The organism is Intestinirhabdus alba, from assembly GCF_009711095.1.
Taxonomy (GTDB): domain Bacteria; phylum Pseudomonadota; class Gammaproteobacteria; order Enterobacterales; family Enterobacteriaceae; genus Intestinirhabdus; species Intestinirhabdus alba.
The window spans coordinates 57,672-115,342 of the sequence record NZ_WMJZ01000013.1; the positions used below are offsets into that span (position 1 = coordinate 57,672).

A 57,671-nucleotide genomic window follows, 5' to 3' on the forward strand; every position below is an offset into this window, starting at 1 on the left:
CAGCAGCAACTGGCCGAAGTGGCAATTGCCGGCTTTCAGCCGCAGTTCACCGCGTGGGTCGCGCTGCTGACCGATCCCGCCGTTAACGGCCTGGCGCGTGATGTCGTGCTTTCCGACGCCATGATGGGCTACCTTCATTTTATCGCCAATATCCCGGCCAAAGGCAGCCGCTGGCTCTACAGCAGCAGGTCCTGGAAGCTCGAAACGCCGCCGTTGTCGGTGATCAACCAGTGGCAGGTGGCGCTGGATGATGGTCAGCTGCCGGGCTTTATTGCCGGGCTGGCACCGAGGCATCCGCAGTATGCGGCGATGCACGAGGCGCTGCTCAGGCTGGTCAGCGACTCGCGGCCGTGGCCGCAGCTGGTCGGTAAGACCACGCTGCGCCCCGGTCAGTCGAGCAGCGACGTGCCCGCCCTACGCGAGATCCTGCAGCGTACCGGAATGCTGGAAGGAGAGCCGAATATTGCGCTGCCCGGCGATGAGGCGGCGGTCAGCCCCTCAGCCATTGATGTTGACGCCCCGGCGGCGAAGCCGGTTAATGCACGGGCCGCGGCGGGCGGCAAGCCCGCGCGAGCCATCTATGACCGCACGCTGGTTGAGGCGGTAAAGCGGTTTCAGGCCTGGCAGGGGCTGGGCGCTGACGGTGCCATCGGTCCCTCCACCCGCCAGTGGCTTAATGTCTCTCCCGCCCAGCGCGCGGGCGTGCTGGCGCTGAATATTCAGCGCCTGCGCCTGCTGCCCGATGAGCTGAAGACCGGCATTATGGTGAATATTCCGGCCTATTCGTTGGTCTATTATCAGAACGGCAATCAGGTTCTGGACTCAAAGGTGATCGTGGGGCGTCCCGATCGTAAAACGCCGATGATGAGCAGCGCGTTGAACAACGTGGTGGTCAATCCGCCGTGGAACGTTCCGCCGACGCTGGCGCGCAAGGATATTCTGCCAAAGGTGCGCAACGATCCGGGTTACCTGGCGAGCCACGGCTACACCGTTCTGCGCGGCTGGAACAGTAAGGAGCGGATCGATCCGGGTCAGGTGGACTGGTCGACGATCACGGCGTCTAATCTGCCGTTCCGCTTTCAACAGGCACCGGGGGCGCGTAACTCGCTGGGCCGCTACAAATTCAATATGCCCAGCTCCGATGCTATTTATCTGCACGATACGCCGAACCATAGCCTGTTCCGTAAGGATGCGCGGGCGCTGAGTTCCGGCTGCGTGCGGGTCAATAAAGCCTCTGAGCTGGCGAATATGCTGCTGCAGGACGCCGGGTGGAACGACGCGCGTATCTCCGATGCGCTCAGGCGCGGGGATACGCGCTACGTTAATATTCCGCAAACGATCCCGGTGAATCTCTACTATCTGACCGCCTTCATTGGCGCGGATGGGCGCACTCAGTATCGCACCGATATTTACAGCTACGATCTGACGGCGCGATCCAGCGCACAAATTGTGCCGAAAGCAGAAAAATTAATCAGATAAGTGAAGCAGTTCTGCTGTTTCTGTGGTCATATCTGATGGTGGAAAAGGGGCCGCATCGCTGCAGGCCCCGTCAATGCTGGTAAAGCACCGTCTTGACGGCGGCTTTGCGGCCGGTTAAGGTGCCCTCAGTGCGCCGTAGCATACATAACCTAAACTGACCTGTAGATCTCATAAATATGGACAAATTTGACGCTAATCGCCGCAAACTGCTGGCGTTAGGTGGAGCCGCCCTGGGGGTTGCCATCCTGCCTTCGCCCGCGTTTGCGACGCTCTCTACCCCGCGCCCGCGTATCCTGGCGCTGAATAACCTCAATACCGGCGAATCAATTAAAGCGGAGTTTTTCGATGGCCGGGGCTATATTCAGGAAGAGCTGGCCAGGCTCGATCACTTCTTTCGCGACTACCGGTCAAATAAGGTAAGGTCTATCGATCCGGGCCTGTTCGATCAGCTGTATCGGCTGCAGGGGCTGCTGGGGAGTCGTAGCCCGGTGCAGCTTATTTCCGGCTACCGCTCTCTTGATACCAATAATGAACTGCGCGCCCACCGTCGCGGAGTGGCTAAAAAAAGCTACCATACCCGCGGACAGGCGATGGATTTCCATATTGAAGGCGTTTCATTAAGCAATGTTCGCAAAGCCGCGTTGTCTATGCGCGCAGGTGGTGTAGGATACTATCCACGTAGCAACTTTGTGCATATTGACACCGGGCCTGTGCGGCACTGGTGATACAGAGTCTGGTTCATCAGGCTGTTTTATTTGCCCTGTGCTACGGTGCAGGTCGGCGGTGAGGTGCCGTTTGCGCCCATACCGGCTGCGGCAATAGCGCCCTGTGGACCCGGTTCTTAACGAAACGGGAGCAACATGAACTATCGTATTATTCCGGTTACCGCCTTTTCTCAGAACTGTTCGCTAATCTGGTGTGAGCAAACCCGCCTGGCGGCGCTGGTCGATCCCGGCGGCGATGCGGATAAGATCCGCCAGGAGGTCGACGCCAGCGGCGTAACGCTGACGCAGCTCCTGCTGACCCACGGCCACCTCGATCACGTCGGTGCGGCCGCTGAGCTGGCGCAGCACTATGGCGTGCCGGTTCTTGGCCCGGAAAAAGAAGATGAGTTCTGGCTGCAGGGACTCCCCGCCCAGAGCCGTATGTTTGGCCTTGAAGAGTGTCAGCCGCTGACGCCGGACCGCTGGCTCAGCGAGGGTGACAGCGTGAGTATCGGCAATGTGACGTTACAGGTGTTGCACTGTCCGGGACATACGCCGGGCCACGTCGTTTTCTTCGACCCGCAGTCACAGCTGCTGATTTCAGGCGACGTCATCTTCAAAGGCGGCGTCGGGCGCAGTGATTTTCCGCGTGGCGATCACGGCCAGCTGATCGACTCAATTAAGCGTAAGCTGCTGCCGCTGGGCGATGAGGTCACCTTTATTCCCGGCCACGGGCCGCTGTCCACCTTAGGCGATGAGCGCCTGCATAACCCGTTTCTGCAAAACGATCGGGCCGGCTGATAGTGCTTCAGGGTCCCGCTGCGGGGCGTAAAAAGTAAAAAGCCCGCGTCGCGTCGCGGGCTTTTTCATTTAACGGATACGGCTACAGTACGGCGACAATGGCCTCGCACAGCGGTGCCATATTGTCCGGCGTCATTCCAGCCACGTTGATACGGCCGGAAGCTACGGCGTAAACCGCAAACTCTTCCCGCAGACGTAGCACCTGCTCTTTGGTCAGGCCGCTGAAGGAGAACATGCCGTTTTGCCGGGTAATAAAGCTGAAGTCGCGGTTCGCACCTTTCTCCTGCAGGGTATTAACAAACAGCAGACGCATGCGCTGAATACGCTGGCGCATGTCGGTCAGCTCCTGTTCCCAGATGGCGCGCAGGGCGTCATTGCCCAGAATCGTCGCCACCACGGAAGCGCCGTGGGCGGGCGGGTTGGAGTAGTTGGCGCGAATGGTTGACTTCATCTGGCTGAAGGCGCGATCGGCGGTTTCGGCGTCTGCCGCTACCAGCGTACAGGCACCGACGCGCTCGTTGTACAGGCCAAAGTTTTTTGAGTAAGAGCTGGCGACGATCAGCTCTTTGTGCTGTGCGGCAAAGGCGCGCAGGCCTTCCGCATCTTCCTCCAGGCCGCGGGCAAAACCCTGGTAGGCGAAGTCAAACAGCGGCAGCCAGCCTTTTTCTACCGAAAGCTGCGCCAGCGCCTGCCACTGTTCCAGGGTCGGATCGATACCGGTCGGGTTGTGACAGCAGCCGTGAAACAGTACCACGTCACCCGCCTGCGCGCCGCTGAGGCTGTCGATCAGCGCCTCGAAATCAAGCGTATGATTCTCAGCGTCGTACCAGGCGTAATCGCATACGTCCAGCCCGGCGGAGTTGAATACGCTCTTATGGTTTGGCCAGCTTGGATTGCTTACCCAGACGCGCCTGGCGTCGGTGTGTCTGGCGAGAAAATCAGCGGCCACGCGCAGCGCGCCGGTGCCGCCGGGAGTCTGCGCGGTGCGCGCGCGGCGATCGTTAATCAGCGCGCTGCCTTTGCCAAACAGCAGTTCCTGCGTGCAGCGGCCAAATTCCGCAATACCGTCAATGCCGAGATAGTTTTTTGTATTTTCATTTTCGAGTATATACTGCTCGGCTTTTTTTACGCTGGTCAGCACCGGGGTTTTTCCGGTTTCATCTTTATATACCCCGATGCCCAGGTTGATTTTACCGGGACGGTCATCGGTGCGAAACAGATCGGCCAGGCCCAGAATGGGGTCGGCAGGAGCGGCGGTAATGTTCTCAAACATGACGAGGTTCCATTGTGGTTACAGAAGAGAAATCCGCTATCAGGTTAACGGGAGATTTACAAAATGCCAACCGTTAGCGACAAAAAGGCGCGCTCTTTTTTAAAGACGCAAGATTGCTCTGGAAGAGATAAAAAAACAGGACTGACGTCCTGTTTTTTAAGGATTTAGCAAAGAGGTCTGCTAATCAGAACTGATAGACAATGCCCAAGGCTACCGTGTCGTCAGAGCCTACGCCCAGCCGGTTATCGCTGTCGATCTGGTTGATGATGTAGTCAACGTAGGTGGACATGTTTTTGTTGAAATAGTAAGTCGCGCCCACTTCAAAGTAGTTCACCAGATCTTCACTGCCGACGCCCTCTACGTCTTTCGCCCTGGACTTAGTGTAAGCGATGGACGGGCGCAGGCCGAAGTCGAACTGGTACTGGGCCACTAACAGAATATCCTGTGTCTTGTTGGCGAAGCCGCCGCTAATCGGCGTCGCGTTGCGGGTTTCACCATAGTTCGCCGCCAGATAGAGGCCGTTGGCATCGTATTTCAGGCCGGTTGCCCACTGTTCCGCTTTTTCACCGCGACCGCGTAGCGCCGGGTTCTGCTGGGCGTTGGTGCGATCCGCCGAGCCCCAGGCACCGACGATGCCAAAGCCGTCGAACTCATAGCTCAGAGAAGTTCCCCAGCCGTCGCCGTTAGAACGGCGGACTTCGCTGAAGTTATTGTCATCCGCGTCGGCTTCGTAGCTGCTGGCGCGTTCGTTTTTGCCCAGGTACTGCAGACCGAAATTCAGTCCTTCAACCAGGCCGAAGAAATTGGTGTTACGATAAGTGGCAACCCCGCCAACGCGGCTGGCGAAGAAATCGTCGGTATAGGCCGTATCGCCGCCGAATTCCGGCAGCATATCGGTGTAGCCCAGCGCGTCGTAAACGATGCCGTAGTTACGGCCGTAGTCCAGAGAGCTGGCGTCGCCAAATTTCAGCCCGGCAAAGGCCAGACGGGTTTTGTTGCCGTTCTGAGAATCAGAGCCGCCTTCTGAGTTGTTGCCGCTGAACTGATACTCCCACTGGCCGTAGCCGGTGAGCTGGTCATTAATCTGGGTTTCCCCTTTAAAACCGAGACGCGCATAGGTCTCATCGCCGTCCCCACCGTAGCTGTTATCCCCGTTGTCTTTAGAAAAATAGTGCAGGCCTACCGCCTTACCGTACAGGTCAAGTTTGTTGCCGTCTTTATTATAGATTTCTGCAGCGTTTGCCGCACCGGCTGCCAGCAGGGCAGGAATCACCGCGGCCAGGATGTTGCGCTTCATCATTATTTATTACCCTCATTGATTTTTATATGACACCTGCCACTGCCAGCAATAAATCCCGTCAAGGAAACTTAAAGGAACTATTGAAGATAGTTTGGTGTCTTTATGTGTCTGTCTGGCATCTTTCCATTCACACTACGGTTTCGCTACTTGCAAAGTGCTACAAATATGAATGATCTGTTTCAAAAGTAAAGCTAGTGTTAAATTAAATTTAAAATCTATCGTATTGTGAACAACTTCAAATTCTACCCCGACAAAGCGATAACCCCCTCTCTTTTATGGGTATCTATATGATTTTTATTTATTTAAATATTTTATAGGGCGGCGTTGTCGACCACCAGCAGAGGCGGCACGTTTTCGCTGGCTAAATTTAGACGTCCGGGGATCCGCAGGACGGGTTGAGAATGTGCTATCAGCACGGGCTGGCTAAACCGCAACAGCTGTAAGGGATTTTTTTGTACAGAGAAGTTTCAGAAAGCGTTTTAAATGTTTTAGTAAAAACGAGGATAGCGGGGAAGCGGCGAGAGAAAAGGCCAGCGTAAGCTGGCCCTGAAACAGCATCAGAAGCTGGCGTTGCGCGGCGTACGCGGGAACGGGATAACGTCACGCACGTTCTGTACGCCGGTAACGTAGGCGATAAGGCGCTCAAAGCCCAGACCAAAACCGGAGTGCGGCACCGTGCCGTAGCGGCGCAGATCGCGATACCACCAGTAGTCTTCTTTGTTCAGACCCATTTCCAGCATCCGCGCGTCCAGAACGTCGAGACGCTCTTCACGCTGGGAGCCGCCGATGATTTCACCGATGCCCGGTGCCAGAACGTCCATCGCCGCCACGGTTTTACCGTCTTCGTTAAGGCGCATATAAAACGCTTTAATATCTTTCGGATAGTTTTTCACCACCACCGGCGCTTTAAAGTGCTCTTCCGCCAGGTAGCGTTCGTGCTCGGAGGAGAGATCCACGCCCCAGTAAACCGGATTTTCAAACTGCTTGCCGCAGTTTTCCAGAATGGTCACGGCGTCGGTGTAGTCAACCTGGGCGAAGTCGGCGTCGATAAAGCGCTCCAGGCGGGAGACCGCTTCTTTATCCACGCGCTCGGCGAAGAACTTCATGTCGTCCGCACGCTCGGTCAGCACCGCCTTAAAGACGTACTTAAGCATGGCTTCCGCCAGGCCGGCAACGTCGTTCAGGTTAGCAAACGCGACTTCCGGCTCCAGCATCCAGAATTCCGCCAGGTGACGGCTGGTATTAGAGTTTTCAGCGCGGAAGGTCGGGCCAAAGGTATAAATTTTTGACAGGGCGCAGGCGTAGGTTTCGCCGTTCAGCTGGCCCGATACGGTCAGAAAGGACTCTTTACCAAAGAAGTCCTTATCAAAATCGACTTTGCCCTGGTCATTGCGCGGCAGGTTTTCCAGATCCAGCGTAGAGACGCGGAACATTTCGCCGGCACCTTCGGTATCAGAGGCGGTAATGAGCGGCGTAGAAACCCAGAAAAAACCCTGTTCGTCAAAGAAGCGATGCAGCGCCTGCGCCAGCGTGTGGCGTACCCGCGCTACGGCACCGATCAGGTTAGTGCGCGGACGCAGGTGCGCCACCTCGCGCAGGTACTCAATGCTGTGGCGCTTTGCCGCCATGGGATAGGTTTCCGGATCGTCCACCCAGCCGGTCACCTCCACGCGGGTGGCCTGAATTTCGAAGCTCTGACCCTGTCCGGGGGAGGCAACCACCTTGCCGGTGACGATCACCGAACAGCCGGTCGTCAGGCGCAGAACGTCTTCATTGTAATTAGGCAGAGAGTGATTAATAACAGCCTGTACAGGATCAAAGCAGGAACCGTCATAAACGGTAAGAAAGGAGATGCCAGCTTTTGAATCTCGGCGGGTACGCACCCATCCGCGCACGGTCACTTCTTGGTCTCCGGCGACGCGGCCCTGGAGTACGTCGGCTACAGGCACAACGCTCATAATATTCTCTCTGTTAATCGTTGAAAAAAATCCCCGTCACGCGGCGAGTTACACGGGCGGGCCGGTTGTTTGAGCTTCAGATCCAGCACCAGCGCCATTTAATACCGCCAAAGCGGTTTCATTTTGCAACCCGAACCCAACTCACTGGGGGATAAACATATCTTCACCCAAAATAGGGGATACCTATGTTACCTGGCATCTGCAATCAGACAAGCAGAATTCGTTGCCGGAGGGAAAGATTTCAGAAATAAATGCGCAAAGGGAGCCGGAGCGGCTCCCCCGGGGAGTTAGCTCGCCTTCCTGATATGCGGCAGATCGAACGCTTTGCGCAGGGCGCGGACAAAAGCTTTGTCATGACAAATGGTTTTGCCCGGGCTGTCGGAGAGTTTGGCCACCGGCTTGCCGTTGCATTCCACCAGCTTAATAACGATATTCAGCGGCTTCACCTGCGGAATATCGCAGGTCAGACGGGTGCCGATGCCGAAGCTGAGCTGCACCCGCGACGAGAAGTGGCGATACAGATCGACCGCTTTCTTTAGATCGAGATTATCCGAGAACACCAGCGTTTTGCTCAGAGGATCGATACCCAGCTTCTCATAGTGGGCAATGGCTTTTTCTCCCCACTCGACCGGATCGCCGGAATCATGACGCAGCCCCTGATAGCGGGTGGCAAACTCTGCGCCGAAGTCGCGCAGGAAGGCGTCCATGGTGATGCAGTCGGTCAGCGCAATGCCGAGCCTGTCAGGGTATTCCTCAAGCCAGGCGGCGAGCGCCGCCCGCTGGCTGGTGGCCAGATCCGGGCTGATCTGTTGATGGGCCTGAAACCATTCGTGCGCCTGAGTGCCCATAGGCGTCAGCGACAGCCGCCGCGCGAGGTCATAATTGCTGGTGCCGACGAACCACGGCTCTCGCTGCAGACGCCCGACGATAGCCTGCTGCACCTCGCGGGAAAAGCGCCGCCGGGTGCCGAAGTCCATCAGCCGGAAACGGGACAGATCGAGGTCGGCGGTATAGGCTGCGAAATCCGCCAGTTTGGTCGTCAGCGTAGCCAGCGCCTGCTCAACGCCGGCATCCGGTGAGCGATAGCGGTGCACCAGCTCGCTGATGGTCGCCAGCAGCGGAACTTCCCACATGATCACTTCGCGCCACGGGCCGGTTAAGCGAATGTTGAGTTTGCCATTATCGCTGGCGATCGATACCTGCTCCGGGTTATAGCGAAAATCCCGCAGCCAGCTGAGATAATCAGCCTTGAAGAAGGGCAGGCCGGAGAGCCAGTTAAACTCATCCTCCCGCAGCTGCAGGTGCCGCATCGCGTCTACTTCTTGACGAATAGCATCGGCGTAAATACCCAGCAGGTCATCACCGCGGCAGCGAAATTCCGCCGTTACCTGCACATCGCCGTAGCGGTGAAAAACGGCTTGCTGCATATGCAGCTTGTAAGCATCTGTATCCAGCAGCGAGTGCAGAACAGGAGAAGCGAATTGTGTCATAGGTGCGCTGTAGCATCCTCTCACAGGGGCGTTTAGTACATTAAACATCTAAGAGAACAGCTGGAGTATATCGCGTTTAGTGATTTATTGAACCCCGATCGCAACATAAGGTGCTTCGGGAGCGGGCGCATTTCGTGCGGCTTGTTATAAAAATGTAGCTTAAAGAATGAGATACCCGCGCGGCGGCGGGCAATATTTTTGCGGATGCCAGGGCATTTTGAGCACCGTCGGGTCGCTTTTTACGCAATGGCTGCAGGGCGTGCTCAAATTTTCCCCGCGCGAACCCGTCATCTCAGCGCCTGAAAAGATAAACATTCTGCATAGCGCGATTCCGGCAACAGGAATAGACTGAAGCCGGAACACTAAAACAGATGCGAAAGGTTTTTTATGACACAACAGCCACAGGTTAAATACCGCCACGACTATCGGGCACCGGATTACCAGATTACTGATATTGACTTGACCTTTGATCTTGCAGCGGAAAAAACCGTGGTAACGGCGGTAAGCCAGGTTGTCCGCCACGGCGCGCCTGATGCCCCCCTTCGCCTCGACGGAGAAGATTTAACCCTGCTTTCTCTTCACGTTAACGATACGCCGTGGACGGCGTATAAAGAGGAAGAGGGCGCGCTGGTGATTAATAACCTGCCGGAACGCTTTACGCTGCGCATTGTGAACGAGATCGCCCCTGCGGCCAATACTGCGCTGGAAGGTCTGTACCAGTCAGGCAATGCGTTATGCACCCAGTGCGAAGCCGAAGGCTTCCGCCATATTACCTGGTATCTCGATCGCCCGGACGTGCTGGCCCGCTTCACCAGCAAAATTATTGCTGATAAAAAAACCTACCCGTTTCTGCTCTCCAACGGTAATCGTATCGCCCAGGGCGAACTGGACGACGGCCGCCACTGGGTGCAGTGGCAGGACCCTTTCCCGAAGCCGTGCTACCTGTTTGCGCTGGTGGCCGGTGATTTCGATGTGCTGAGCAATACCTTTATCACCCGCTCCGGACGTGAAGTGGCGCTGGAGCTGTACGTCGATCGTGGCAACCTGGATCGTGCGCCCTGGGCGATGACCTCGCTGAAAAACGCCATGAGGTGGGACGAAGAACGCTTTGGCCTGGAGTATGACCTCGACATCTATATGATCGTCGCGGTGGACTTCTTTAATATGGGCGCGATGGAGAATAAAGGGCTGAATATCTTTAACTCCAAATACGTGCTGGCGCGGACCGATACCGCCACCGATAAAGATTACCTTGATATCGAGCGCGTTATCGGCCACGAATATTTTCACAACTGGACCGGCAACCGCGTTACTTGCCGCGACTGGTTTCAGCTGAGCCTTAAAGAGGGGCTGACCGTCTTCCGCGATCAGGAGTTCAGCTCCGATCTCGGCTCGCGCGCGGTTAACCGCATCAGCAACGTTCGCGCTATGCGCGGCCTGCAGTTTGCTGAGGATGCCAGCCCGATGGCGCACCCGATCCGCCCGGACAAGGTCATCGAGATGAATAACTTCTACACCCTGACCGTCTATGAGAAGGGAGCCGAGGTGATCCGGATGATCCATACCCTGCTGGGCGAAGAGGGGTTCCAGAAGGGGATGCAGCTCTACTTTGAGCGCCATGATGGCAGCGCGGCCACCTGCGATGATTTTGTGCAGGCGATGGAGGATGCCACCAATGTCGATCTCTCCCATTTCCGCCTCTGGTACAGCCAGTCCGGCACCCCCGTCGTGACGGTAAAAGATAGTTATGAAGCGGAAACCCGGCAATACACGCTGACGATCGCCCAGCGCACGCCGGCAACGGCGGACAGCGCGGAGAAGAAGCCGCTGCATATTCCGTTCGCCGTTGAGCTGTATGGCGACAGCGGGCAGATCCTTCCGCTGCGCCAGGACGGCCATCCGGTAAACCCCGTGCTTAACGTTACCCAGGCCGAGCAGACCTTTGTTTTTGATGATATCGCCTCTCAGCCGGTGCCCGCGCTGCTCTGCGAATTTTCTGCACCGGTGAAGCTGGAGTACAAATGGAGCGACGGGCAGTTGACGTTCCTGATGCGCCATGCGCGTAACGACGTCTCCCGCTGGGATGCCGCCCAAAGCCTGCTGGCAACCTACATTAAGCTGAACGTTAACCGCTATCAGCAGGGCCAGCCGCTGTCGCTGCCGGTGCACGTTGCCGACGCCTTTCGGGCGGTTCTGCTTGATGAACATATCGATCCGGCGCTGGCTGCGGAAATTCTGACGCTGCCCTCGGTTAATGAAATGGCTGAACTGTTCGAGATTATCGATCCGATCGCCATTACCAACGTGCGCGAAGCCTTAACCCGTACTCTGGCGACCGGGCTGGCGGATGAGCTGCTGGCTATCTACCACGCCAATCGCCTTGGGGAATATCGCGTTGAGCATAAGGATATCGGCAGACGCACCTTGCGTAACGCCTGCCTGCGCTTCCTCGCCTTTGGCGAAATGCGCCAGGCGGATGCGCTGGTCAGCAGGCAGTACCGTGAAGCCAATAACATGACCGACGCGCTGGCCGCGCTTTCCGCAGCGGTGGCCGCACAGCTGCCGTGCCGCGATGCGCTGATGCGGGAGTTCGACGATAAATGGCACCAGGACGGCCTGGTGATGGACAAATGGTTTATCCTGCAGTCCACCAGCCCGGCGGACAATGTGCTGGAAACGGTACGCGGCCTGCTGCAGCACCGGGCGTTCAGCATGAGCAACCCGAACCGTATTCGCTCATTGATTGGCGCGTTTGCCGGCAGCAATATGGCGGCGTTCCACGCGGAAGATGGCAGCGGCTACCGGTTCCTGGTCGAAATGCTTACCGAGCTGAACCGGCGTAACCCGCAGGTGGCGTCGCGTCTGATCGAGCCGCTGATCCGCCTGAAGCGGTATGATGACCCGCGCCAGGCGAAGATGCGCGCGGCGCTGGAGCAGTTGAAAGCGCTGGAGGATCTCTCCGGCGATCTGTATGAGAAGATCGCCAGGGCGCTGGGCTGATAAGCGGCCGGATGGCGCAGCTACCGCCATCCGGCTTTGCCAGCCGCGCCGCCGGTTTCGTGCGCTATCCCCGATTTAATATCGCTACTTTTGTTCCTCCGTTCCCGACCCGGGCCGCTGTACCAGCACGAATGATTTGGGGTGTATACCCGTCATACTTCAAGCTGCATGTGCGTTGGCTTTATTCGGCCCAGGGGCCTCACCCCTTCGGAGTCAGCCCAGGGGCTATTCAAAACGCGCTGCGTTTTGTCCGGCAACCCGAATTATTTAGGCTATAAAGGCGCGACGCGAAGAAAACGTTTGCTATTTATTGCCACAGGTCAATTTTCTTTTGGCCTGAAATCGCACATAATATGCCCCCGGTTTGCACACCGGGAATCCAGGAGAGTTCATGTACTATCCCTTCGTTCGAAAAGCCCTTTTTCAGCTCAATCCTGAGCGCGCTCATGAGTTAACGTTTCAGCAGTTACGCCGCATTGCCGGCACGCCGCTGGAAGCCGTGATCCGCCAGAAAGTCTCCGCAAAGCCCGTTAGCTGTATGGGGCTGACCTTTAAAAACCCCCTCGGCCTGGCGGCCGGCCTGGATAAAGATGGCGAATGCATCGACGCGCTGGGTGCAATGGGCTTCGGTGCGATTGAGATTGGCACCGTAACGCCGCGTCCGCAGCCTGGCAACGACAAGCCGCGCCTGTTTCGTCTGGTGGAGGCTGAAGGTTTGATCAACCGGATGGGCTTTAACAATCTGGGCGTGGATAACCTGGTGGAGAATGTCAAAAAGGCGCGTTACGACGGCGTGTTGGGCATTAATATCGGTAAAAATAAGGCGACGCCGGTAGAGCAGGGGAAAGATGACTACCTGATTTGCATGGAAAAAATCTATGCGCATGCGGGTTATATTGCCATTAATATCTCTTCGCCAAATACGCCGGGGCTGCGCACGCTGCAGTACGGCGACGCGCTGGATGACTTATTGAGCGGCATTAAAAATAAGCAGAGCGATCTGCAAAAGATTCATCAGAAATATGTGCCGATCGCGGTAAAGATCGCGCCGGATCTTTCCGAGGAAGAGCTGATCCAGGTTGCCGACAGTTTGCTTCGACATAATATTGACGGCGTTATTGCCACCAACACCACGCTCGATCGCTCGTTAGTTCAGGGGATGAAAAACTGTGAGCAAACCGGCGGCTTAAGCGGACGACCGCTGCAGTTAAAAAGCACCGAAATTATTCGTCGACTGGCTCAGGAGCTTAACGGACGGCTGCCGATTATCGGCGTTGGCGGAATTGATTCCGTGATTGCCGCGCGCGAAAAAATCGCCGCCGGGGCGTCGCTGGTGCAAATTTATTCCGGGTTTATTTTTAAAGGTCCGCCGCTGATTAAAGAAATCATTAACCACATTTGATTCTTTTATCTTCTGTTGTCCCCGTTTTCGTGGCTTATCGGACTGCCAGGGCTTTATTTCCGGCCCTGGTTGTTTTATATTCCCCCCTCTGTTGCTTATTTAGACATTTTAGTCTTTTCTTATTAAGGCGATAAACGAAGCGGCAAAAGGGATGCTGTTGCAACAGGACGATGGGACCGGGAGAAAAAACGATGCGAATTAAACCTGACGATAACTGGCGCTGGTATTACGATGAAGAGCACGATCGTATGATGCTCGATTTAGCCAATGGCCTGATATTCCGCTCGCGTTTTGCGCGTAAAATGCTGACTCCCGATGCCTTTTCACCTGCCGGCTTTTGCGTTGACGACGCCGCGCTTTATTTCTCGTTTGAAGAACAGTGCCGCCACTTTGATCTCTCCGCCGAGCAAAAGGCGGAGCTGGTGCTGAACGCGCTGGTGGCCGTCCGCTATCTGAAGCCGCAGATGCCGCGAAGTTGGCATTTCGTGGCGCACGGCGAGGGCTGGATGCCGGCGGTGGGCGACGCCGCCCGCGTATGGCTGAGCGATACCGATGAGCAGGTGAATCTGCTGGTGGTGGAGCCTGGGGAGAGCGCGGCGCTGTGCCTGCTCGCCCAGCCCGTCGTGACGGTAGCCGGGCGCGCCATGCAGCTTGGCGACGCCATTAAAATCATGAACGACAGGCTGAAGCCGTACCAGAGCATGGCCAGCTTCAGCCTTGAGCAGGCCGTTTAACCTTTCAGCCGCAGCGCTGTTTTCGGCACGCAGCTGCAGCTCAGTATCGTCCCGTCATCGCCGATCGCCGATTTTTTCAGCGCAGTGACTTCGCCTGCCAGCAGCCTGATGCGACAACTGCTGCAGATCCCGGCACGACACGAATAACCTATTCGAATCCCCTGACTCTCCAGCTGTTCCAGCAGCACCTGCTGATTATTGCCGCGAAAGGTCCGGCCGTGTGGCGACGCTGGCGATCTTATCGTCGGCCTCCGCCGCACCGTATAGTTTCGCCGGGGCGCTGGCCAGCACCTCCATTTCATCGCCGACGCGGATGACGCCGCTGCCGCGGGCGATAAGGTTCATGCCGAAGTCAACGTCGCCGCTGTCGCTGGCGGTGCGAAACCCACGCAGCGTCGCCAGCGGTTCAGCGGTGGGATGCAGCCGACCTTTTTCCGGGTCGATGGTGGTGAAAATGCAGCGGCTGCACGGTTTTACCACCTCAAAGGCAACCTCACCGATGCGGAGGACCTTCCAGCGATCCTCTTCCCAGGCCGCAGCACCGGAAACCACCAGGTTCGGGCGGAACTGCTCGACTCTGACGCCCGCCGGGCAGCGCTGCTGCAGATCGCGCAGGGACGCTTCGTTGATTAGCAGCCAGGGATAGCCATCGGCAAAGCCGAGGGGAACTTCGGCGTGCCGTTTTACCCGGCGCGTCGGCTGCGGCCCGACCCAGCGCAGCTGTACGTCGCGGCTGAAGAAGCCGCTCAGCCATTGATTCACCGCCTCAGGCCCTATGCGGGCGGTAAAGTGGTTACCCCATACTTCGGTCGGGGCCTCCTTTGGCGCAAAATCGGCATAGCGCACCCGCGCGCAGCTGCCGTCCGGCGCGGTCAGGTGCAGGCCGTCCGGCAGCAGAGAGGGGGTAAAACGGACCATCTGCGGGAACCGGCGGGCGGTGATAAAGGTGCCGTCGGGTTCGGTGACCATAAAAATACGATCGCAGGCCGGGCCGCCGACGTCGGCCAGGGCGTGCGTCAGGCCAATGCCGCGCATAGATTTGACTGGGTGAATAAACAGGCGGGTTAAAATCGTCACGGTATTGCCCCCGAAAGAGATAAGAGCCTGGTCCATCAGGACTATTTTACTTGCGAACCTGCATCCGGCCAGCGCCCGCCCTGAAGGGTGAGGGTAGCGAGTCGCTGCTTATGACCCGGAGCACTGTCCGTCCCCGGAATAGCGGCGTCAGGTTTGTCTGCCAGGCCACAACTTTATGCCATAACGCGCTTATTCGCTATCTACACTTTACCTTTCAGCCGTCTCTTTGTGACTCAGGCTGACGTCGTCCAGCCATTTCATTCGCCCGGCGTCGCAAGGCAACAGGAATGTTTTTGTGTATAATGCGCAACAATTTTCGATGAGTAATAAGTGACAATATGAATTCTCTGTTTGCCAGTACGGCCCGCGGGCTGGAAGAGCTGTTAAAAACTGAACTGGAAAGCCTGGGTGCCGTCGAGTGTCAGGTGGTTCAGGGTGGGGTCCACTTTAAGGGCGACACGCGGCTTGTTTACCAGAGCCTGATGTGGAGCCGTCTGGCCTCGCGCATTATGCTGCCGATGGGGGAGTGCAAGGTCTACAGCGATCTGGATCTCTATCTCGGGGTGCAGGCGATCCGCTGGACGGAGATCTTCAACCCTGGCGCGACCTTCGCGGTGCACTTCAGCGGGCTGAATGACACCATTCGCAACAGCCAGTACGGGGCGATGAAGGTGAAGGATGCCATCGTCGACGCCTTTACCCGCCAGAACCTGCCGCGCCCGAACGTGGACCGCGAATCGCCGGATATTCGCGTCAACGTCTGGCTGAACAAAGAGACCGCCAGCATAGCCCTCGATCTGAGCGGCGACGGCCTGCATCTGCGCGGCTATCGGGATCGTACCGGGAGTGCGCCAATCAAAGAGACCCTGGCGGCGGCGATCGTGCTGCGTTCCGGCTGGCAGCCCGGTACGCCGCTGCTCGATCCGATGTGTGGTTCGGGCACGCTGCTGATTGAGGCGGCGATGTGGGCAACCGATCGCGCCCCCGGGCTGCACCGCGGCCGCTGGGGCTTCAGCGGCTGGGCGCAGCACGACGAGACCGTCTGGCAGGCGGTGAAGGCCGAAGCGCAAACCCGCGCCCGGAAGGGGCTGGCGGAATATGGTTCGCGCTTTTACGGTTCGGACAGCGACGCGCGCGTGATTGAACGGGCCCGCAGCAACGCCCGCCGGGCGGGCATAGGCGAGCTGATCGACTTTGCCGTTAAGGACGTGGCGCAGCTGAGCAACCCGCTGCCGAAGGGGCCGTACGGCACGGTAATCAGTAACCCACCCTACGGCGAGCGGCTGGACAGTGAACCGGCGCTGATTGCGCTGCACAGCCTGCTCGGCCGCACGATGAAGAATCAGTTCGGCGGCTGGAATCTTTCGCTGTTCAGCGCCTCGCCGGATCTGTTGAGCTGCCTGCAGCTACGCGCCGATAAGCAATACAAGGCCAAAAACGGCCCGCTGGACTGCGTGCAGAAAAACTACCACCTGGCGGAGAGCAGCCCCGACGGCAGGCCAGCGACGGTGGCGGAAGATTACGCCAACCGCCTGCGTAAGAATGTGAAGAAGCTGGATAAGTGGGCGCGTCAGGAGGGCATCGAGTGCTACCGGCTGTACGATGCCGATCTGCCGGAGTATAACGTGGCGGTGGACCGCTACGGCGACTGGCTGGTGATTCAGGAGTATGCGCCGCCGAAAACCGTGGATGCGCAAAAGGCGCGCCAGCGTCTGTTTGATATCATCGCGGCGACGCTGGCGGTGCTGGAGATTGCGCCGAACCGTCTGGTGCTGAAAACCCGCGAGCGGCAGAAGGGAAAAAGCCAGTATCAGAAGCTGGGTGAGAAGGGCGAATTCATTGAGGTTGGCGAATACAACGCCCGACTGTGGGTGAATCTGACGGACTATCTCGACACCGGACTGTTTCTCGATCACCGCATTGCGCGCAGGATGCTTGGCCAGATGAGTAAGGGTAAAGATTTCCTTAACCTCTTTTCCTATACCGGCAGCGCCAGCGTACATGCCGGCCTGGGCGGCGCGCGCAGTACCACCACCGTGGATATGTCGCGCACCTATCTGGAATGGGCCGAGCGCAACCTGCGGCTCAACGGCCTGAGCGGGCGGGCGCATCGGCTGATCCAGGCCGACTGCCTGGGCTGGCTGCGGGAGGCGAACGAGCAGTTTGATCTGATCTTTATCGATCCGCCGACCTTTTCTAACTCGAAGCGCATGGAGGCGTCATTCGACGTGCAGCGCGACCATCTGGCGTTGATGAAGGATCTGCAGCGCCTGCTGCGCAAAGGCGGCACCATTATGTTCTCTAACAATAAGCGCGGGTTCCGGATGGATCTCGAAGGGCTGGCGGCGCTGGGGCTGAAGGCACAAGAAATCACGCAAAAAACGCTTTCGCAGGACTTTGCCCGCAACCGTCAGATCCACAACTGCTGGCTGATTACCGCAGCCTGAAAGGATAAGTAAATGTCATTAATCAGTATGCATGGCGCATGGCTGTCGTTCAGCGACGCGCCGCTTCTCGATAACGCAGAGCTGCATATCGAAGATAACGAGCGCGTCTGCCTGGTCGGGCGCAACGGTGCCGGAAAATCGACGCTGATGAAGATCCTCAACCGCGAGCAGGGGCTGGACGACGGGCGTATTATCTATGAACAGGATCTGATCGTCGCGCGGCTGCAGCAGGATCCGCCGCGTAACGTGGTCGGCAGCGTCTATGACTTTGTGGCCGAGGGCATTGAGGAGCAGGCGGAATACCTCAAGCGCTATCACGATATCTCGCGCCTGGTGATGAGCGATCCAAGCGATAAAAACCTCAACGAAATGGCGAAGGTGCAGGAGCAGCTCGATCATCACAACCTGTGGCAGCTGGAAAACCGTATTAACGAGGTGCTGACGCAGCTGGGGCTGGATCCGAACGCCGCGCTCTCCTCGCTTTCCGGCGGCTGGCTGCGCAAGGCGGCGCTGGGCCGCGCGCTGGTCAGCAACCCGCGGGTGCTGCTGCTCGACGAGCCGACCAACCACCTGGATATTGAAACCATCGACTGGCTGGAAGGGTTCCTCAAATCCTTCAACGGGACGATCATCTTTATCTCCCACGATCGATCCTTTATTCGCAATATGGCCACCCGCATCGTCGATCTCGATCGCGGTAAGCTGGTGACGTATCCCGGCAATTACGATCGGTATCTGCTTGAGAAAGAGGAGGCCCTGCGCGTTGAGGAGCTGCAGAACGCCGAGTTTGACCGCAAGCTGGCGCAGGAAGAGGTCTGGATCCGCCAGGGCATCAAGGCGCGGCGTACCCGCAATGAGGGGCGCGTGCGCGCTCTGAAGGCGATGCGCCGTGAGCGTAGCGAGCGCCGCGAAGTGATGGGCAGCGCGAAAATGCAGGTGGAGGAGGCGAGCCGCTCCGGCAAAATCGTTTTTGAGATGGAGAACGTTGATTACCAGGTGGATGGCAGGCAGCTGGTGAAGGATTTTTCCGCTCAGGTGCAGCGCGGCGACAAGATTGCGCTTATCGGGCCGAACGGCTGCGGGAAAACCACTCTGCTGAAGCTGATGCTGGGCCAGCTTAAGGCGGACAGCGGTCGTATCCACGTCGGCACAAAGCTGGAGGTGGCCTATTTCGATCAGCATCGCGCGGAGCTGGATCCGGACAGAACGGTGATGGACAACCTGGCGGAAGGTAAGCAGGAGGTGCTGGTTAACGGCAAGCCGCGCCATGTGCTCGGCTACCTGCAGGACTTTCTGTTTCACCCGAAACGCGCTATGACGCCGGTTCGCGCCCTGTCGGGCGGTGAGCGCAACCGCCTGCTGTTGGCGCGGCTCTTTCTGAAGCCCAGCAATCTGCTGATTCTCGATGAACCCACCAACGATCTGGACGTCGAAACCCTGGAGCTGCTGGAGGAGCTGATCGATGGCTATCAGGGCACCGTGCTGCTGGTCAGCCACGATCGCCAGTTTGTCGATAACACCGTGACAGAGTGCTGGATTTTTGAAGGCGGTGGCAGGGTAGGCCGCTACGTCGGCGGCTATCACGATGCGCGCGGCCAGCAGGCTCAGCACCTGGCGCTGAAGCAGCCGCCGGTGAAAAAAAGTGAAGAAAACCCCGTTCCGAAAGCAGAAACGGTAAAACGCAGCGGCAGCAAACTAAGCTATAAACTGCAGCGAGAGCTGGAGCAGTTGCCGCAGCGGCTGGAAATGCTGGAGACGAAGTTAGAGGCGCTGCAGGCTCAGGTTGCCGATGCGACCTTTTTCAGCCAGCCCCATGAGCAGACGCAAAAAGTGCTCGCTGAGCTGAGCGCGGCGGAGCAGGAGCTTGAAGAGGCCTTTGAGCGCTGGGAATACCTGGAAGCGTTGAAAAACGGCGCATAAATAGAGGAGCGCGTATGTGCGATCGTCATCATGCCGCAAAGCACATTCTGTGCCCGCAGTGTGACATGCTGGTGGCCTTGCCTCATCTGGCTCCGGGTCAGAAAGCGGCCTGTCCAAGGTGCGGCACCACGCTGACGACCGAGTGGGACGCGCCGAGGCAGCGTCCCACCGCCTATGCGCTAGCCGCGCTGTTTATGCTGCTGCTGTCGAATCTGTTTCCCTTTGTCAGTATGAACGTAGCCGGGGTCACCAGCGAGGTTACGCTGCTGGAAATACCCCGGGTCATGTTTTCTGAAAACTACGCCAGCCTCGGCACCTTTTTCATGCTATTCGTTCAGCTGGTTCCCGCATTTTGCCTGGTGGCGGTTCTGCTGTTGATAAATCGCATACAGCTGCCACCGCGGGTAAAGAGGCGTCTGGCGAAAGTGCTGTTTCTGCTTAAAAGCTGGGGAATGGCGGAAATTTTTCTCGCGGGCGTGCTGGTGAGTTTCGTTAAGTTGATGGCCTACGGCGACATCGGGATAGGCAGCAGTTTTATTCCGTGGTGCCTCTTTTGTATGCTGCAACTGCGGGTCTTTCAGTGCGTCGATCGCCGCTGGCTGTGGGACGATATCGCGCCGATGCCCACCGTGGCGCTGGCGCTGAAACCCGGCATTAGCGGGCTTCAGCAGGGGGTACGCTCCTGCGCCTGCTGCACGGCGATACTGCCGGCGGACAGGCTCGTTTGCCCGCGCTGTCACAGCAAAGGCCACGTTCGCCGTAAAAACAGCCTGCAGTGGACCCTGGCGCTGCTGATCACCTCAATCATGCTCTATCTGCCGGCCAATATTCTGCCGATTATGATCACCGATTTACTGGGGGCGAAGACCCCGTCGACCATCATCGCCGGGGTTATTGTGCTGTGGAGCGAAGGTTCATATCCGGTGGCGGCGGTGATCTTTATCGCCAGTATTATGGTGCCGACGCTGAAAATGATCGCCATCGGCTGGCTGTGCTGGGATGCGCAAGGCCACGGCCAGCGCGATGGTGAGAAGATGCATCTGCTTTATGAGGTGGTGGAGTTTGTCGGCCGCTGGTCGATGATCGACGTGTTCGTTATTGCCGTACTCTCTGCGCTGGTGCGTATCGGGGGGTTAATGAATATTTATCCTGCAATGGGTGCTTTGATGTTTGCTTTAGTCGTGATTATGACCATGTTTTCTGCAATGACCTTCGATCCGCGCCTGTCGTGGGATCGCCTGACTGAATCCGGCCATAAGGAGCCATGACAGTATGGAATCGAAGAGTGGGGAAGCCAACGTTCAGAAGGTAAAGAACTGGTCTCCCGTATGGATATTTCCTATCGTTACCGCGCTTATCGGGGCGTGGATCCTGTTTTATCACTACAGCCATCAGGGGCCGGAGGTCACGCTGATCACCACTAACGCCGAAGGCATCGAGGGCGGGAAAACCACGATAAAAAGCCGTAGCGTGGAGGTGGGGGTGGTTGAAAGCGCAACGCTGACCGATGATTTAACCCATGTGCAAATTAAGGCGCGCCTCCACGCCGGAATGGACAAACTGCTGCATAAAGATTCGGTTTTCTGGGTAGTGAAGCCGCAGGTAGGTCGGGAAGGGATCAGCGGACTGGGTACGCTGCTCTCCGGGGCCTATATTGAGCTGCAGCCGGGTAGCAAAGGCAGTATGCCGGAAAGCTATCAGTTGCTGGACGCACCGCCGCTGGCACCGCCGGATGCCAAAGGTATTCGCGTGATCCTCGACAGTAAAAAAGCCGGGCAGCTTAGCCCAGGCGATCCGGTGCTGTTCCGCGGCTACCGCGTAGGCTCGGTGGAAACCAGCACCTTCGATACGCAAAAGCGCACCATGAGCTATCAGCTGTTTATCAATGCGCCGAACGATCGGCTGGTGACCAGCAACGTACGTTTCTGGAAGGACAGCGGTATCGCGGTGGACCTCACCTCCGCCGGTATGCGCGTGGAGATGGGGTCGCTCTCCACGCTGTTCGGCGGCGGCGTCAGCTTTGATGTGCCGGAGGGGCTCGATCTGGGGCAGCCGGTGGCGGAAAAATCCGCGTTCAGCCTGTATGACGATCAGAAAAGCATTCAGGATTCGCTCTATACCGACCATATCGATTATCTGATGTTCTTTAAGGATTCGATTCGCGGCCTGCAGCCGGGCGCGCCGCTGGAGTTCCGCGGCATTCGTCTCGGGACCGTCAGCAAGGTGCCGTTCTTCTCCCCGGATATGCGCCAGGCGTTTAATAGCGATTACCGCATTCCGGTGCTGGTGCGCATCGAGCCGGAGCGCCTGAAGGCGCAGCTCGGTGAGGATACCGACGTGAGCGAGCATCTGGCCGACCTGCTCAAGCGCGGGCTGCGCGCCTCGCTGAAGACCGGCAACCTGGTCACCGGCGCGCTGTACGTCGATCTTGACTTCTATCCGAAGGAGCCGCCGATTTCCGGCCTGCACGAGTTCGGGGGATATCAGATTATCCCGACGGTCAGCAGCGGGCTGGCGCAGATCCAGCAGCGGCTGGTGGAAGCGCTGGATAAAATCAACGGCCTGCCGCTGAATCCGATGATCCAGCAGGCGACCAGCGCCCTTTCGGAAAGCCAGCGCACGATGAAGCATCTGCAGACCACGCTGGATAATCTGAACCGGATCACCGCCAGCCAGTCGATGCAGCAGCTGCCGGATGACATGCAGCGCACCCTGCGCGAGCTGAACCGCAGTATGCAGGGCTTCCAGCCTGGTTCTGCCGCCTATAACAAGATGGTGGCGGATATGCAGCGTCTCGATCAGGTGTTGCGCGAGCTGCAGCCGGTGCTGAAAACGCTGAATGAGAAGAGTAACGCGCTGGTGTTTGAAGCCAAAGACAAGAAAGATCCTGAGCCGAAGAGGGCAAAACAATGAAAAAGTGGCTAGTAACGGCGGCGGCGTTCTGGCTGGCTGCCTGCAGCTCTGGCGAAGAGAGTAAGCGCTATTATCAGTTGCCGGTAATTCAGAATGCCGCGCCGGTCAGCGTCAGCCAGGCCAGCCGCCAGCTGTGGGTGGAGCAGGTGACGGTGCCGGATTATCTGGCAGGTAACGGCGTGGTTTATCAGACCAGCGACGTGCAGTATACCATCGCAAATAACAACCTGTGGGCCAGCCCGCTGGATCAGCAGCTGCGCAATGCGCTGGTGGCTAATCTTAGCGCGCAGCTGCCGGGCTGGGTGGTGGCCTCACAGCCGCTGGGTGCCGCGCAGGATACGCTCAACGTGACGGTAACCGGCTTCCATGGGCGCTATGACGGCAGAGTTATCGTCAGCGGCGAGTGGCTGCTGAACCATCAGGGACAGCTAATCAAACGGCCTTTCCACATTGAAGCCCTTCAGAATCAGGATGGTTATGATGAGATGGTGAAGGTGCTGGCTGATGCCTGGAAGCAGGAGGCGGCTTCAATTGCTCAGGCGCTGAACCGTATGCCTTAACCATAAAACTTTGTAAATCCCACCGCTACCGGCGCTGCGCCGGCGGCGGTTTTTTTTATCCGCGGTCTGGTAAAAGAAGTTGTTCCTGCTCGTTTTTTGGCCTGTCGGGTTTTTCGGCAATTTCATAAACATGACATTGGTATGAATTTTGTGCATTGACGAGCGTGATATTTCGCGGTATTCGTTAACTGTGATTGCACATTTTGTAATCACTGTTTTCTTTTCCACCAGATACAAACATGAGGGAAACGAGGCATGAAGAGACAAAAACGAGATCGCCTGGAACGGGCACATCAGCGTGGTTATCAGGCCGGCATTGCCGGGCGTTCAAAAGAAATGTGTCCCTATCAGACGCTGAATCAACGGTCATACTGGCTTGGAGGCTGGCGAGAGGCCATGGCCGACAGGGCCGTTACCGCCTGATTCTGTCTCTTTAAAAAGAAACCTCCGCATCGCGGAGGTTTCGCCTTTTGTGGCCGGGTAAACGGCAGGTTTGCGCAGCGGCGCAATGGGACTCAGAAAGCCGAGGTGTCCTGGAACAGACCGACTTTCAGATCGTTGGCGGTATAGATCTGACGACCATCCACCAGCACTTCACCATCCGCAATACCCATAATCAGGCGGCGATTAATAACGCGCTTGAAGTGAATCCGGTAAGTAACTTTTTTCGCCGTCGGCAGGATCTGGCCGCCGAACTTAACTTCACCCACGCCCAGCGCGCGGCCTTTACCTTCACCGCCCAGCCAGCCGAGATAGAATCCTACCAGCTGCCACATTGCGTCCAGGCCCAGGCAGCCCGGCATGACCGGATCGCCGATGAAGTGGCATCCGAAGAACCACAGGTCCGGATTGATATCCAGCTCTGCTTCGACGTAACCCTTGTCAAAGTTACCGCCCTTTTCGGACATCTTGATGACGCGGTCCATCATCAGCATGTTTGGTGCCGGAAGCTGAGGGCCGTTCGCCCCGAACAGTTCGCCGCGACCAGAGGCAAGAAGGTCTTCTTTTGTATAGGATTCGCGTTTATCTACCATGTTCTCTGTAAGCCTTATTTTATTGAAGCACGCACAATAGCGTACACGTGTACGCTGAACAACTCCGATCAGTTCGCACTAAAACCGTTCAGCCAACGCAGCGGCCAGGGAAAACGATGCCGGCCTTCCTGCTGCGTCGCCGCAGCGATACGTTCCTGAATCGCCTGCATTAGCGTCGGCTGGCCTTCGCCGTCCCACGCCTGGTTTAACAGCAGCGGCAGGGCGTCGGTGATATCCTCCACCGCCCAGATCGTAAATTTCTCTTCCTCAACCGCCTGTAGCAGGTCTGAATGCAGACTAAGATGCCGGACGTTGGCCGCCGGTATGATAACCCCCTGCCTGCCGGTCAGCTCGCGCTGCTGGCAGATGGCGAAAAAACCTTCGATCTTTTCATTGAGTCCGCCTACCGGCTGGATGCGGCCGAACTGGTCAACGGAGCCGGTGACCGCGATGCTCTGGTTCAACGGGACGTCGGCAAGGGCGCTAATCAGGGCGCAAAGCTCGGCCATGGAGGCGCTGTCGCCGTCCACTTCGCTGTAGGACTGCTCGAAGGTCAGCGAGGCGGAGAAGGGGAGCTGCTGATCGAGCTGCAGTTCCGACATCAGAAACGCCTGCATAATCATCATGCCCTTGGCGTGAATATTTCCCCCCAGCTCTGCTTTACGCTCAATATCAGTAAATTCGCCGTCGCCAATGTGCACCACGCAGCTGATGCGCGAAGGTTCACCAAAGGCGCGAGGATGACCCGGAAATTCAATGACCGACAGGGCGTTGATCTGTCCGACCTGCTCGCCCTCCGTCTCTATCAGGATCTGCTCCTGCAGGATCTCATCCTGCATACGTTCGGCAAGAAAGCCTTCACGCCATGCGCGCTGTTCCAGCATCAGGCTCAGCTGCTCGCCGGTGCAGATGCCATCTTCGCAAAGGGGAACCGTCTCCCGGAGCTGAAGGGCGATCCACAGCGGATTTAGCGGCAGCGTCTCCTGTTCGCCGGTGTAGCGTATAGCCTCGCGCATCAGCACCGGCCAGGCATCGGGAGCGAGACGGGGCAGCTGGTGGCTACGGGCTATGTGGCTTACCCACCGGCACCAGCGGACCGCAGATTGGCTATCGACAATCTGCAGATCGTCTTCAAATTCGCTATAAATCGCCAGCGCCGCCAGCTCTGGCTCCATTTCCTGAAAGTCGGCCAGCGATTCCCGATCGCCCACCAGCATGACTTTGAGATCCAGCGGCATCGACGGGACGGAAACCGGCAGCGGTCGCGATTCGTCATAGGCGACCCAGTCAAAGCGCCGATGGCTGACAATGGCTTTCAGGCGCATCCACAGCAGGGGCTGAGCCAGCAGAGGGCGCAGAGAGATAATCAGAACGCCACCGTTAGCCTGATGTACCAGCCCGGGCTGGAGCGTGATAGTGCCATTGAACTGCCGCAGACAGCCGAACAGCTGTTCTGCTTCCACCCAGTCGGCGGTAACCACCTGGGACCGGGTAGCAAAATTATCTTCACTCCCTGTGGCCTGGTGATAGCGGATAGTGGAGCCTGAAACATCGTAGCGGCCGCCGGTTAACCGACCGGCATCATGCTGCAGCGCCCGAACGGCATCGCTAAGCAGACTCAGATACTCAGGCTCTTCCGGCGCTTTGGTCAGCATAAAAGGCGATATCACCGCAGGCTGAAGCAGCTGCTCAAGCGCAAACCGCAGACGCGGCTGCGTCTCGCTGAGCAGGTCGTCATTTTCGTCAGTCACGTAGGGTTGTGCAAAGATCTCCTGAAAACGGTCGGTATCAGGAACCAGATCGCGCCATGCAAGTTTCGTAATGGTCAAAGTTGAGGTTTTTTAGTCTGTTGTCAAAGCCGCGATTATAGCGTAACCCGTCGCGCTGCACACGCGGAAAGCAACGTTAAGCGGCAGAGCGGCGTATCGCTCTCACAGGCTGAAGATTCTTTTCTGCTATGGCCTGAAAAGCTGATATTCTGATGTCAGTGACACGGTAACATTGAGATCGCAATGAAATATCAACAACTTGAGAATCTTGAGAGCGGTTGGAAGTGGAAATATCTGGTGAAAAAGCACCGTGAAGGGGAGTTAATTACCCGTTACGTGGAAGCCAGCGCCGCCCAGCAAGCCGTCGATCTGCTGCTGGCTCTCGAAAATGAACCGGTTCGGGTTAATGCATGGATCGAAAAACATATGAATCCGGCGCTGCAAAATCGCATGAAGCAGACTATTCGCGCCCGCCGCAAGCGACATTTCAACGCCGAACACCAGCATACTCGTAAGAAATCTATCGATCTGGAATTTATCGTCTGGCAGCGCCTGGCGGGACTTGCGCAGCGGCGCGGGAAAACGCTTTCCGAGACGATTGTACAACTAATTGAAGATGCTGAGCATAAAGAGAAGTACGCCAGCAAAATGTCTTCGCTCAAAGAGGATCTACAGGCGCTGCTGGGCAAGGAGTAACGCTTTTTTGGCCAGCGGCCAGAAGATTAGACGAAAAAAAACCCCGCCAGGCGGGGTTTTTCAAAGGAGAACTTAAGCCTGAGGCTGAGTGATCACGTCTTTAACGCCTTTAACTTCGATCTCTACGCGACGATCCGGTGCCAGGCAGTCGATCAGCGCTGCGCGGCCCTTCACGCTGTCGCAGGTGCTACCGGTAACCGGGTTGGATTCGCCCATACCACGTGCGGAGATCTTGTTCGCCGGGATACCTTTAGAGATCAGGTAGTCAACCACGGACTGGGCACGTTTCTCGGACAGGCCCTGGTTGTAAGCGTCAGAACCGATACGGTCGGTGAAGCCCAGAACTACGACGGAGCCGTCTTTCGGGTCCAGATTGCTCAGCTGGCTGTACAGCTGATCCAGCGCCTGACGGCCTTCTGCTTTCAGCGTGGACTTGTTGAAGTTGAACAGAACGTCAGACTTCAGAGTGAAGTGCTTGGTCTGTACTTCCGGAGCCGGAGTCGGAGTCGGTGCGACGACCGGCGCGTTTTCCTGCTGGCCGAAGCGGTAAGAAACGCCAACGCTCAGCAGGCCGTTATCCGGACGAGTGCCGATAGTGTTGGCGTCACCGATGTTGTTGGTCCACTGGTATTCCAGACGGGTTGCGATATCGCGGGTCATCGCCCACTCAACGCCGCCAGCGAACACCGGGGAAACGCCGGTATCATGGTCTTTATAAGAGCTGCCGCCAGGGACGTTAGTCTTGGTGTCAGCACGCCATACCATACCACCCAGACGGGTATAGATGTCCAGGTCGTCAGTGATTGGGTAACCCAGCTTAGCGGTCAGCTGAACGCCCTGAGCTTTGTAAGCGCCGTTGACGTTGTCGCCTTTGTACGGCATACGACCTAACCAGTCGTAACCCATTTCGAAGCCTACATACGGGTTAACCTGGAAACCGCCAAACGCGCCGGCACCCAGCTGATTTTCATGGGTTGGGCCGTTGTTGTCGATGAAACCCGTGTCATGGTACTGGGACCAGCCCAGTTTAGCACCGGTATACCAGGTGTTATCTTTCGGAGCGGCCTGCGCTACGGTAGCGAAACCAGCCAGTGCCACTGCAATCGCGATAGCTGTCTTTTTCATTTTTTGCGCCTCGTTATCATCCAAAATACGCCATGAATATCTCCAACGAGATAACACGGTTAAATCCTTCACCGGGGGATCTGCTCAATAGTAACTCTACCGATATCTGCGGCTTATGCCGAGCACCCCTGGCGAAGTAAAGTCTACAACGTACTTAGAAACTTACAAGTACGAACTCCGACAGGCGTATGAAAAAAAAAACCTTCTACGATTTTATTTAACATTTACCGATGATAAGCCGCGCAGGCTGCGCCTCTGGAAACCGCTTCCGACAAGCATTTTTCAGAAAAAATTAACATCCATCCGGCGGGGCTGCGAGGCGGCAAAATGCAGCCCAGGATAAATCCTAATTTTTTTAGTGATAGAGATTTGAATGAATTTTTAGCCCGGAACGGTGTCTGGTGGCATGAGTATGGGCGCTTACCGGGCGCATAATAAATCCCATTGCATTACCCTCTTCTGCGGCCCTTGCCAGTTCTGCATGCTGCTCTTCCGTTAACTCCTCAGCCAGCCAGCCGATGACCACGCTGTAGTTACCGGTGCGCAGCGCACGTATCATTGATTCGAGCGTATGGCAGGGCGATAGCTGATTTATTTGCATCACCTTGGTTAAAGGTAACCCTACAGACTGAACCCACTCCCGGCTTAGCTTTTGCCGTGGGGTCAGCCAGAGCTGCCAGCGCGACTGCTGGCCCAATTGCTGCAGAAGGGGGAGCAGCAGCTGAGTCATCATGGGCTGATCTTCGCGATAAACCACTTCGCTAATAAGCCCGGCACAGGCGGTATTCCCGCAGGAGACGCGCGTGACCTTGCCCGCGGTGGAGGAGAATGACGAAAAACGCTTTGTGTAGCCTGAAGGATACATAACCAATCCAGCTCCGTGAGTTACTGTATGGATATACAGTACCCCTGTGGCGTATAAAGATCAACCCTATTTTCGGAAACTATCTCGCAATTTTTATTACTCGATGCAGGAAAAATAAAATTCATCTTGCCCCTTAACACCAAGTTGCCTATTTTCGTCATTACCGGATCCGCAAAGGCAAATCATTTATTTAATCTATGATTTTAAAGGGGGTTTTATGCGAAAACGCTCCTATGACAGGATCTATAAATCGCAGGAATGTTTATCGACTCTGGGGGAAATACACTATCGTTCACTATTCGGCAGCTACAGTCTGACAATTGAAGACACCATCTTTGCCATGGTTGCCGATGGAGAATTATACCTCCGCGCCTGCGAGCAGAGCGTACAGTACTGTGTGAAGCACACGCCGACATGGCTCACGTTTATAAAACGTGGACGACCGGTAATTCTTAATTATTATCAGGTTGACGAAAGCCTGTGGCGCGATCGGCAGCAGCTGGTGTGCCTGTCAAAACTTTCGTTGGAAGCCGCCCGCAGAGAAAAGCATATTCGCAGCACGCAGCAGCGCCTGAAAGATCTGCCAAATATGTCATTTCATCTGGAGACATTGCTTAATGAGGCAGGAATTATGGATGTCACTACGCTGCGAATTCTGGGAGCAAAGATGTGCTGGCTGCGCCTTCGCCAGACAAAACCCCGGCTAACGGTAAAGGTGCTCTATGCGCTGGAAGGGGCTATCGCCGGTGTGCATGAAGCCGCTCTCCCGGCGGAGCGACGCCGGGAGCTTGCTCAGTGGGTTAACGTGCTGAAGCCGGAACCGGAGTGTCGGTAGCCGATTGGGTTATTTGCTGCTGCAGCTGCCTGATTTCAGGAAGCAGGGCGAGCAGTAGCCCAACCTGCTGCATGACCAGCGGCTCTTTACCAACGGCAAGCGGCTCAAAGCACAGGATTCGCTGCCTTAGATCCGTCAGCGCCTGCTGCACGCGCAGCTCATCTGCTGGCGGATGATGAAGCGCGTCATCCACATAGCAAACGGCATCGTCCAGCAGCGTCAGCGCTTCCGGGGTGGTTAGCTTTTCACGATGTGCGCCCAGCGCTGAAATATAGCTGGTAAAAGTATGGTTAAGGCATAGTAGCCGAAAAGCGGCCTCCCGCGTTTCGGCAGTGACGTCCGGTTCGCTGGACATATTCGAAACCACCGAGGCGAATTCCGCATCGCGATGATGGGCGTCGCGACGGGCGATACGATAGGTCAGGCGGTTATCCCGCCCTTGATGATATTGCTCAAGGATTGCATCGAGATAGCGACAGTTGGCCTCGGTCGCCCGCGACAGCACCCGCGGCAGGTTGCGAAAACGCCAGTCCGGCCAGATAAAACTCACCGCCGCCCAGGCAATAGCGCAGCCGATCAGCGTATCAATGATGCGTGGTAACGCCACCTCAAATCCTTCGCCAAGCAGATTAAAACAAAGCAGCACCAGCAGAGTAATAAACAGGGTGGCGTGGGCATACTGCACGTTACGGAAGGCGAAGAACAGAACCCCGGTAATAACCAGCAGTACGAGCTGCCCTTCGAGCGAAGGTACGAACCACAGCACGGGCAGCCCCACGGCGATGCCCAACAGCGTGCCGACTATCCTTAGCGTCAACCGATGGCGAGTCGCGTTATAGTTGGGCTGGCAGACAAACAGGCTGGTCAGCAGGATCCAGTAGCCGTGCTGCATTCCGGTCACCTGGATCAGCGCGTAGCCCACGCACAGTACCAGCGACATCCTTATCGCGTGCCGAAAAAGCGCGGACTCCGGCGTTAAGTTGCGGCTTAACCGCAGCCAGATATCGCTAAACCCGTGGAGGTTGTCGTCGGAAAGCTGGCTTTCCGTCTCGCTGCGCGGCATGGCCTGCGCCTGTTCGGATTCAATGGTCGCCAGCTGCGCGTCGATAGCCCGCAGGTTGGCGAGCAGAAAGCCCAGGGTTTTCAGCAGATCGTCGGGCGCGCCGTCGGTACGCATGCGTTCCAGGGCGGCGTCCAGCCGGGCGAAGGCGCGCTCAAAGTGCGGATCGTGCTGATAGGGGGTCAGCAGCAGGATACAGCGGGAAAGATGCAAACAGGCCTGGCCCTGCATCGACATTAGCCGCTGAAAGCGAAACATTAGATCGCTATGGCGAAAGCGTTCCCGCAGCGTCTGATACTGAATATGAGAGGAGCTGGCACGCTCATGGATATCCTGAGCAACAAAGTAATAGTGCAGCGTCCGGCGGGTTCCGCGCTGCCCGCGATCTCCCCGCAGGCGGGTCAGAAGCGAGCTCTTTGTCTGATTCAGCGTCGCCACCAGCTGGCCGTTAGCCAGCGCGAGATCGTACAGCGGTGCCTGACTTTCGTCTTCGATATCCGGATCGAACAGCCGCGATTTAAGCTCAAGATAGCGGGCCAGCTGTTCGTAGCTGCGCGCCAGGTTATCCTGTAGCGGGCGGATCGGAAACAGCAGATGGCCAATTAGCGTCAGCAGGTTGTACCAGATAGCGCCAGCCAGCAGCAGCAGCGGCTGTTGATACCACTGCTCGTAAAGCGAGGTGCCGAGCATGGTGTAGATGGCGATCAGCAGCGCGCCGAAGGCGATGGTGGCGTAGCGCTGCCCCAGACCGCCGAGCAGGATAAAACCGCTGGTAGACAACGTAAGCCCGATGGCGAACAGCCAGGGCCACGGAAACAGCAGCTCGACCGACGCGGAAGCGATAAAAAAACAGATCAGGGTGATTATCAGGTTGCGCAGCCGGCCCGTCAGACGATCGTCAAGGTCGGTCAGGGCGGCGGCTACCATTCCCAGGGTCAGCGGAATGGTCAGCTTAACGTCACCCAGCCACCAGGGCAGTGCGGTGGTGCCGCAGAGCGCGATAAAGATCCGCACGTAGTAAAGCCATGTGCTGTTCCAGGTATAGCAACGAAGCAGAGGGCTAAGCATACAGAACTTTCCGCCCCGGTTACTGAAAGCGGGTGCGGGCGCTGGCTTCGCGCGCCGCCCGCGCGGTTTCTACGGAAACAACGCGACGGCCGACCGGCCACAGGGCGATCGCGGCGATTTTAAAATTGGCGATGCCTACCGGAATGCCGATTATTGTAAAGCACTGGGCAATGCCAGAGGCAATATGCATCAGGCAGAGCCACCAGCCAAACAGCACCAGCCAAAAAATGTTAAGCAGCGTCCCGCCGGTGTTTAACAGCGTATTTCTGCCTGCCGGATTAAGTTCGTCGACGTGAACGGCCTCATTACCGTAAGGCAGCAGCGACAGCTTAGTAATCTCCCAACAGGAGCGGGTCAGCGGCAGGGTAAAGATAAGCACAATGCTGATTAGCGTCGCCAGCAGCCAGCAGAAGGTGGTGGCAAAGCCGCCGAGCACGAAATTTAAAATATTCAGTACGGTACGCATAGGTCTCCGGTAAACGCCATTTTTCTGTCATAGCTGGCAATTGTAACGTTTTTTGGGGCTGGAGCACGTTTTCTCTGGCGGGTACACTGAGCAGCAAATTCTTACGTCTGGATCGGCTGCGATATGGAACTGAAAGCAACGTCACTTGGAAAACGCCTGGCGCAACACCCCTACGACAGGGCCGCCATTCTTCATGCCGGCGTGAAGGTCTCAGGTGATAGCCATGAATATCTTATTCCTTTCAATCAGCTGCTGGCGATTCATTGCAAGCGTGGCCTGGTGTGGGGAGAGCTGGAATTCGTGCTGCCCGATGAAAAAGTCGTTCGCCTCCATGGTATCGAGTGGGCGGAAACACAGCGCTTTTATCATCAGCTCAACGCTCGCTGGCAGCAGTGGAGCCAGGAGATGAGCGAGATCGCGGCCGGGGTGCTGCAGGAGCAGGTTGCGGCTATTGCCGCCCGCACCGGCGAAAACCGCTGGCTGACCCGCGAGCAGACGGCGGGCCTGCAGCAGCAGATTGAGCGCGCGTTTGAGGCACTGCCGCTGCCGCTCGATCGGCTGGAGGAGTTTGACCACTGCCGCGAGGCGTTAGCGCAGTGTCAGGCGTGGCTGAAGGATATCGAAGCTTGCCGACTAAAACATAACCAGGCCTATACCGGGGCGATGCTCGAAGAGTACGCCGCGTTCTTCCAGCAAATTGAGTCTTCGCCGCTTAACCCTTCTCAGGCCAGGGCGGTGGTCAACGGCGAACGATCGCTGCTGGTGCTGGCAGGCGCGGGAAGCGGCAAAACCTCAGTGCTCGTGGCGCGTGCCGGATGGCTGCTGGCCCGGGGAGAAGCCGCGGCCGATCAGATCCTGCTGCTGGCGTTTGGCCGCAGGGCGGCGCAGGAGATGGACGAACGCATCCGTGAGCGGCTGCATACTGAAGAGATTACCGCACGAACCTTCCACTCGCTGGCGCTTTATATTATTCAGCAGGGCAGTAAAAAGGCTCCGGTTATCACCCGGCTGGAGAACGACACCGCCGGGCGGCATAAGCTCTTTATCACCGCCTGGCGACAGCAGTGCAGCGAGAAAAAAGCCCAGGCCAAAGGCTGGCGGCTGTGGCTGGAAGAGGAGATGCAGTGGGCAGTGCCTGGAGGTAACTTCTGGGATGATGAAAAGCTGCAGCGCCGTCTGGCACCGCGGCTGGACCGATGGATAAGCCTGCTGCGCACGCACGGCGGGACGCAGGCGGAGACCATCGCCAGCGCGCCGGAGGCGATCCGCGATCTGTTCGGCAAGCGGGTCAGGCTGCTGGCCCCGCTGCTGAAGGCATGGAAGAGCGCGCTGAAAGCGGAGAACGCCGTCGATTTTGCCGGTCTGATTCACCAGGCGATTAACATTCTGGAGAAAGGGCGCTTTATCAGCCCCTGGAAGCATATCCTGGTGGATGAGTTTCAGGATATTTCGCCCCAGCGCGCCGAGCTGCTGGCGGCGTTGCGTAAGCAAAACGCCCACGCCTCGCTGTTTGCCGTCGGCGATGACTGGCAGGCCATATACCGCTTCAGCGGCGCACAGCTCTCGCTGACTACCGCCTTCCACGACAGCTTTGGTGAAGGCGATCGCTGCGATCTGGATACCACCTACCGGTTTAATAGCCGGATAGGCGAAATTGCTAACCGCTTTATTCAGCAGAACCCGCATCAGCTTGCAAAGCCGCTAAACAGCCTGACTACCGGAGACAAGAAGGCGGTGACCCTGCTGGATGAAACCCAGCTGGATGCGCTGCTTGATAATCTTTCCGGCTACGCCGGGCCGGAGGAGCGTATTTTGCTGCTGGCGCGCTACCATCATCTGAAGCCCGCCGCCCTTGAGAAGGCGGCGACCCGCTGGCCAAAGCTGCGGCTCGATTTTATGACCATTCACGCCAGCAAGGGCCAGCAGGCGGACTATGTGATTATTCTGGGATTACGGGAAGGAGAGGACGGTTTCCCGGCCTCCGCACGTGAATCCGTTATGGAGGAGGCGCTGCTTCCCCCGGCGGAGGATTTCCCGGACGCAGAGGAGCGAAGGCTGCTCTACGTGGCCCTGACGCGCGCACGGCATCGGGTATGGCTGCTGTTTAACAAGGCTAACCCGTCGCGTTTTGTGGAGGTGCTTAAGGCGCTGGACGTGCCGACGGCGAGAAAGCCCTGATAAACAGGCGGCAGACGCCGCCTGCTCGCTTATTTCAGACGCCCGGCCAGGTAGCGCTGATAGTCGGGGATCAGGATCTCCACCGAGTCGTTGAAGCCCGGTGACTGAATGATAAAGTCCGCCGTGGCGACGTTGGTGGCAACCGGGATATTCCAGACCGTGGCGAGACGCAGCAGCGCCTTAACGTCCGGATCGTGCGGCACGGCGTTAAGCGGGTCCCAGAAGAAAATCAGCACGTCGATTTTGCCTTCCGAGATTAACGCGCCAACCTGCTGATCGCCGCCCATCGGGCCGCTCAGCATCGCGGTAACGTCCATTCCCGTGGCGCGTTGAATCAGGTTTCCCGTCGTTCCCGTGGCGTAGAGCACGTGTTTTTCCAGCAGCGGCTGGTGGTGTTCCACCCAGTTCATCAGCGTCTGTTTGCAGTGATCGTGTGCAACCAGCGCAATATGTTTGCGCACTGGCAAGGTGCGAGTCGTTAGTTCCATATTTCCGTTCCGTAGTTAATCCTGCTACAGAGTACTGCAAGTGCCCGGTGCTGCAAGAGAAAGAGGCGAAAAATGTCTTCTGGCGTCGGATATTATGAGGGAGGTTGCTTCTGCGCCCACCGTAAAAAATGATTGCGCGTCTGCGGGTCAGCCTGCTGAAACCAGTATTTTAACCGCTGTTCCGTTAGCGTCTGCGACTGTGGCGGTATCGCGTTCAGTTCGGAAATTCCAGAGAGCAGGGCGCTGTCATCGGCCATCGTCGTGGCGAACTGCGACAGCGAGGCGCGTTTTGCCGCTTTGTTGTAGCGTTCCGTCTCGTTTTCATAATCGATCGCCTTTGCGGCAGAGGTGATGGCGAGAATATCGAGCTTTACCGGAATGGGCATGGCATCGCCATCGAGCAGCGCGAGGCGCGGTGCGGCGTCAAAGTGGCTGGCCTCACGCTCTGTTTCCAGCCGCGGAAGCTGAAAATTGACCTTAGTCGTTCGCCGGGTATCGAAGCTTACCACCAGCGGCGGTGAAATATAGAACCGCTCTTCGTTACCTGCGAGGCGAACCGTTTTTTCAACCCGCAGCACCAGCTGGTGCGGGCCGTTCTCCAGTTCGATACTCTCTGCACCACGCAGCAGTGAACTGGAAACTTTTTTGCCGTCCAGCACCAGCAGAACGATGTCGCTGGAGAGGCGGAGCGTGGTGGCAGCGACGGTTACCGGCAAACACAACGCAATTAATATTGTAACAACGCCGGCTTTCATAGGATTCTCCTGTCCAAAGGCTGCCTGCCAAAGATGTATCAAAATTTTTCGACAATAATATTTAATAACATATAGACCTGTTTTTTAGTTTTGCCCTCATCCGTTCATATCGTGCGAATGGTTGGGTTGTCAGGTTTGTCGTACACTTGGCAAAACAGCCTGGAGAAAGAGTATGAAAGAGTCTGAAATCGCCGATATTTTAATCTCCACCAGGACCATTGCGCTGGTTGGGGCCAGCGATAAACCCGATCGTCCCAGCTATCGGGTAATGAAATATTTACTCGAACAGGGCTATAAGGTGATTCCGGTCGCGCCGAAGGTGGCGGGAACCACGCTGCTTGGCCAGCAGGGCTACGCAACGCTGGCCGAGGTGCCGGAAAAGATCGATATGGTAGATGTGTTTCGTAATTCAGAGGCGGCATGGAGCGTGGCGCAGGAAGCTATCGCCGTTGGTGCGAAGACGCTGTGGCTGCAGCTGGGGGTCATTAATGAACAGGCGGCGGTGCTGGCGCGCGAGGCGGGTCTCAATGTGGTGATGGACCGCTGCCCGGCGATAGAGATCCCACGCCTGGTGAAGCCGGCAAAAAAATAGCGCCGGATAGCGAGGGTGTATCCGGCCTGACGTTACAGAAAGCGGCCGGATAAGCCATCCGGCCGGCGAAGGCTCAGTTGCGCAGGCGCGGTGCCTGAAGCTGTTTGCGAATGGTCCGCGCCAGCTCGTCCATGGACGGCTGTTCGGGGTGTTCCTCCCGCATTTCACTACTTAGCTGGGCCTCGGCCAGATAGGTATGTACCGGCTGACCCTCATCGTCTTCCATCACTACGTGATACCAGGGAGCGGCGCGAAGTTCGTCGTTAACCGCCAGCTCGTCGGGCGACGGTTTTTCGAGCGAATACTCCGGATCGATATCCACGACCACTCCGAGGTAACCTAGCAGGGAATGGCGGACCTGTTGGCCGATGCCGAATTTGCTGGCAATCATTGTCACCTCCCGGGGTATGAGTACCTTTTATATAGGGATGGAACTCCCGTTTTCAAGTCACATGACGCGACAGGCAAATCCTTTCAGATACAGCCCTTCCGGGTAGGTGGCGATTACCGGGTGATCGGCGGCCTGACGGAACTGCTCTATAAATTGTACATCACGACCGGCGTCGACAGCGGCGTCGGCGATGATTTTCTGAAATAAGTCGGTGGTCATCAGGCCCGAGCAGGAGAAGGTCAGCAGTACGCCGCCGGGGTTCAGCAGCTGGATCGCCAGCATATTGATATCCTTATAGCCGCGGCAGGCGCTCATCAGCTGGCTCTTATTCTCCACGAACTTTGGCGGGTCCATGACGATAACGTCAAATTTCTCGCCGCTGTCGCGATAGGCGCGCAGCGCTTTGAAAACATCGTCGCGAACGAATTCGGCCCTGCTTAAATCAAGCTGGTTCAGCGCAACGTTTTGTCTGGCAATATCCAGCGCTTCCTGAGAGGTATCAATGTTGACCACCTGGCGGCACCCGCCCAGCAGCGCTGAAACGGCGAAGCCGCCGGTATAGGAAAAGCAGTTGAGCACCCGCCGATCCGCCACATAGCGGCGGACCGCCAGCCGGCTGTCGCGCTGATCGAGATAATAGCCGGTCTTATGGCCGCTTTTAATATCCACCAGCAGCTTCATACCGTGCTCGGTAATGGGCAGCAGAGCGGGCGGAAGCTCGCCCGTCACCGCTCCCTGGGTCAGTGCCATTCCCTCTTTTTTCCGTACCGCCACGTCGCTGCGATCGTAAATCGCGCATTCCGGATAAAGAGACTGCAGTGCGCTAATCAGCGGCGCACGCTGATACTCCGCCCCGGCGCTGAGCAGCTGCAGCACAAGGAAACTGCCGAAGCGGTCAATGGTCACGCCCGGCAGGCCGTCGGATTCCCCGGCGATCAGGCGATAGCTGTCCAGCCCGTCCTGACTTGCCAGCCAGTCGCGCCACCGCTGCGCCTGCTGCAGGCGGCGGGTAAAGAAGGCGATATCAATGGATTCCGATGGCTCGAAGCTCCAGACGCGCGCGCGGATCTGCGAAGCCGGCGAGTAAGCGCCACGCGCTAACCACTTGCCCTGATGATCGACAATATCGATGGTTTCACCAGGGCTGGCTTTGCCTTCCATACGTGCAACGGCACCGGAAAAGACCCACGGATGGCGGCGAAGTAATGACTTTTCACGCCCTTTGGCTAACACTAAACGTACACTCATAATTTGTTATTCTGTCGCTTCAAAGAAATGGGCGTCATTGTCCTGAGTTTTACGCGGGTTTGCAACGCGCCCCGGAGTATTTAAGGAGAACGGCGATGTCGAACGTTTGTATCATAGCCTGGGTATATGGCCGGGTTCAGGGGGTGGGATTTCGCTACACCACGCGGCAGGAAGCGCAAAGGCTTGGGTTGACCGGTTACGCAAAGAACAGGGACGACGGCAGCGTGGAGGTGGTGGCCTGCGGCGAAGCGGAGCGGGTGAAGATGCTGTTGGCATGGCTGAAAGAGGGCGGGCCGCGTTCGGCCAGGGTGGACCGGGTTCTCAGTGAACCGTATCGCCCTGGCGAGGAGTTAAATGATTTTAGTATTCGCTATTAAATACATTTCACCGGCTTAGGCAGGCCGGCGATTTTGGTAGCCTGTTTGGCCGGGCCTTTTGGAAACAGGCGATACAGATAACGGCTGTTGCCTTTCTCTTCACCGAATCGGTTAGCCATCGCTTTTACCAGCATACGAATAGCGGGGGAGGTGTTAAATTCCAGATAGAAGTCGCGTACAAAACGCACCACCTCCCAGTGCTCCGCAGAGAGCGTAATTCCTTCCTTATCCGCAATGGCGATCGCCATCGGTTCGCTCCACAGCGTGGAGTCCTGCAGATAGCCTTCGCTATCGGTTTCGATTTCTTTACCTTCAAAAATCAGCATAACGTTTCACTGCCTTAATCAAACGGCCGTCAGTTTAGCAAAAAATAAAGCCCCGCATAAGCGGGGCCGGAATAGCAGAGGTGCGAGGCGTTAGTCGCGGCTGGCGAAGCCCAGAATGCTCAGCAGGCTGACGAAGATGTTGTACAGCGAGACATACAGGCTAACGGTGGCACGAATGTAGTTGGTTTCACCGCCACGGATGATATTGCTGGTTTCAAACAGGATCGCCCCGGAAGAAATCAGGATAAACACGGCGCTAATCGCCAGATGCAGGGCCGGAAGCTGCAGGAAGATGTTAGCCACCATCCCGATCAGCACCACCACGATCCCCGCCATCAGCATACCGCCGAGGAAGGACATATCTTTGCGCGTGGTCAGAACGTAAGCCGAGCAGCAGAAGAAGACCAGCGCTGTACCGCCCAGCGCCATGCCGATGACGTCGCCCATGCCTGCGGACAGGTAGGCGTTAAGAATAGGCCCCAGAATGTAACCAAGGAAGCCGGTAAAGGCGAACGCGGACAAAATTCCGGCCGGCGAGTTAGCTGTTTTATAGGTCAGGAACATCAGGCCATACATGCCGACCAGAGTCAGGATCAGGCCCGGCGACGGCAGCATCAGTACGGTGCTGGCGGTAGCGGTAATCGCAGAAAACGCCAGCGTCAGGCTCAGCAGGAAGTAGGTATTGCGCAGCACTTTATGGGTGCTGAGCAGCGATGTGCGGTTATGCGATGAACTAACAATACGATCCATGAGTCACTCTCTTATGACAGATGTAATTAAGGACAGAGGATAATGTAATCCGCTGCGGCACCCCAGCGGTTTTACCCATCTTTACGCAGTTGATTTTGCAGGGCTTTAGCGTTTTATTTTCGTCATCCTGCCGTGTCGGAAAAAAACGCTGCCCTTGCGATAAACTGGCATTATCCGCGACCTGTAACGGGAGGGTTTTGCCATAGTGAAACTGGTGAACAACCGCCAAAACTGAGTTGCACACCGGATGCCTGACAGGGGGCGCGTAGCGACTCCACCGCGTCGCTTGTGCTTAAATCTCAGCCGGAAGGTCTGGCGGCCCATCCTCTGATGAAGCGATAAGGGCCGGGTTAATCCACAGGGTAGGCTTCTCCCTTCCCGGATGTCGATAAAATAGTCAAATCACCGATGGTTCGGGCAATTAACTATTTTTTTGTCTGTTTTTCAGGCGAATAAACATATTCGGGCTTTACATGGCGCATCGGGATGTTTATAGTGCGCCTCATTCCGGAAGTGTGGCCGAGCGGTTGAAGGCACCGGTCTTGAAAACCGGCGACCCGAAAGGGTTCCAGAGTTCGAATCTCTGCGCTTCCGCCAGATACAAACCTCAGATAACGTTGTTATCTGAGGTTTTTTTTGTATGTTTTTCAGCATTCCGGCAATTGCCCGTCCATACTGTCGTCTGGATTGCGCTACTTTTCATTCTGCCCCTGGCTTACCGTCCGCGTTCCCTGGCCGAAAATAGCGGTGTTTGACCGTGCTGCTCTTATGCCGGTCAGTTAGCCGCGACTTTGTTAATCCACGCCGCGGGCCGCCGCCCGACGCATTGCCAACGCGCGCTTTCCGCCGGGTTTTCGTTATCAAATCTTAGCTTTTTGCCGCCTTCATTCAGTTTATATAAACGGAAAAGAAGGTTTACAGCGGTGCTTATTTCTTTAGTCTATTATTGTTTTGTTAATGATTGTTAGGGTGTATGGTTTGGCCTGACGTTCGATCAAAAATGCGATGCCTTTAGGAAAGATCGCTGATGTAATCTGAAGAGGACAAAAACATGAGTGCAGAGAAAAAAGTTGCCGTAGTAACAGGTGCTGGTCAGGGTATCGGCAGAGCGGTGGCGCTGCGTCTGGCTAAGGACGGCTTCAGAATTGGTAGTCTGGATTTTAACGGCGAATCGGCCCAGGAAACGGTTAAACTGATCGAAGAGGCGGGCGGCGAGGCGCTGGCGGTTGTCGTTGACGTTGCCAACCGGGAGCAGGTTTTTGCAGCGGTCGATCGGGTTGTGGAAAAATTTGGTCGTATTGATGTGATGATCAATAACGCGGGCCTTGGCCCGACCACGCCCATTGAGGAGATTACCCCGGAACTTTACCATAAGGTCTTTGACGTCAACGTCGGTGGCGTTTACTGGGGCATTCAGGCTGCGTTAAAGCACTTTAAGAAGAGAACTCCGGCAAAAGCGGGCGACGTCGTTGGGAAAATCATCAATGCCTCCTCCCAGGCGGGTCAGGTCGGCAACCCTGACCTGGCGGTGTATGGGGCCACCAAATTTGCCGTACGCGGCATCACCCAGACTGCCGCTAAAGATCTGGCAAAATTCGGAGTCACGGTCAACGCCTACTGCCCGGGGATTGTGCGTACGCCGATGATGGAAGGGATTGCTCAAAAGGTCGCCGATGAAAACGGACAGTCCCTGGAATGGGGGCTTCAGCAGTGGGCGAAGAACGTCACCCTCGGCCGTATTTCTGAATCAGAAGACGTGGCGGCATGTGTCTCCTATCTGGCCGGCCCGGACTCCGACTATATGACCGGACAGGCGCTGATTATTGATGGCGGTATGGTCTTTAACTGAGTTATCGCCTGCTTCAGGCTGCCCGGCCGGTTTATGGCCCGGGCAGCCGCTTGCCTTTTCCCCTCCGCTCTGCTGTCCGATCTGCGCAGGTTTATCGCCAGGCGGTCCCTTGCACTCTGTTTTGTAAATGATTATTATTTTCATTGTTGCCGTAACGATAACGGCTATCCGCCAGGGGCTTCAGCGCCTGACGGCGCTGCGTGGCTGGCTCCTTCTGTATCGTTTGTGGCCTCTTCGCTGAGGAGGTGAGCGAAAAATAGCATAGCGCGCAGCCCCGGCCCGGTGGTCAAAATAACAATATCCTTCTCTCTTTTAATCTGAGCCTGTCGTCACGTTATCTGCAGTTCGGGAAGCCGCCGCGCTGAAGAGCGCCGCCGCAGTTTCGCAGGCTAGATTAAAAAGGTAGGGAAAATGACAGAAACCATTCAGGACGGCCGCTGGTCGCCGCTTACGCCGGCGCAATTTGATTTCTGGGAAGAGTTTATATTTCACCCATATCAGCCGGTTTCAACCGTCGCCCACCGCATTACCCTGCGGGGGGCCGTCAATGAAGCGGCGCTGGCGGCGGCGCTGCGCCAGGTTATTGAAGAAACAGACGTTTTCTCCATTCAGTTTCACCGGGCCGATCGCCATGCGGATCCCGTTCAGCGCTGCGATCCGGCACATGTCCCGCCGCTGCGGACAATCGATCTGCGACAGCGCGCATCGGCGCAGGCCGTCGCCGACGCGATGATGCAGGGCGATATTGACGGCCAGCTCAACCTGCTGCGCCAGCCGCTGGCCGCCGTCTGGCTAATCTGCCTGGCCGCCGATCGCTACATTATCTATATCCGGGCGCACCATATTATCGTGGATGGCTTCGGCATGGCGCTGATTGAACACCGCTGCGCCGAGCTGTACCGGGCCGCCTGCGGGCAGGCCGCTCCCGGCCAGCCTTTTGGCTCCTTTTCGGCGTTTCTGCACGAGGAGCGGCAGTATGCCCAGGGAGAGAAAATGTGTCGCGATCGCGCATACTGGCATCACCTCCTGGCGGGCGCGCCGCCGCTGCCCGTATTACGCAAGGGAGGGGAAGATTACGGGGCGGCAGGCCTGCACGGCGAGGCGCAGCTCTCTCCCCCGTTCAGCAGTGGCCTGATGGCGCTGGCGGAGCGCAGCGATGTGGGCTGGCCCGACGCGCTGCTGGCTTTGTCTGCTGCGTGGATGGCTCTGCGGCTGCCGGAGGCGCTCCGCGGTGATGTTCTGCCGGTCTGGGTGCCGGTGATGAATCGTCGCGGCGCGGTGGCGGCCAACACGCCCGCGCTGGCGGTAAATATTCTGCCGCTGTTTATCCGCTTTAAAAAACGGGAGCCGGTGGTTGAGTATGTTCAGCGGCTGGCGAAATCGCTCCACGACCTGCGGCTGCACGGCCGGTATCGCGTTGAAACGCTGGCCGCCGAGCGGGGAATCGGCAAGGGGATGCGCTATTTCTTCTCGCCGCTGATTAACGTGCTGCCCTTCGATCCGCCGGTTTTTTTCGGCTGCGAGGCGGAGCGGGAAGTGCTGGCCAGCGGGCCGGGCGACGGCTTTAACATCACCTGGCGCGGACGCGCGGACGGCAGCCAGCTGCATGTCGATATCGATGCGCAGGCGGGGATGGGCGGTGACATGACGCCCGATGAGGAGGTGCAGAGCCTTATCGATTATTTATGCACGGCATCCTCGCCGGGCGCTACGCTTCATCTGTAATGCAAGAACGCCGCCGGATGCCGGTAAATCGACCGGCGGCGCGATGGGTCAGGGGAGCAGCGCGCAGACGTCCCGGACGTTTTTGCACTTCATCAGCTCGGCTCCCGACAGCTGCAGGCCCAGTTCGGCGTGAAGCCTCTCCCGGACGGCGTTCAGATGGCTGAGCTTCAGCCCCATGGCGGTAAACGGCACCTCGTCGTTCCATTCCGGGCGCGGCGTCAGGCCGATTGCCGTGCAGTAGATCGCCAGAATTTTCCGCTGAGGCGATGCCCTCTCTGCCGGGACACCGGGTGCAGCAGACGGGGTTCCGTGAAGCCCGGCCAGCTCTGCGCGCAGGGTGTGGCGATCGATCTTGCCATTGGCCGACAGCGGGAAGCGCTCTCTGGTAATAAAGCGGGCGGGTATATGGGTACAGGGCAAATAGCGCTGCGCGAAGGCGCGCAGCTCCGCGACGGTGGGCTGCCTGTCGTCGGCAGCCAGCCAGACCGCGCCCAGCTCGGTTTCCTGCCCGCCGCCCGGCGCGTAATCCACCACTACCACGTCCCGGATGGCTTCGTGCTGGCGCAGGGCCTCTTCAATTTCCGGCAGCGAAACGCGCACGCCGCGAATTTTCACATAGCCACCGATACGGCCTGCAAAAAGTATTGCGCCATCCTCCCGGTAACAGCCAATGTCGCCGGTGCGGAAGCTGCGTATCGTCGAGCCCTGCGGGGTGACCACCTCGACGAAATCGTGCTGCACCAGCTCGCCGTCCTCGACATAGCCGCAGGCCAGGTTTACCCCGGCGGTATAGATGCGTCCGGGCACGCCGCGGGGGCAGTGCTCGCCGCCGTCGTGGCAGATAAAGTAGCAGTTGCCCGCCAGCGGTCGCCCGTACGGGATGTGCGTCACGTCGCTGGCGGACACCTCATGCCAGATGCTCCAGATGGTGGTTTCCGTTGGGCCGCCAAGTGAAATCAGCCGCCGGGTGGGCGAGGCGGCGCGCAGCCGTTGGATAACCGACGGCTTGATATAGTCACCTCCCTGCGCAATCAGGCGCAGGGAGGCGAGCTGCTCCGGCGAGGCGCAGTCGAGCAGCATTTTAAGAATCGCCGGTACGGAGCACCACAGGGTAACGCGGTGCTGGGCCACCAGCCTGCTCCAGCTGATGGCGTCCTTTTCCTGATGTTCCGCCGGCAGCACCAGCGTTGCGCCGACGCAGAGCGGGGCGAACAGATCAAAAACCGACATATCGTGGTGCAGCGGGGTGACGGAGAGAAAGACGTCGCTATCGCTCACCGCCCAGCTGGCAAGGGTCTGACCGAGCACGTTGGCCGTCGCCCGGTTGTGCAGCGCCACGCACTTGGGCTTGCCCGTCGTCCCGGAGGTATAGAGATAGTAGGCGGGGCTTTGGTCGTCGCTCTTTCCGGTAAAGGCGGGGGGGATCGGGTTCTCCGTCTCCAGCGACTGCGGCGTAACGGCACCGGGAACGTTCGTCGCCTCGCGGCAGATGGTCAGATTGGGCCGACAGTTTTCCAGCAGATACTGTGTACGCCGGGCCGGAGAGTTAATGTCCACCGGCACCCGTATCAGCCCGAGCAGGGCGCAGGCGATTGATATCACTACGTGCTCCGGGCAGCGTGGCAGATAAATAGCCACCACGCTACCCGGCGTCAGGCCGCGCGCCAGCAGCCCGTTCGCCACGCTGGCCACCCGCTCGCCCAGCTGTGTCCAGCTCCAGCGCATTTCGCCGCAGATTAGCGCCGTGCCGTTTCGGGGCGCGGAGAACAGATTACGGGCGATATGGCCGAGAAAATCATACTCAACGGCCGCCGACAGCGGGCTGTTCGCTTGGTAATGGGCGTAAGCGAGCGCGTCTCTTACCGGTGCCATCAGGGTTTCTTTCTCCACGATAAGCGCCATGCGGCGGCGTATGGCGTCGAGCATCTCGCGGATCTGCTCCGGTGCCAGCGCCTGCTCAACGAAGTCGGCGGTCAGCAGCAGATTGCGCCCGGCATCGCATATCAGCCGGATATCCAGCGCCACCTGCGGGGTTTGCGTCAGCCCCTCTTCCTGCCGCAGCGGTGAACCGGCGGGGAGCGTCTCCCAGGCCATGCCGTTAGTCAGAATAACCGGCAGCGCCGGCCCGCGTGATTCGCGCGAGGTCAGCTGGCGCGCCAGATCGACTCCGGACCACTCCGTATGCTGCAGCCCGCCGAGAATCGCCTCCTGCAGGCGGTGGGCGCTTTCGGGCAGCGCGTCACCGCGCCGGTAGCGGACGGCGATAAAGGTCGACCGGTTGGCGGGCTGCTGCGCCGGGTCGGGAAGAATAACGGGCACCCCCACCAGCAGGGTTTCGTCTTCTGTCCAGAGCGCCAGGGTATCCAGCACGATGGTCGACAGCACGCTGTTGGCGAACAATCCCTGCGCCGCGCCAGGGCGGGTCAGGCGCTTCAGCACGTCGGCGTCGAGAAGGCACTCTTCGCGCCGCCAGCGCGGTGAGACGATCTCCTCCAGAGGCTGTCGCCAGGGTAGCCGGGGCGGCGTTGCCTCCGCCAGCGCGTCTCGCCACCACGCCCTGGCACGCTCGCGCGCCGGAGTATCGGCGGAGGGCGGCGGGGCGTTGTCCGCAGCCATGCGCCCCAGCGGCCGGTCGTCAAACAGGCGGGCAATCACCCAGGAGATCCCCTGACCGTCGAGGATCAGCGCATCAAAGCTGGTAAAAATCAGATATTCTTCGCCGCCGGGCAGGGCGATCAGCACGATTCGCCAGGGCGGAGAGGCGGGATCGTGACGGTACTGCCGGTAGCGCTGACGCAGCCGGTGGATCTGCTCCTCCGCCGCGTCCGGGGGGCTGTCGCGCAGGTCGTGCTCCTCCAGAGGCGGAGTGATGCTCTCCAGGACAGACTGCTGCTGGCGTTCCACGTCGATAACGGTACGCAGAGCGGCGAAGTGAGCGATCAGCTCCGCCAGCCGGGCGCGAAAGCGCACCGGATCGAGCGGCCCGCGAAAGCTTCTGAAGTCGTGCATGGCGACGCCGCCGAGGGGCCATTGCTCGCTTCTCCCCAGCAGATAAGCCTGCTGCAGAGGTGTCAGGGGTTGCGCCATCTTCTCCTCCCTGGTTGGGGTATCAATAGGGGGCTGTCTCCCGGGAGCCAGCCAGCGGGCCACCGGCTGAGTGATGTCGTGAGGAGCCAGCGCCAGCCTTGCGGCCAGCTCATGAAAGTGTCGGAACATACGCCCGGGCTGCTCCGGCAGAAAGGCGTCGGCGCGAATGTCCCAGTTAATCAGGATTTCGTCGGCAAGCCACGCCAGCTGGACGTCGAGGGCCACCTGCGGGCCCTGGGACGTCACCCACGCCAGCTTGCCCAGCTGTTGCTCTGCCCGCCTGGAAAACAGCGTTTCGCCGGCAATGCCAAACCCGGCGGTAAACACAATCGGTGAATATTGCAGCGTGCCGTGCAGGCGGGAGAGATCGCGCATAACGCTGATGCCGGAATAGCCCGCGTGGCCGATAAGCTCGTGCAGCTGCGCCATTGTGTGCTCACAGTGCTGCAGTAAAGAGCGTTCAGGGCGCAGCTCGCCGCTGAACAGCAGCAGATCGGTAAAATCGCCCACCGTCTCCCGGCCGCCGGGCAGATTAGGATCGCGGAAAAATGTGGGCACGTTAATGCGCAGCGATGGCTGGGCCAGCGCTTTGGTTAGCGTCAGGGTAAATAGCGACAGAAACAGGGCGCTGAGCGTCAGATGATGCCGACGGGCGCAGTCCCGCAGCGCCCGGCTGCTGCGGGCGTTAAGGCGAACGGCCAATCTGCGGCTCCGGCAGGCATGGCCGGGGCAGGGAAGGCGGGGAGCCGGTGCCAGGGCTGCCAGCCGCGCCTGCCACCAGGCGCGGTCCCGCTCTCTGGCGGCGGCCAGATGCGGTGCGGCTGCCCGCTGCTCCAGATAGTGAAACCAGGCGACGTCCATAACCGGCGTGATGCGGCGCGGGGGGGCGGCGTAAAATCGCGCCAGATCCTCCACCACAATGCGGAATGACTGCGCATCGGCGGCGATCATATCGAGATCGATATGCAGGCGGCTGCGGTTATCCGGAAGCAGCGTCAGGCTGATTTCGCAGGGGCGACCGGTGTCGCGCAGAAGCTGCTGGTTCTCCATTCGCCGCCGCTTTTCCGCCAGCCGCTGCCGGACGACCCTGGCCGCGGCATTACGCAGGTCGTCAATTTTCGGTGGCGGGCACTCGGCCACCACCCGCTGCTGCCCGTCGTCGGTGAGACGCAGGCGCAGCATGGGGTGACGGGCGTAGAGGGCGGCGACCGCCTCCCGGAAGCGGGGGAGATCGACGATCCCGCCGTCGAATTCGGCGTATAAATGGGCGGCAACGCCTCCTAATGCCAGAGGCGATTGTCTGCCGACCCAGGATGCGGCCTGCATTGGCGTTAACGATTTCATGAGTTATCGCTCCTGATTCAGCCAACGGAAACGCTCTGAATATATCGCACAGACATGCTAATGAAAATGATAATTATTCTGATTGATGTTGTCGTTTGATCGCCGGGCTGAATATGCTACGGTACAGCGGATGAATTTGTCGCCAGAGAAGATCTCCGGCGCGCCGTCGGGTTATGCAAGGGAGCCAGCAGACGATGCGTTTCTATTCGCCAAACCGTTTTATTCTCAGCCTGATAGCCCTGCTCGTTATTCAGCTCGCCAGCGCGCCGGGCTTTGCCGGGGGCTGGCCAAGAACCTTCCACAATGCGGACGGTACGACCACGCAGATCCCCGCGCCACCTGAGCGTATTTTATCGACTTCCGTCAGCGTAACCGGCGCGCTGCTGGCAATTGGTGCGCCGGTGGCGGCCAGCGCGACGGCGGTCAACGGCCAGTTTTTCGGGCAGTGGCAAACGGCGGCGGAGCGGGCAAAGGTCGTTAAGGCCTGGCCTGCCGGCAGCGTTGACCTTGAGCAGGCCTGGGCGCTGGCACCGGATATTATCGTGGTCTCCATTAACGGCGCAGATTCGGCACGCGCGCATCTGGCCGAACTGCAGGCGATTGCGCCGGTCATTACCGTCGATTACGGCACCATGACCTGGCAGGCGCTGGCGCGTCGACTGGGCGAGGCGCTGGGGCTGGAAGAACAGGCCGAAGCGCGAATTCGCGGCTTTGACGCGCTGGTGGCGGAAACCCGCCGGCAGATCCGCCTGCCGGAAGGGCAGGCGAATATCATCAGCTATAACGGTCCCGGCACGGTGAATCCCATCGCCACCCCGTTCAGCGCCCACGCCCGGCTGCTGACCTCGCTGGGTTTTCAGATTGAGGCCCCCGATCCCGCCTGGCAAAGCAACCTGACGCGCTCGGGCGATTTTATCTGGGCGGAGTATGAAAACCTGACCCGGCTGCGGGCCGGTACGACCTTTCTGCTGAGCGCCGACGAGGGGCGGGTCAGCGAATTTCTGCACGATCGCCTGCTGCAGCGCCTGCCGTCGGTCGAAGGGCGTCAGGTCTACGGTCTGGGGCCGCACGCCTTTCGGGTGGACTACTACAGCGCATGTGAAATCGTGCAGGCGATCCACCGCCATTTCGCGATGCCAGGCGACGGCGAGCGGCAGGAGCGCTGAAGTGCAGGCATGGCGACGAACCCTGCGCGGAGGAACGGGAATGGTGCTCGCCTGCGCGCTGCTGCTGGCGCTGGCGTTTATCAGCCTGCACTTTGGTGCCCGGCCCCTTGCGCCACGGGTGATAGAGCAGGCGCTGGTTCATTTCGATCCGCAAAACCCGGAACATCTGCTGGTGCGCTATTTGCGGCTGCCGCGAACGCTGCTGGCGATGGTAGTTGGTGCCGCCCTCGGCGGGGCGGGAGTGGTTATGCAAACTCTGACCCGCAATCCGCTTGCCGATCCCGGCCTGCTGGGCATTAACGCCGGGGCTACGCTGGCGATCGTCCTGTCCATCGCCCTGTTTAACATCGCCGACGTTGTCGGCTATATGTGGTCCGGCGTGGCGGGAGCCGCGGCCGTCAGCGTCGCGGTGCTGGTGGTCAGCGGCATTGGCGGCCACGGCCCGGTGCGGATCGTGCTGGCCGGCGCGGCGCTGACCATCGTGCTGCTGAGCCTGACGCAGCTGGTGATTCTGAACAGCGACGCCGAGGCGTTTGACCGCTTTCGTCACTGGGTGACAGGCTCTCTGCAGGGGCGCGGATTCGAGGTGCTGCTTCCCGTCTCCGCCCTGGTGGCGACGGGGCTACTGCTGGCGCTGGCGGGCGGCAGGGCGCTGGATATCGCCATGCTGGGCAGCGACGCCGGGCGCGCGCTGGGGGTCGATCCCCGGGGGCTGGTGGCCCTCTGCGCCGTCATTGTGGTGATTCTCGCCGGCGCAGCGACAGCGGCGGCCGGGCCCATCGGCTTTGTCGGTCTTACCGCGCCGCACTTTGCCCGCGCTATCGCCGGTTCCGGACACCGTATGCAGCTGCCGTGGGCGATGCTGTTTTCCGCCGTGCTGGTGCTGGCAGCGGATATTCTCGGGCGAGCCGTCGGCTACCCCGGCGAGATCGGCGTCGGCATTATGGTGGCGCTGATCGGCGGCCCCTTCTTTGTGCTGCTGGTGAAGCGCTGGCAGGGAGAGCGGGCATGAGCCGCAGAGCGCTGGGGATCTGCCTGACGCTGGGGGCGCTGCTCTGCGTCGCGGGAGCCTATGCGCTGACCATCGGACGTCTGACCCTTTCCGCAGAGGCGGTGTGGCAGGGGATCGTGGGCGGCGACCCGATGGCGGAGCGGATCGTCAGAACGATTCGTCTGCCGCGGGTGCTGACGGCCGTGCTCGTCGGCTACGCGCTGGGGGCGTCGGGGGCGATTTTTCAGTCGGTATCCCGCAATGCGCTCGGCTCACCTGACGTCATCGGCTTCACCACCGGCGCGGCGAGCGGGGCGCTGGTGCAGATTGTACTGCTCGACGGCGGGAGGGGTGCCGTGGTGCTGTCGGCGATACTCGGCGGCCTGGCGACGGCGCTGCTGGTGTATGGCCTGGCCCGGGTGCACGGTACGGTTAAAGGTTACCGGCTGGTGCTGATGGGCATTGGCGTCGGCGCGGTGCTCAGCGCCTTTAACGGCCTGCTGTTGGTGAAAGGCGATCTCGATAACGCGGTGTCGGCGGCGCTTTGGCTGGCCGGCACCACCCAGGGGCGCGGCTGGCTGCACGTTGTGCCGGTGGCCATCGGCCTGGGGCTGCTGCTGCCGGTGATGCTGCTGTGTCTGAAGGCGCTGAACGTGATGCGTCTGGGCGACGATGTGGCCAGCCAGTTGGGAATACCGGTTGAACGAATTCGCAGAATAGTCACCTTTTGCGCCGTGGTGCTGGCCGCAGTGGCGACCAGCGCGGCGGGGCCGATAGCTTTTATCGCCCTGATAGCGCCTCAGCTCGCCGCCCGCCTGACGCGCAGCCCGAATTTGCCTCTCTTCAGCGGCGGGCTGGTGGGGGCGAGCCTGCTGCTCGGCGCAGATGTCATCGCCCGGATCCAGCCGCTGTCGCTGACGGTGCCCGTTGGCCTGTTGACCGGCGTCAGCGGTGGTCTCTGGCTGCTGGTTTTGCTGCTACGCGGTGCGCCCCGCTAGCCATCCCCCAGCGCGGCGTAGAAAAAATGTGATATTGATACGCATTAACAATTGTAAGTAATTCTCATTTTGTCTTATATTTTGTGCGATTTTTAACGGGCGGGACGGCCTGAGTAAGAAAATAGTAAAAAACAGGCCGGAAAGGCCGTGCAGTGTGTTCTGTGTCGCTCAAATAAAAAATAGCTACGTTCAGGCGGCGTCCGTCGGTGATGCGGACGGCCTGGCCCTTCGCGCGTGCGGCGCACCGAAAGCGCCGTGCGGTGCCGCTGAGGATGCCGCCGGGCAGGCGTAATTCGGGAAAAGGAGAGAACGATGAGCACACGAAAAAACAGGCGAACAGACAACAATGCCCGCAGCGGATACCTGAAAAAGCCCGCGCTGTTCGGCCTGTGCCTCTTTGTCGCCGGGAGCGCGACGGCCGACGACGCCGCGCCGGGAGTGGTGAAAAACGCGCCTGACACCATCATCGTGACCGGGGAAAAGGTCGCGCGCTCGCTGTACGATACCAGCGCCAGCGTCGAGGTTTTTGACGCCGCGCGCATCAGCGCGATGCCCGGCGCATCGCAGATGTCCGACCTGCTGCAGATGACCGCCAACGTGGTGGATACCGGCATTGGCAACGATCTTCCCACCGTGCGCGGCGTGGACGGTTCCGGCCCGGCAAACGGGGCTAATGCGTTTCTCAATGGCACCCGCCCGCGTCTGAATCTCTCAATGGACGGCCGATCGTTAACCTATAACGAGCTGGCGTTCGGGCCGCAGTCGCTCTGGGATATGCAGCGCGTGGAGGTCTATCGCGGGCCGCAAAGCTATATTCAGGGGCGTAACGCCATCGCTGGCGCGGTGGTGATGAGCAGTAAGGACCCCTCGTTTAACTGGGAGTCGTCGGTGCGGGCCGGCGGGGGCAATCAGGACGCGACCGTCGCTTCCGCCATGCTCTCCGGGCCGCTGGTGGAGGATCAGCTGGCGTTTCGCCTCAGCGCCGATCGCCAGCGTCGTGAAAGTTTCGTCAACCTTATCTCTTACGCGCCGGTGGGCGATCCGCGTGAAATCGAAGCCACCAGCCTGCGCGGCAAGCTGCTGTTTAACCCGGCCGCGCTGCCGGAGCTTACCACGAAGCTGACCGTGAACCACTACGACAGCCGGGCACCGCAGAACGAAACCCTCAGCCCGGCTAACCACGTCAGCCCGCGCTTCGACAGGCGTCGCCCGGTGTTCGAAACCACCTCCACCAGCGGTATCTGGGATATTGCCTGGGAGCCATCCGACCGCCTCGCCCTGGAAAATAAGCTGATCTACACCGATTTTGATAACCATCGCCGCACCGTTAAAACGCTGCCGTGGGCGGATATCGACGGCAAAGAGTTCCAGACGGAGCCGTTGGCGCGCTTCGGGAAGCAGGGCGATCGCCTGCGGGGGCTGGTGGGGGCACGCTATTTTCACGCCTCGCAGGATGAGTTCGTCAACCTGTTCGGCGGCAGCGCCTTTAGCGACAAGACCGAAACCTGGTCGGCCTTCGGCGAAGTGACCTGGGCGGCGACGGCGTCGGTTGACGTGACCGTTGCCAGCCGCGTGGAGCGCGAGCACCGACAGCGCAAGGGGGGCAGCGCGCGCAGGGTTGATTTCGATGAAACCTGGGATGTCTTTCTGCCGAAGCTGGACGTGGCGTGGAAGCCGCAGCCGCAGCAGACCTTTGGCGTCAAGGTGGCGCGGGGCTATAACGCCGGCGGGGCGGGAATGACCTTCGTCGCGCCGCTGGTGAATTATACCTACGACCCGGAGTACGTCTGGAACTACGAGCTGTACAGCCGCCACGGCATCAGCAGTCTCAATCTTGAGCTAACCAGCAGCGTTTTTTATAACGATTATCAGGATATGCAGCTGCCGTACTACCTCAGCTCCGCCAGTAACTCGATGGTGATTCGCAATGCGGATAAAGTGGAAACCTACGGCGCGGAGCTGGGGGCCATCTGGAAACCCACTCTCGACGTTGAGCTGAACGGCACGGTCGGGCTGCTGAAAACTGAAATCAAAAAATTCTCCAATAGCGGCGTCGACGGCCACGAGCTGCCGCGCGCCCCGGCCCTGACCGCCAGGCTGGGGGCGAAATATATGCTGATGCCGGGGCTGGAGCTGAGCGGCAACCTCGGTTTTACCGACGCCTACTATTCCCAGTACGACAACGACGCGCGCGGCAGGATCTCCTCATCGTGGATCGCCGATATGCAGCTGGCGTACACCTTTTCGCACGGGCAGGTCAACCTCTTCGCCCGTAACCTGTTTGACTCTGATAAACGCATTATGGTGATGGACAACGACGTATCCACGGCGGTTCTGCAGCGTCCGCGGCAAATTGGCGTCGGGGTCCAGCTGGATTTCTGAGGCCGCAGATCGGCGGGGCGGGCGCAGCAGGAACCCCGCACGGGAGGAAAATATGAATACCACGTTACATGGCGTTCCGGACGGGAGCGCGGAGGTCGTTGGCGAATTTGAAGAGCTGGTCTGGCTTGAACATCAGCAGCAGCGGCATGGCGAAGGGCAGCTTGCGCTGGCCTGGCGGCTGGGGGAGAGCGTGGACTATGGCCGGCTGGTCAACGCGCTGACCCAGGCGCTGGTCCGGCTGCCGGGCGCGAACCTACGCTATGAGTATGATGACGAGGCGGGGCTGCGGCGTCGGTCTGCGGCAGAAGCGCCGCCGACCGTTGCCATCCAGGCCGTCAGCCATCCCCGACAGGCGGTTGAACGTCTGCTGGAGGAAAAAGCGACGCCGCTCGATCTGGCCGCCGCGCCGCCGGTACGCTTCAGGCTGTTTGTGGCGGAGCGGGGCGGCGTGCTGGGCATGGTGATGCACCGCATCGCTCTGGCCTCCCTGAGCTGCCGGGCTATTCTGCAGGCCGTCAGCGCGCTCTATCACGGGCGGCCCTGCCCGCTCCACAGCGCGCCGCCGACGCCGCCGCGGGCGCTACCCCAGCCGGACGGCGGCGGCCTGCGGGCGCGCTTTATGCCCTTTCCCTGCGCTGACGCTCCTGAGGCGGGGCGTACGCTGCGCGCCCCGCTGCCCGCGTCGTCGGCGGAGGAGAGACATGCTCTGCTGGCGGCGCGCTTCGCCCACGCGCTGAGCGAGATAACCGGTAGCCCGCAGATCGCCCTCAGCCTTGCGGACGACAGCGGCGACGGCGCGCCCGTTGCGCTGGCGTGCGCCGGGCAAACGACTTCGGCGCTCTGCGCCCGTATCCGGCAGCATCTGCGCGGCGACGCGCCACTGCCCGCGGCGTCGCAAACCCAGGTGCCCCTGCGCGTGGTCTGGCGTGACGACGCCCATGCCGCCCTGCGGCTGGAGGCGGAGGAGGCGTCGCCGCTGCCGCTGCCGCCGGGCCATACCGTCTGGCCGCTGACGGTCGCGCTCTCGGCGGAACCTCTGGTGGAGATTGAGGTCGGCGCGCAGCTTGCCGGATGGGTCGGCGAGTGGCTGCTGGCGCGCGTCCTGCAGTGGGAGGAGACTGCCCCGCAGCCTGCGGCGGAGACCATAGCAAAGCCCGCGTCGGACGAGGTGCGGGAGCGTATCCTCGCGGCCTTTCGTGAAGCGCTGGCCGCGCCGGAGATGGGGGAGGACGATGACTTCTTCGACTTTGGCGGCCATTCGCTGATCGCCACGCGCATTATTGGTCGCCTGAAAAGCCTGCATCAGATCGAGCTTAATATTAACGATCTCTTCAGCTATCCCAGCGCGGCGGCGCTGGCATCGAAGGTTAATATGGCGGAGCCGCCTCCGGTGCCGGAACCGTGCGCATCGGTGGCCACGGCGGGCGCTCAGGCACCGCTGTCGCTGGCCCAGCAGTCGCTGTGGAAAATTTATCAGGCGCTGGGGTTCAGCGAAGCCTTCAATATTCCCTTTGCCCTGCGTTTTCTGGAACCCATCGATGAGGAGATTTTTCGCCAGGCCTTTGCCGATATCCTGCTGCGTCATCCCGCCCTGCGCACGCTGTTTGTCACCATTGCCGGTGAGATCTACCAGCAGGTGGTGCCGCCGGAAATGCTGTCCCGGTACGACTGGTTCAGCTTTTCGACCCGGTCCGCGGCGCTGCCGCTCAGGGAGGCGCTGGGCGACGAGGCGGGCCATCGCTTCCGGCTCGACGACGAACTGCCGGTGCGCATTACCTTTCTGCGCGACGAGGCCAACGGGCAGCAGGTGGTCTCGCTGCTGTTCCACCATATCGTTCTGGACGAGTGGTCGGTCAATATCCTGATGGACGAGCTGGCCCACGCGGTGAATCGCCGTTCGGCCGGGCGGGCACCGGAGTGGCGGCAGACGCCGGAGCCGTTTCACCTGTTCGCCCTGCGCCAGCGGGCGGCGGGGTTGAACGATAGCCACCTGCATTTCTGGCTGGAGCGTCTGCGCGGTGCCCCGGCCGCGACGCCGGTTCTGGCCCCCCGACAGGCGGATACGGAGACTTCGGACCCCGCCGGCGGCTGGACAGAGTTCAGGCTTGAGGCGGCGGTTTCCGAGGGACTTTATCGTCTGGCCAGACGGCGGGGCGCTTCGCTGTTCAACGTGGTGTACAGCGGTATCGCGGCGGCCCTGCACGGGCTGGGCGGTATGGAGGAGCTGACGATCGGCACCTCCGCCTCCGGGCGTAACGACGCGCGGTTCTTTGACACCATCGGCTACTTCACCACAGTGGTGGCGCACCGCGTTGATTTCCGCCGTACGGCGACCCTTAACGCGCTGATTGACGACGTAAAACAGCAGATTAACGCCTCGATGCCGTTTACCGATATTCCCATCGACCTGGTGGAAGAGGGGCTGTTCGGCCCGGCGGTCGCCCACGATCGCCATATGTTTGAAGTGTTTATTCAGATCCACGCCAAAAACAAGCTAAACGGCGCATTTATCCTGGGGGACGGGCGCGAAGTGCGCTTCCGCCAGATCGATCCGCAGAAAAGCGAATCGGTGCTGGGGCTGCAGTTTGAGGTCATGGAGGAAAATATTGCCGGCGAATCCTTTATCCGCGTGATGATGAGCTACCGCGCCGATCGCTACACCCCGGAGCAGGTCCGGCAGATTGTCGGGACGACCCATCGGGCGTTTGCCGCCATGGCCGACGTCGACGACGGGGCTGACGTGCCGCTCGCCGCGCTGTGCGCAGCGGCGGTAAATACGCAATAACAGCCACAGGAGAACGTGATGCAACAGGCAAATCTGCCGCAGATTAAGGACGCCGACGTCGAATGCATTTTTCCGGCCGCGACGGTGGTGGAGCTGGTCTACAGCGCTTCGCAGCGGGCGCTGTTCGTCAGCGCGCCCGACTGGCAGGATGAAATGCGCTCCAGGGTGCTGCGCATTAATCCGCAGACTCTTGCCGTCGAGGCGGAAATTCCGCTGACGGCGAAGGGCTTCGGCGTGGCGCTGGATGACCGGCGCGGATTTCTCTATCTCACGCAGGGTTTTAACGGCTCCGTGGCGGTAGTGGATATCGCCGCCAACCGGCTGGTCGCCACCATTCCGCTGATGGAGGAGGTGGTGCTTGAGACGCGCTACCGGCAGGAGGGGATCGGCGGCGAGCGGCTGGCCTTTTTGCTGCGGGAGCTTGAGCGCTTTGGCGTCAGCGAAGGCTATCCCTGGAAGCTACGCGAGCTGGCGTTTGACGCCCGGAGCGGACGGCTGTTCTTGCCCGGACTGGGGCTGGGGATCAACAGCGTGCTGTTTGTCGTCGATACCCGCCATCGGCGGCTGGAGAAGGTGATTCACGGCTTTGGCTACAACGTGGTGGGGATCGTGCTGGACGACGAGGGGCGACGGCTGTTTGTCTCCAATATGCAGGGGCAGCTGTTCGTGGTGGATCCGGACGCGCTGGCTATCGTCAGCCGTCGGGAGGTGGAGGTCGATCAGCTGCTGAACATGGTCTACGATCCGCAGCAGAGGCGGATCTTCGGCGTGGATCAGGGGATCGATCGCCGGGACTGGCGCAACAACCACCTTGAGCGCGAGTATGCGCCCCGCAGCGACGGCCATCAGGTCTTTGTGCTGGATGCCGACAGCGCCGAAGTGATCGCCCGGATGCCGACGGATGAGATCCCCATCGGCCTGCGCTGGGACGGCGACCGGCAGCGGCTGTATGTGGCTAACCGCAGGGGAATTCGCGTTGACAAGGGGGAGGGCACTCTGACCGTATTTGATACCCGGCGCTACGCTCTGCTGCAGAGGCTACCCCTGGCCCCGCACCCCAACAGCCTGGCGTTTGACGCCGATAAACGCCACCTGTTTGTGACGGTCAAGAACGATGAGACTCTGCTGAAGCAGGGGCTGCCGGAGTGCGTGGCGCGTATACGTCTGGCGGATGCACCCTGAGGCGTTCCTTAAGCGTGGCGGCGCAGGCAGCGCTTCAGGGCCGCCATCGCCCGCCCGGCCGTCTCGCCGGGGGGCCTGCGGTTGAGCGCATCATTAAACACCTCAAGCCCCAGCGGGCCGCGATACCCCTTCTCCGCCAGGTAATCCAGCAGCGTATCCAGCGGAAAGTTTCCCTCGCCCGGCAGCAGCCTGCGGTGGCGGGCGGTGTCAACCAACTGCTGTCGATCCGGCAGCGTCTGCAGGTCGGAAAGCTGCACCAGAAAAATTTTCTCCATCGGAATGCCCGCCAGATCGTCTACCGTGCGGCGAAGCACGAAGAGATGAAAGGCGTCCACCACCAGACCCAGGTTTGGCTCGTTGAGCTGCTGCACCAGCCCCCAGGCCGCCGCCGTATTGTTGATATGGCGGCTCCAGGCCATCGCCTCAAAGGCTATCCGGAGATCCCGCGCCGCCGCCTCACGCGCCAGCCAGCGCAGATCTTCCGCCTCGCGCCCGGCGACGCAGTGCGGATCGGTGGAGGCCGGGGCCAGCAGGGTATCCGCGCCCAGCGCCCGGGCCGTGTCCAGCATCTGTAGCGCCTCTGCGCGTTTGCTCGGGCGGATCGCGTCCGGCGCGCCGTCAAAATCCAGCAGCACCTGATAGTCGGTCAGCGACAGCGCGTTAGCCTGCAGCAGACGACGCACCCCGGTAACGCCTCCCGGAGCGCGCTCCACGTCCTGCTGCCAGAGCTCCAGCTGGCTGAACCCGGCTTCGGCCGCCGCGCGCACTTTTTCTTCCGGGGTTCCACCGGGCAGGACGGTATTCAGAAACAGAGCATTTTCGTTAAAGCGCATCATTTCTCCTTCTCTTCTGTCGGCGTTACCCCTTTGCTCCGGCGGCCGGCAGGGGACACAGCCTGACAGTGTAGCTGCGGTATCGCGTCCGGCCCGGCGGCGTCGCAACATTTTCAGAAAACCGGAAAGGGCTTTTGCTGGCAAGAGGCGGGGATAACCCCATAATAAACGCGCGTTCAGGCTGGTTACTTTTATAAGGAGTTTATATGAGCCACACTTTTCAGGCAGGTAATGCCACCGTCACGGTC

At 59.1% G+C, this 57,671-nt stretch carries 43 protein-coding genes, 1 tRNA gene and 1 pseudogene (1 of these 45 only partly in view); 26 read left to right on the forward strand and 19 right to left on the reverse strand.

Going from position 1 to position 57,671, the window contains the following annotated elements; genetic code table 11:
- The 3 genes from ldtD to GJV78_RS10985 form a co-directional block, all read left to right on the forward strand.
- Window positions 1–1,479, forward strand: the 3' portion of a protein-coding gene (ldtD, locus tag GJV78_RS10975) for a L,D-transpeptidase (protein ID WP_155108387.1). 348 nt of this gene lie to the left of the window's left edge; the window shows 1,479 of its 1,827 coding nt (coding positions 349–1,827); the start codon falls outside the window, past its left edge; it ends in the stop codon at window positions 1,477–1,479.
- A 176-nt stretch (window positions 1,480–1,655) separates the two neighbouring features.
- Complete coding sequence (locus tag GJV78_RS10980; protein WP_155108388.1) at window positions 1,656–2,204, forward strand: YcbK family protein; 549 nt, start codon at window positions 1,656–1,658, stop codon at window positions 2,202–2,204.
- A gap of 135 nt (window positions 2,205–2,339) precedes the next feature.
- On the forward strand, window positions 2,340–2,984 hold the full coding sequence (locus GJV78_RS10985) for an MBL fold metallo-hydrolase (protein ID WP_155108389.1): 645 nt from the start codon (window positions 2,340–2,342) through the stop codon (window positions 2,982–2,984).
- An 82-nt stretch (window positions 2,985–3,066) separates the two neighbouring features.
- On the opposite strand, the gene GJV78_RS10990 is transcribed toward GJV78_RS10985, so the two are convergent.
- The 4 genes from GJV78_RS10990 to pncB all read right to left on the reverse strand — a co-directional run bounded on the left by GJV78_RS10990 (window position 3,067) and on the right by pncB (window position 9,005).
- The gene (locus tag GJV78_RS10990; protein ID WP_155108390.1) at window positions 3,067–4,257 is read right to left on the reverse strand and encodes an amino acid aminotransferase; all 1,191 of its coding nucleotides are present in this window, start codon (window positions 4,255–4,257) and stop codon (window positions 3,067–3,069) included.
- Between the two features lie 184 nt (window positions 4,258–4,441).
- Window positions 4,442–5,557: a porin OmpF gene (gene ompF / locus GJV78_RS10995; protein ID WP_167519517.1), complete on the reverse strand. Its 1,116-nt coding sequence runs from the start codon at window positions 5,555–5,557 to the stop codon at window positions 4,442–4,444.
- Between the two features lie 557 nt (window positions 5,558–6,114).
- Complete coding sequence (gene asnS / locus GJV78_RS11000) at window positions 6,115–7,515, reverse strand: asparagine--tRNA ligase (RefSeq protein WP_155108391.1); 1,401 nt, start codon at window positions 7,513–7,515, stop codon at window positions 6,115–6,117.
- Window positions 7,516–7,802: 287 nt separating this feature from the next.
- Complete coding sequence (gene pncB, locus GJV78_RS11005; protein ID WP_155108392.1) at window positions 7,803–9,005, reverse strand: nicotinate phosphoribosyltransferase; 1,203 nt, start codon at window positions 9,003–9,005, stop codon at window positions 7,803–7,805.
- A gap of 387 nt (window positions 9,006–9,392) precedes the next feature.
- On the opposite strand from pncB, the gene pepN reads away from it, so the two are divergent.
- From pepN to zapC, 3 genes are all read left to right on the forward strand, one after another.
- Entirely contained in the window at window positions 9,393–12,005 is a 2,613-nt protein-coding gene (gene pepN, locus GJV78_RS11010; RefSeq protein ID WP_155108393.1) for an aminopeptidase N, read from the forward strand.
- Between the two features lie 391 nt (window positions 12,006–12,396).
- Window positions 12,397–13,407: a quinone-dependent dihydroorotate dehydrogenase gene (gene pyrD / locus GJV78_RS11015; RefSeq protein ID WP_155108394.1), complete on the forward strand. Its 1,011-nt coding sequence runs from the start codon at window positions 12,397–12,399 to the stop codon at window positions 13,405–13,407.
- 191 nt (window positions 13,408–13,598) lie between these two features.
- Window positions 13,599–14,141, forward strand: a complete 543-nt coding sequence (gene zapC, locus GJV78_RS11020) for a cell division protein ZapC (protein WP_155108395.1) — start codon at window positions 13,599–13,601, stop codon at window positions 14,139–14,141.
- On the opposite strand, the pseudogene GJV78_RS11025 reads toward zapC, so the two are convergent.
- Window positions 14,138–15,218 (reverse strand): annotated as a pseudogene (locus tag GJV78_RS11025) (YcbX family protein). The gene zapC and the pseudogene GJV78_RS11025 overlap by 4 nt on opposite strands.
- A 338-nt stretch (window positions 15,219–15,556) precedes the next feature.
- Between GJV78_RS11025 and rlmKL the strand changes: the two are divergent.
- The 6 genes from rlmKL to rmf all read left to right on the forward strand — a co-directional run bounded on the left by rlmKL (window position 15,557) and on the right by rmf (window position 23,481).
- A complete protein-coding gene (rlmKL, locus tag GJV78_RS11030) occupies window positions 15,557–17,665 on the forward strand; it encodes a bifunctional 23S rRNA (guanine(2069)-N(7))-methyltransferase RlmK/23S rRNA (guanine(2445)-N(2))-methyltransferase RlmL (protein ID WP_155108396.1) in 2,109 nt (702 codons plus the stop codon).
- Window positions 17,666–17,677: 12 nt separating this feature from the next.
- Window positions 17,678–19,585 carry an ABC transporter ATP-binding protein gene (locus GJV78_RS11035; RefSeq protein WP_155108397.1) on the forward strand — a complete coding sequence of 636 codons (1,908 nt, stop codon included), beginning with the start codon at window positions 17,678–17,680 and terminating at the stop codon, window positions 19,583–19,585.
- Window positions 19,586–19,599: 14 nt separating this feature from the next.
- Window positions 19,600–20,853, forward strand: a complete 1,254-nt coding sequence (gene pqiA / locus GJV78_RS11040; protein WP_155108398.1) for a membrane integrity-associated transporter subunit PqiA — start codon at window positions 19,600–19,602, stop codon at window positions 20,851–20,853.
- A gap of 4 nt (window positions 20,854–20,857) precedes the next feature.
- Window positions 20,858–22,498 (forward strand): intermembrane transport protein PqiB, encoded by a 1,641-nt coding sequence (pqiB, locus tag GJV78_RS11045; RefSeq protein ID WP_155108399.1) that lies wholly within the window; start codon window positions 20,858–20,860, stop codon window positions 22,496–22,498.
- Window positions 22,495–23,058 carry a membrane integrity-associated transporter subunit PqiC gene (gene pqiC, locus GJV78_RS11050; protein ID WP_155108400.1) on the forward strand — a complete coding sequence of 188 codons (564 nt, stop codon included), beginning with the start codon at window positions 22,495–22,497 and terminating at the stop codon, window positions 23,056–23,058. Before pqiB ends, pqiC begins: the two co-directional genes overlap by 4 nt.
- A 255-nt stretch (window positions 23,059–23,313) precedes the next feature.
- Window positions 23,314–23,481, forward strand: a complete 168-nt coding sequence (gene rmf / locus GJV78_RS11055; protein ID WP_155108401.1) for a ribosome modulation factor — start codon at window positions 23,314–23,316, stop codon at window positions 23,479–23,481.
- 92 nt (window positions 23,482–23,573) lie between these two features.
- On the opposite strand, the gene fabA is transcribed toward rmf, so the two are convergent.
- Window positions 23,574–24,092, reverse strand: coding sequence for a bifunctional 3-hydroxydecanoyl-ACP dehydratase/trans-2-decenoyl-ACP isomerase (gene fabA, locus GJV78_RS11060; protein ID WP_155108402.1), 519 nt, complete (start codon window positions 24,090–24,092; stop codon window positions 23,574–23,576).
- 68 nt (window positions 24,093–24,160) lie between these two features.
- Entirely contained in the window at window positions 24,161–25,921 is a 1,761-nt protein-coding gene (locus tag GJV78_RS11065) for an AAA family ATPase (protein ID WP_155108403.1), read from the reverse strand.
- 183 nt (window positions 25,922–26,104) lie between these two features.
- On the opposite strand from GJV78_RS11065, the gene matP reads away from it, so the two are divergent.
- Window positions 26,105–26,557: a macrodomain Ter protein MatP gene (gene matP / locus GJV78_RS11070; protein ID WP_155108404.1), complete on the forward strand. Its 453-nt coding sequence runs from the start codon at window positions 26,105–26,107 to the stop codon at window positions 26,555–26,557.
- A gap of 72 nt (window positions 26,558–26,629) precedes the next feature.
- On the opposite strand, the gene ompA is transcribed toward matP, so the two are convergent.
- Together ompA and sulA are read right to left on the reverse strand one after the other, a co-directional pair.
- Window positions 26,630–27,682, reverse strand: a complete 1,053-nt coding sequence (gene ompA, locus GJV78_RS11075) for a porin OmpA (protein WP_155108405.1) — start codon at window positions 27,680–27,682, stop codon at window positions 26,630–26,632.
- A gap of 355 nt (window positions 27,683–28,037) precedes the next feature.
- Complete coding sequence (sulA, locus tag GJV78_RS11080; protein ID WP_155108406.1) at window positions 28,038–28,547, reverse strand: SOS-induced cell division inhibitor SulA; 510 nt, start codon at window positions 28,545–28,547, stop codon at window positions 28,038–28,040.
- 217 nt (window positions 28,548–28,764) lie between these two features.
- Between sulA and GJV78_RS11085 the strand changes: the two genes are divergently transcribed.
- Window positions 28,765–29,382 (forward strand): TfoX/Sxy family DNA transformation protein, encoded by a 618-nt coding sequence (locus GJV78_RS11085; protein WP_155108407.1) that lies wholly within the window; start codon window positions 28,765–28,767, stop codon window positions 29,380–29,382.
- On the opposite strand, the gene yccS is transcribed toward GJV78_RS11085, so the two are convergent.
- Window positions 29,348–31,510 (reverse strand): YccS family putative transporter, encoded by a 2,163-nt coding sequence (yccS, locus tag GJV78_RS11090; RefSeq protein ID WP_155108408.1) that lies wholly within the window; start codon window positions 31,508–31,510, stop codon window positions 29,348–29,350. The genes GJV78_RS11085 and yccS overlap by 35 nt on opposite strands.
- A 19-nt stretch (window positions 31,511–31,529) precedes the next feature.
- Window positions 31,530–31,976 (reverse strand): YccF domain-containing protein, encoded by a 447-nt coding sequence (locus tag GJV78_RS11095; RefSeq protein WP_155108409.1) that lies wholly within the window; start codon window positions 31,974–31,976, stop codon window positions 31,530–31,532.
- Window positions 31,977–32,099: 123 nt separating this feature from the next.
- Here GJV78_RS11095 and helD point away from each other — a divergent pair, with 123 nt between their 5' ends.
- Complete coding sequence (gene helD, locus GJV78_RS11100; protein ID WP_155108410.1) at window positions 32,100–34,154, forward strand: DNA helicase IV; 2,055 nt, start codon at window positions 32,100–32,102, stop codon at window positions 34,152–34,154.
- 29 nt (window positions 34,155–34,183) lie between these two features.
- Here the strand turns inward: helD and mgsA are convergent, their stop codons facing one another.
- Both mgsA and csgI read right to left on the reverse strand, forming a co-directional pair.
- Entirely contained in the window at window positions 34,184–34,642 is a 459-nt protein-coding gene (mgsA, locus tag GJV78_RS11105) for a methylglyoxal synthase (protein ID WP_155108411.1), read from the reverse strand.
- Between the two features lie 92 nt (window positions 34,643–34,734).
- Window positions 34,735–35,397 carry a curli synthesis inhibitor gene (gene csgI / locus GJV78_RS11110; protein WP_155108412.1) on the reverse strand — a complete coding sequence of 221 codons (663 nt, stop codon included), beginning with the start codon at window positions 35,395–35,397 and terminating at the stop codon, window positions 34,735–34,737.
- Between the two features lie 172 nt (window positions 35,398–35,569).
- Between csgI and GJV78_RS11115 the strand changes: the two genes are divergently transcribed.
- Window positions 35,570–35,989 (forward strand): CoA-binding protein, encoded by a 420-nt coding sequence (locus GJV78_RS11115; RefSeq protein WP_155108413.1) that lies wholly within the window; start codon window positions 35,570–35,572, stop codon window positions 35,987–35,989.
- A 73-nt stretch (window positions 35,990–36,062) separates the two neighbouring features.
- Here the strand turns inward: GJV78_RS11115 and hspQ are convergent, their stop codons facing one another.
- A complete protein-coding gene (gene hspQ / locus GJV78_RS11120; RefSeq protein WP_155108414.1) occupies window positions 36,063–36,380 on the reverse strand; it encodes a heat shock protein HspQ in 318 nt (105 codons plus the stop codon).
- Window positions 36,381–36,437: 57 nt separating this feature from the next.
- Window positions 36,438–37,628, reverse strand: a complete 1,191-nt coding sequence (rlmI, locus tag GJV78_RS11125) for a 23S rRNA (cytosine(1962)-C(5))-methyltransferase RlmI (RefSeq protein WP_155108415.1) — start codon at window positions 37,626–37,628, stop codon at window positions 36,438–36,440.
- Window positions 37,629–37,723: 95 nt separating this feature from the next.
- Between rlmI and yccX the strand changes: the two genes are divergently transcribed.
- On the forward strand, window positions 37,724–38,005 hold the full coding sequence (gene yccX / locus GJV78_RS11130) for an acylphosphatase (RefSeq protein WP_155108416.1): 282 nt from the start codon (window positions 37,724–37,726) through the stop codon (window positions 38,003–38,005).
- Here the strand turns inward: yccX and tusE are convergent.
- Window positions 38,002–38,331: a sulfurtransferase TusE gene (gene tusE, locus GJV78_RS11135; RefSeq protein WP_155108417.1), complete on the reverse strand. Its 330-nt coding sequence runs from the start codon at window positions 38,329–38,331 to the stop codon at window positions 38,002–38,004. The genes yccX and tusE overlap by 4 nt on opposite strands.
- Before the next feature lie 90 nt (window positions 38,332–38,421).
- Window positions 38,422–39,081, reverse strand: coding sequence for an FtsH protease modulator YccA (gene yccA, locus GJV78_RS11140; RefSeq protein WP_155108418.1), 660 nt, complete (start codon window positions 39,079–39,081; stop codon window positions 38,422–38,424).
- A gap of 509 nt (window positions 39,082–39,590) precedes the next feature.
- Here yccA and GJV78_RS11145 point away from each other — a divergent pair.
- From GJV78_RS11145 to GJV78_RS11155, 3 genes are all read left to right on the forward strand, one after another.
- Window positions 39,591–39,678 (forward strand) — tRNA-Ser (locus GJV78_RS11145).
- A gap of 454 nt (window positions 39,679–40,132) precedes the next feature.
- The gene (locus tag GJV78_RS11150) at window positions 40,133–40,930 is read left to right on the forward strand and encodes a (S)-acetoin forming diacetyl reductase (RefSeq protein WP_155108419.1); all 798 of its coding nucleotides are present in this window, start codon (window positions 40,133–40,135) and stop codon (window positions 40,928–40,930) included.
- Window positions 40,931–41,341: 411 nt separating this feature from the next.
- Window positions 41,342–42,655 (forward strand): condensation domain-containing protein, encoded by a 1,314-nt coding sequence (locus tag GJV78_RS11155; protein ID WP_155108420.1) that lies wholly within the window; start codon window positions 41,342–41,344, stop codon window positions 42,653–42,655.
- A gap of 48 nt (window positions 42,656–42,703) precedes the next feature.
- On the opposite strand, the gene GJV78_RS11160 is transcribed toward GJV78_RS11155, so the two are convergent.
- Entirely contained in the window at window positions 42,704–47,086 is a 4,383-nt protein-coding gene (locus tag GJV78_RS11160) for an amino acid adenylation domain-containing protein (protein WP_155108421.1), read from the reverse strand.
- 194 nt (window positions 47,087–47,280) lie between these two features.
- Between GJV78_RS11160 and fepB the strand changes: the two genes are divergently transcribed.
- The 6 genes from fepB (at window position 47,281) to GJV78_RS11190 (ending at window position 56,590) form a co-directional block, all read left to right on the forward strand.
- Window positions 47,281–48,252, forward strand: a complete 972-nt coding sequence (fepB, locus tag GJV78_RS11165; protein WP_155108422.1) for a Fe2+-enterobactin ABC transporter substrate-binding protein — start codon at window positions 47,281–47,283, stop codon at window positions 48,250–48,252.
- Between the two features lies 1 nt (window position 48,253).
- Window positions 48,254–49,264 (forward strand): FecCD family ABC transporter permease, encoded by a 1,011-nt coding sequence (locus GJV78_RS11170; RefSeq protein WP_330998801.1) that lies wholly within the window; start codon window positions 48,254–48,256, stop codon window positions 49,262–49,264.
- Window positions 49,261–50,241 (forward strand): FecCD family ABC transporter permease, encoded by a 981-nt coding sequence (locus tag GJV78_RS11175; RefSeq protein WP_155108423.1) that lies wholly within the window; start codon window positions 49,261–49,263, stop codon window positions 50,239–50,241. Before GJV78_RS11170 ends, GJV78_RS11175 begins: the two co-directional genes overlap by 4 nt.
- A gap of 312 nt (window positions 50,242–50,553) precedes the next feature.
- Window positions 50,554–52,623, forward strand: coding sequence for a TonB-dependent receptor (locus GJV78_RS11180; protein WP_155108424.1), 2,070 nt, complete (start codon window positions 50,554–50,556; stop codon window positions 52,621–52,623).
- Window positions 52,624–52,675: 52 nt separating this feature from the next.
- The gene (locus GJV78_RS11185; protein ID WP_230979119.1) at window positions 52,676–55,408 is read left to right on the forward strand and encodes a condensation domain-containing protein; all 2,733 of its coding nucleotides are present in this window, start codon (window positions 52,676–52,678) and stop codon (window positions 55,406–55,408) included.
- Window positions 55,409–55,426: 18 nt separating this feature from the next.
- Window positions 55,427–56,590, forward strand: a complete 1,164-nt coding sequence (locus tag GJV78_RS11190; RefSeq protein WP_155108425.1) for a YncE family protein — start codon at window positions 55,427–55,429, stop codon at window positions 56,588–56,590.
- An 8-nt stretch (window positions 56,591–56,598) separates the two neighbouring features.
- On the opposite strand, the gene GJV78_RS11195 is transcribed toward GJV78_RS11190, so the two are convergent.
- Window positions 56,599–57,423, reverse strand: coding sequence for a sugar phosphate isomerase/epimerase family protein (locus GJV78_RS11195; RefSeq protein WP_155108441.1), 825 nt, complete (start codon window positions 57,421–57,423; stop codon window positions 56,599–56,601).
- Between the last annotated feature and the right edge of the window lie 248 nt (window positions 57,424–57,671).

Coding starts and splice junctions, on each gene's coding strand:
- GJV78_RS11155 (WP_155108420.1), top strand. CDS start 41,342: ATGACAGAAACCATTCAGGACGGCCGCTGGTCGCCGCTTACGCCGGCG.
- pepN (WP_155108393.1), top strand. CDS start 9,393: ATGACACAACAGCCACAGGTTAAATACCGCCACGACTATCGGGCACCG.
- GJV78_RS10985 (WP_155108389.1), top strand. CDS start 2,340: ATGAACTATCGTATTATTCCGGTTACCGCCTTTTCTCAGAACTGTTCG.
- rlmI (WP_155108415.1), bottom strand. CDS start 37,628: ATGAGTGTACGTTTAGTGTTAGCCAAAGGGCGTGAAAAGTCATTACTT.
- GJV78_RS11180 (WP_155108424.1), top strand. CDS start 50,554: ATGAGCACACGAAAAAACAGGCGAACAGACAACAATGCCCGCAGCGGA.
- fabA (WP_155108402.1), bottom strand. CDS start 24,092: ATGGTAGATAAACGCGAATCCTATACAAAAGAAGACCTTCTTGCCTCT.
- ompA (WP_155108405.1), bottom strand. CDS start 27,682: ATGAAAAAGACAGCTATCGCGATTGCAGTGGCACTGGCTGGTTTCGCT.
- fepB (WP_155108422.1), top strand. CDS start 47,281: ATGCGTTTCTATTCGCCAAACCGTTTTATTCTCAGCCTGATAGCCCTG.
- ompF (WP_167519517.1), bottom strand. CDS start 5,557: ATGATGAAGCGCAACATCCTGGCCGCGGTGATTCCTGCCCTGCTGGCA.
- GJV78_RS10980 (WP_155108388.1), top strand. CDS start 1,656: ATGGACAAATTTGACGCTAATCGCCGCAAACTGCTGGCGTTAGGTGGA.
- pqiC (WP_155108400.1), top strand. CDS start 22,495: ATGAAAAAGTGGCTAGTAACGGCGGCGGCGTTCTGGCTGGCTGCCTGC.
- GJV78_RS11195 (WP_155108441.1), bottom strand. CDS start 57,423: ATGCGCTTTAACGAAAATGCTCTGTTTCTGAATACCGTCCTGCCCGGT.
- pncB (WP_155108392.1), bottom strand. CDS start 9,005: ATGACACAATTCGCTTCTCCTGTTCTGCACTCGCTGCTGGATACAGAT.
- GJV78_RS11190 (WP_155108425.1), top strand. CDS start 55,427: ATGCAACAGGCAAATCTGCCGCAGATTAAGGACGCCGACGTCGAATGC.
- pyrD (WP_155108394.1), top strand. CDS start 12,397: ATGTACTATCCCTTCGTTCGAAAAGCCCTTTTTCAGCTCAATCCTGAG.
- GJV78_RS11185 (WP_230979119.1), top strand. CDS start 52,676: ATGAATACCACGTTACATGGCGTTCCGGACGGGAGCGCGGAGGTCGTT.
- rmf (WP_155108401.1), top strand. CDS start 23,314: ATGAAGAGACAAAAACGAGATCGCCTGGAACGGGCACATCAGCGTGGT.
- hspQ (WP_155108414.1), bottom strand. CDS start 36,380: ATGATTGCCAGCAAATTCGGCATCGGCCAACAGGTCCGCCATTCCCTG.
- zapC (WP_155108395.1), top strand. CDS start 13,599: ATGCGAATTAAACCTGACGATAACTGGCGCTGGTATTACGATGAAGAG.
- yccX (WP_155108416.1), top strand. CDS start 37,724: ATGTCGAACGTTTGTATCATAGCCTGGGTATATGGCCGGGTTCAGGGG.
- sulA (WP_155108406.1), bottom strand. CDS start 28,547: ATGTATCCTTCAGGCTACACAAAGCGTTTTTCGTCATTCTCCTCCACC.
- pqiA (WP_155108398.1), top strand. CDS start 19,600: ATGTGCGATCGTCATCATGCCGCAAAGCACATTCTGTGCCCGCAGTGT.
- csgI (WP_155108412.1), bottom strand. CDS start 35,397: ATGAAAGCCGGCGTTGTTACAATATTAATTGCGTTGTGTTTGCCGGTA.
- GJV78_RS11160 (WP_155108421.1), bottom strand. CDS start 47,086: ATGAAATCGTTAACGCCAATGCAGGCCGCATCCTGGGTCGGCAGACAA.
- asnS (WP_155108391.1), bottom strand. CDS start 7,515: ATGAGCGTTGTGCCTGTAGCCGACGTACTCCAGGGCCGCGTCGCCGGA.
- tusE (WP_155108417.1), bottom strand. CDS start 38,331: ATGCTGATTTTTGAAGGTAAAGAAATCGAAACCGATAGCGAAGGCTAT.
- GJV78_RS11175 (WP_155108423.1), top strand. CDS start 49,261: ATGAGCCGCAGAGCGCTGGGGATCTGCCTGACGCTGGGGGCGCTGCTC.
- GJV78_RS11085 (WP_155108407.1), top strand. CDS start 28,765: ATGCGAAAACGCTCCTATGACAGGATCTATAAATCGCAGGAATGTTTA.
- helD (WP_155108410.1), top strand. CDS start 32,100: ATGGAACTGAAAGCAACGTCACTTGGAAAACGCCTGGCGCAACACCCC.
- GJV78_RS11035 (WP_155108397.1), top strand. CDS start 17,678: ATGTCATTAATCAGTATGCATGGCGCATGGCTGTCGTTCAGCGACGCG.
- yccA (WP_155108418.1), bottom strand. CDS start 39,081: ATGGATCGTATTGTTAGTTCATCGCATAACCGCACATCGCTGCTCAGC.
- mgsA (WP_155108411.1), bottom strand. CDS start 34,642: ATGGAACTAACGACTCGCACCTTGCCAGTGCGCAAACATATTGCGCTG.
- GJV78_RS10990 (WP_155108390.1), bottom strand. CDS start 4,257: ATGTTTGAGAACATTACCGCCGCTCCTGCCGACCCCATTCTGGGCCTG.
- yccS (WP_155108408.1), bottom strand. CDS start 31,510: ATGCTTAGCCCTCTGCTTCGTTGCTATACCTGGAACAGCACATGGCTT.
- GJV78_RS11150 (WP_155108419.1), top strand. CDS start 40,133: ATGAGTGCAGAGAAAAAAGTTGCCGTAGTAACAGGTGCTGGTCAGGGT.
- matP (WP_155108404.1), top strand. CDS start 26,105: ATGAAATATCAACAACTTGAGAATCTTGAGAGCGGTTGGAAGTGGAAA.
- GJV78_RS11115 (WP_155108413.1), top strand. CDS start 35,570: ATGAAAGAGTCTGAAATCGCCGATATTTTAATCTCCACCAGGACCATT.
- rlmKL (WP_155108396.1), top strand. CDS start 15,557: ATGAATTCTCTGTTTGCCAGTACGGCCCGCGGGCTGGAAGAGCTGTTA.
- GJV78_RS11095 (WP_155108409.1), bottom strand. CDS start 31,976: ATGCGTACCGTACTGAATATTTTAAATTTCGTGCTCGGCGGCTTTGCC.
- pqiB (WP_155108399.1), top strand. CDS start 20,858: ATGGAATCGAAGAGTGGGGAAGCCAACGTTCAGAAGGTAAAGAACTGG.